Annotated in this window: 48 protein-coding genes and 2 pseudogenes; 25 read left to right on the forward strand and 25 right to left on the reverse strand. The window is 55.6% G+C overall.

What is annotated here, in order from left to right:
• Positions 1–103: 103 nt before the first annotated feature.
• From RDN66_RS00035 to RDN66_RS00055, 5 genes and pseudogenes are all read right to left on the reverse strand, one after another.
• Positions 104–526, reverse strand: a pseudogene (locus RDN66_RS00035) (FAD-dependent oxidoreductase); the annotation flags it as partial.
• 19 nt (positions 527–545) lie between these two features.
• Positions 546–1,190: a maleylacetoacetate isomerase gene (gene maiA / locus RDN66_RS00040; protein ID WP_270503766.1), complete on the reverse strand. Its 645-nt coding sequence runs from the start codon at positions 1,188–1,190 to the stop codon at positions 546–548.
• Positions 1,191–1,198: 8 nt separating this feature from the next.
• Positions 1,199–1,900, reverse strand: coding sequence for a fumarylacetoacetate hydrolase family protein (locus RDN66_RS00045; RefSeq protein WP_035893426.1), 702 nt, complete (start codon positions 1,898–1,900; stop codon positions 1,199–1,201).
• A gap of 15 nt (positions 1,901–1,915) precedes the next feature.
• A pseudogene (gene gtdA / locus RDN66_RS00050) lies at positions 1,916–2,944 on the reverse strand (gentisate 1,2-dioxygenase).
• Positions 2,945–2,955: 11 nt separating this feature from the next.
• The gene (locus RDN66_RS00055; protein WP_202217590.1) at positions 2,956–4,314 is read right to left on the reverse strand and encodes an aromatic acid/H+ symport family MFS transporter; all 1,359 of its coding nucleotides are present in this window, start codon (positions 4,312–4,314) and stop codon (positions 2,956–2,958) included.
• A 169-nt stretch (positions 4,315–4,483) separates the two neighbouring features.
• On the opposite strand from RDN66_RS00055, the gene RDN66_RS00060 reads away from it, so the two are divergent.
• The 7 genes from RDN66_RS00060 to preA all read left to right on the forward strand — a co-directional run bounded on the left by RDN66_RS00060 (position 4,484) and on the right by preA (position 11,245).
• Positions 4,484–5,407, forward strand: coding sequence for a LysR substrate-binding domain-containing protein (locus tag RDN66_RS00060; RefSeq protein WP_035893430.1), 924 nt, complete (start codon positions 4,484–4,486; stop codon positions 5,405–5,407).
• 123 nt (positions 5,408–5,530) lie between these two features.
• Positions 5,531–5,929: a CidA/LrgA family protein gene (locus RDN66_RS00065; protein WP_035893432.1), complete on the forward strand. Its 399-nt coding sequence runs from the start codon at positions 5,531–5,533 to the stop codon at positions 5,927–5,929.
• Positions 5,929–6,624, forward strand: a complete 696-nt coding sequence (locus RDN66_RS00070; RefSeq protein ID WP_035893437.1) for a CidB/LrgB family autolysis modulator — start codon at positions 5,929–5,931, stop codon at positions 6,622–6,624. The genes RDN66_RS00065 and RDN66_RS00070 overlap by 1 nt, the downstream gene beginning before the upstream one ends.
• Before the next feature lie 129 nt (positions 6,625–6,753).
• Positions 6,754–7,638: a cytidine deaminase gene (gene cdd, locus RDN66_RS00075; RefSeq protein ID WP_202217589.1), complete on the forward strand. Its 885-nt coding sequence runs from the start codon at positions 6,754–6,756 to the stop codon at positions 7,636–7,638.
• Between the two features lie 188 nt (positions 7,639–7,826).
• Positions 7,827–8,546, forward strand: a complete 720-nt coding sequence (gene sanA / locus RDN66_RS00080) for an outer membrane permeability protein SanA (protein WP_035893440.1) — start codon at positions 7,827–7,829, stop codon at positions 8,544–8,546.
• A 228-nt stretch (positions 8,547–8,774) separates the two neighbouring features.
• Entirely contained in the window at positions 8,775–10,007 is a 1,233-nt protein-coding gene (locus tag RDN66_RS00085) for an NAD(P)-dependent oxidoreductase (protein ID WP_308537432.1), read from the forward strand.
• A 2-nt stretch (positions 10,008–10,009) separates the two neighbouring features.
• The gene (gene preA, locus RDN66_RS00090) at positions 10,010–11,245 is read left to right on the forward strand and encodes an NAD-dependent dihydropyrimidine dehydrogenase subunit PreA (RefSeq protein ID WP_202217587.1); all 1,236 of its coding nucleotides are present in this window, start codon (positions 10,010–10,012) and stop codon (positions 11,243–11,245) included.
• A gap of 76 nt (positions 11,246–11,321) precedes the next feature.
• On the opposite strand, the gene mglC is transcribed toward preA, so the two are convergent.
• The 7 genes from mglC to RDN66_RS00125 all read right to left on the reverse strand — a co-directional run bounded on the left by mglC (position 11,322) and on the right by RDN66_RS00125 (position 19,507).
• The gene (gene mglC / locus RDN66_RS00095; RefSeq protein WP_308537433.1) at positions 11,322–12,332 is read right to left on the reverse strand and encodes a galactose/methyl galactoside ABC transporter permease MglC; all 1,011 of its coding nucleotides are present in this window, start codon (positions 12,330–12,332) and stop codon (positions 11,322–11,324) included.
• Positions 12,333–12,347: 15 nt separating this feature from the next.
• Complete coding sequence (gene mglA / locus RDN66_RS00100; protein WP_035893446.1) at positions 12,348–13,868, reverse strand: galactose/methyl galactoside ABC transporter ATP-binding protein MglA; 1,521 nt, start codon at positions 13,866–13,868, stop codon at positions 12,348–12,350.
• Positions 13,869–13,942: 74 nt separating this feature from the next.
• Positions 13,943–14,941 carry a galactose/glucose ABC transporter substrate-binding protein MglB gene (gene mglB / locus RDN66_RS00105; RefSeq protein WP_035893447.1) on the reverse strand — a complete coding sequence of 333 codons (999 nt, stop codon included), beginning with the start codon at positions 14,939–14,941 and terminating at the stop codon, positions 13,943–13,945.
• A gap of 291 nt (positions 14,942–15,232) precedes the next feature.
• The gene (gene galS, locus RDN66_RS00110; RefSeq protein WP_035893449.1) at positions 15,233–16,255 is read right to left on the reverse strand and encodes an HTH-type transcriptional regulator GalS; all 1,023 of its coding nucleotides are present in this window, start codon (positions 16,253–16,255) and stop codon (positions 15,233–15,235) included.
• Between the two features lie 156 nt (positions 16,256–16,411).
• A complete protein-coding gene (gene yeiB / locus RDN66_RS00115; RefSeq protein WP_202217585.1) occupies positions 16,412–17,569 on the reverse strand; it encodes a DUF418 domain-containing protein YeiB in 1,158 nt (385 codons plus the stop codon).
• 20 nt (positions 17,570–17,589) lie between these two features.
• A complete protein-coding gene (folE, locus tag RDN66_RS00120) occupies positions 17,590–18,258 on the reverse strand; it encodes a GTP cyclohydrolase I FolE (RefSeq protein WP_035893451.1) in 669 nt (222 codons plus the stop codon).
• Positions 18,259–18,373: 115 nt separating this feature from the next.
• Positions 18,374–19,507, reverse strand: a complete 1,134-nt coding sequence (locus tag RDN66_RS00125) for a YbfB/YjiJ family MFS transporter (protein WP_202217584.1) — start codon at positions 19,505–19,507, stop codon at positions 18,374–18,376.
• Between the two features lie 138 nt (positions 19,508–19,645).
• Here RDN66_RS00125 and fghA point away from each other — a divergent pair, with 138 nt between their 5' ends.
• The gene (gene fghA, locus RDN66_RS00130) at positions 19,646–20,482 is read left to right on the forward strand and encodes an S-formylglutathione hydrolase (RefSeq protein WP_202217583.1); all 837 of its coding nucleotides are present in this window, start codon (positions 19,646–19,648) and stop codon (positions 20,480–20,482) included.
• A gap of 83 nt (positions 20,483–20,565) precedes the next feature.
• On the opposite strand, the gene RDN66_RS00135 is transcribed toward fghA, so the two are convergent.
• Positions 20,566–21,435, reverse strand: coding sequence for an AraC family transcriptional regulator (locus RDN66_RS00135; protein WP_308537434.1), 870 nt, complete (start codon positions 21,433–21,435; stop codon positions 20,566–20,568).
• Between the two features lie 187 nt (positions 21,436–21,622).
• On the opposite strand from RDN66_RS00135, the gene RDN66_RS00140 reads away from it, so the two are divergent.
• From RDN66_RS00140 to RDN66_RS00150, 3 genes are read left to right on the forward strand one after another with little or no spacing between them, the layout of a single operon-like run.
• Positions 21,623–23,404, forward strand: a complete 1,782-nt coding sequence (locus RDN66_RS00140) for a DUF2264 domain-containing protein (RefSeq protein ID WP_308537435.1) — start codon at positions 21,623–21,625, stop codon at positions 23,402–23,404.
• Positions 23,405–23,435: 31 nt separating this feature from the next.
• On the forward strand, positions 23,436–24,701 hold the full coding sequence (locus tag RDN66_RS00145; RefSeq protein WP_035893457.1) for an oligosaccharide MFS transporter: 1,266 nt from the start codon (positions 23,436–23,438) through the stop codon (positions 24,699–24,701).
• Between the two features lie 20 nt (positions 24,702–24,721).
• On the forward strand, positions 24,722–25,912 hold the full coding sequence (locus tag RDN66_RS00150) for a glycoside hydrolase family 88 protein (RefSeq protein WP_202218081.1): 1,191 nt from the start codon (positions 24,722–24,724) through the stop codon (positions 25,910–25,912).
• Between the two features lie 130 nt (positions 25,913–26,042).
• Here the strand turns inward: RDN66_RS00150 and cirA are convergent, their stop codons facing one another.
• The 3 genes from cirA to yieE form a co-directional block, all read right to left on the reverse strand.
• Positions 26,043–28,010: a catecholate siderophore receptor CirA gene (gene cirA / locus RDN66_RS00155; protein WP_202217582.1), complete on the reverse strand. Its 1,968-nt coding sequence runs from the start codon at positions 28,008–28,010 to the stop codon at positions 26,043–26,045.
• Positions 28,011–28,319: 309 nt separating this feature from the next.
• On the reverse strand, positions 28,320–29,789 hold the full coding sequence (locus RDN66_RS00160) for an amino acid permease (protein WP_035893460.1): 1,470 nt from the start codon (positions 29,787–29,789) through the stop codon (positions 28,320–28,322).
• 134 nt (positions 29,790–29,923) lie between these two features.
• The gene (gene yieE / locus RDN66_RS00165) at positions 29,924–30,790 is read right to left on the reverse strand and encodes a DNA-binding transcriptional regulator YeiE (RefSeq protein ID WP_202217581.1); all 867 of its coding nucleotides are present in this window, start codon (positions 30,788–30,790) and stop codon (positions 29,924–29,926) included.
• 117 nt (positions 30,791–30,907) lie between these two features.
• Between yieE and RDN66_RS00170 the strand changes: the two genes are divergently transcribed.
• A complete protein-coding gene (locus tag RDN66_RS00170; protein WP_115073871.1) occupies positions 30,908–31,960 on the forward strand; it encodes a YeiH family protein in 1,053 nt (350 codons plus the stop codon).
• A 65-nt stretch (positions 31,961–32,025) separates the two neighbouring features.
• Positions 32,026–32,883 carry a deoxyribonuclease IV gene (gene nfo / locus RDN66_RS00175; protein WP_035893465.1) on the forward strand — a complete coding sequence of 286 codons (858 nt, stop codon included), beginning with the start codon at positions 32,026–32,028 and terminating at the stop codon, positions 32,881–32,883.
• Positions 32,884–33,003: 120 nt separating this feature from the next.
• Here nfo and fruA read toward each other — a convergent pair whose 3' ends face one another.
• Genes fruA through fruB form a run of 3 tightly spaced genes read right to left on the reverse strand, consistent with a single transcriptional unit; the run spans position 33,004 to position 36,779 of the window.
• Positions 33,004–34,692, reverse strand: coding sequence for a PTS fructose transporter subunit IIBC (fruA, locus tag RDN66_RS00180; protein WP_035893467.1), 1,689 nt, complete (start codon positions 34,690–34,692; stop codon positions 33,004–33,006).
• A gap of 17 nt (positions 34,693–34,709) precedes the next feature.
• The gene (fruK, locus tag RDN66_RS00185; protein WP_035893469.1) at positions 34,710–35,648 is read right to left on the reverse strand and encodes a 1-phosphofructokinase; all 939 of its coding nucleotides are present in this window, start codon (positions 35,646–35,648) and stop codon (positions 34,710–34,712) included.
• On the reverse strand, positions 35,649–36,779 hold the full coding sequence (gene fruB / locus RDN66_RS00190; RefSeq protein WP_202217579.1) for a fused PTS fructose transporter subunit IIA/HPr protein: 1,131 nt from the start codon (positions 36,777–36,779) through the stop codon (positions 35,649–35,651). It abuts the gene before it with no gap.
• A 361-nt stretch (positions 36,780–37,140) separates the two neighbouring features.
• Between fruB and setB the strand changes: the two genes are divergently transcribed.
• Positions 37,141–38,322 (forward strand): sugar efflux transporter SetB, encoded by a 1,182-nt coding sequence (gene setB, locus RDN66_RS00195; protein ID WP_202217578.1) that lies wholly within the window; start codon positions 37,141–37,143, stop codon positions 38,320–38,322.
• Here setB and RDN66_RS00200 read toward each other — a convergent pair.
• Complete coding sequence (locus tag RDN66_RS00200) at positions 38,319–38,573, reverse strand: YkgJ family cysteine cluster protein (protein WP_035893475.1); 255 nt, start codon at positions 38,571–38,573, stop codon at positions 38,319–38,321. The two genes, setB and RDN66_RS00200, sit on opposite strands and share 4 nt — an antisense overlap.
• A gap of 153 nt (positions 38,574–38,726) precedes the next feature.
• Here RDN66_RS00200 and yeiP point away from each other — a divergent pair, with 153 nt between their 5' ends.
• Positions 38,727–39,299 carry an elongation factor P-like protein YeiP gene (yeiP, locus tag RDN66_RS00205; RefSeq protein WP_202217577.1) on the forward strand — a complete coding sequence of 191 codons (573 nt, stop codon included), beginning with the start codon at positions 38,727–38,729 and terminating at the stop codon, positions 39,297–39,299.
• A 121-nt stretch (positions 39,300–39,420) separates the two neighbouring features.
• Here yeiP and uxuA read toward each other — a convergent pair whose 3' ends face one another.
• Positions 39,421–40,611, reverse strand: coding sequence for a mannonate dehydratase (uxuA, locus tag RDN66_RS00210; RefSeq protein ID WP_035893479.1), 1,191 nt, complete (start codon positions 40,609–40,611; stop codon positions 39,421–39,423).
• 205 nt (positions 40,612–40,816) lie between these two features.
• On the opposite strand from uxuA, the gene RDN66_RS00215 reads away from it, so the two are divergent.
• The 9 genes from RDN66_RS00215 to yejF all read left to right on the forward strand — a co-directional run bounded on the left by RDN66_RS00215 (position 40,817) and on the right by yejF (position 52,429).
• Entirely contained in the window at positions 40,817–42,283 is a 1,467-nt protein-coding gene (locus tag RDN66_RS00215; RefSeq protein ID WP_115073869.1) for a mannitol dehydrogenase family protein, read from the forward strand.
• A gap of 124 nt (positions 42,284–42,407) precedes the next feature.
• Positions 42,408–43,385: a GTP-binding protein gene (locus RDN66_RS00220; protein ID WP_308537436.1), complete on the forward strand. Its 978-nt coding sequence runs from the start codon at positions 42,408–42,410 to the stop codon at positions 43,383–43,385.
• A gap of 35 nt (positions 43,386–43,420) precedes the next feature.
• Positions 43,421–44,146: a phosphatase PAP2 family protein gene (locus tag RDN66_RS00225; RefSeq protein ID WP_202218080.1), complete on the forward strand. Its 726-nt coding sequence runs from the start codon at positions 43,421–43,423 to the stop codon at positions 44,144–44,146.
• A gap of 418 nt (positions 44,147–44,564) precedes the next feature.
• Entirely contained in the window at positions 44,565–45,137 is a 573-nt protein-coding gene (mepS, locus tag RDN66_RS00230; RefSeq protein WP_035893485.1) for a bifunctional murein DD-endopeptidase/murein LD-carboxypeptidase, read from the forward strand.
• 123 nt (positions 45,138–45,260) lie between these two features.
• A complete protein-coding gene (locus RDN66_RS00235; protein ID WP_308537437.1) occupies positions 45,261–46,823 on the forward strand; it encodes a cyclic di-GMP phosphodiesterase in 1,563 nt (520 codons plus the stop codon).
• 104 nt (positions 46,824–46,927) lie between these two features.
• On the forward strand, positions 46,928–48,718 hold the full coding sequence (locus RDN66_RS00240; protein ID WP_374043967.1) for an extracellular solute-binding protein: 1,791 nt from the start codon (positions 46,928–46,930) through the stop codon (positions 48,716–48,718).
• 9 nt (positions 48,719–48,727) lie between these two features.
• The gene (locus tag RDN66_RS00245) at positions 48,728–49,813 is read left to right on the forward strand and encodes a microcin C ABC transporter permease YejB (RefSeq protein ID WP_035892665.1); all 1,086 of its coding nucleotides are present in this window, start codon (positions 48,728–48,730) and stop codon (positions 49,811–49,813) included.
• Between the two features lie 2 nt (positions 49,814–49,815).
• Complete coding sequence (locus RDN66_RS00250) at positions 49,816–50,838, forward strand: microcin C ABC transporter permease (RefSeq protein WP_202217574.1); 1,023 nt, start codon at positions 49,816–49,818, stop codon at positions 50,836–50,838.
• A gap of 1 nt (position 50,839) precedes the next feature.
• Positions 50,840–52,429, forward strand: a complete 1,590-nt coding sequence (gene yejF / locus RDN66_RS00255; protein WP_308537438.1) for a microcin C ABC transporter ATP-binding protein YejF — start codon at positions 50,840–50,842, stop codon at positions 52,427–52,429.
• Between the two features lie 3 nt (positions 52,430–52,432).
• Here yejF and RDN66_RS00260 read toward each other — a convergent pair whose 3' ends face one another.
• The 3 genes from RDN66_RS00260 to rsuA form a co-directional block, all read right to left on the reverse strand.
• Positions 52,433–52,774 (reverse strand): YejG family protein, encoded by a 342-nt coding sequence (locus RDN66_RS00260; protein WP_035892661.1) that lies wholly within the window; start codon positions 52,772–52,774, stop codon positions 52,433–52,435.
• Positions 52,775–53,161: 387 nt separating this feature from the next.
• Entirely contained in the window at positions 53,162–54,364 is a 1,203-nt protein-coding gene (locus tag RDN66_RS00265; protein WP_123652092.1) for a Bcr/CflA family multidrug efflux MFS transporter, read from the reverse strand.
• Positions 54,365–54,383: 19 nt separating this feature from the next.
• The gene (gene rsuA, locus RDN66_RS00270; protein WP_202217571.1) at positions 54,384–55,091 is read right to left on the reverse strand and encodes a 16S rRNA pseudouridine(516) synthase RsuA; all 708 of its coding nucleotides are present in this window, start codon (positions 55,089–55,091) and stop codon (positions 54,384–54,386) included.
• A 215-nt stretch (positions 55,092–55,306) separates the two neighbouring features.
• Here rsuA and RDN66_RS00275 point away from each other — a divergent pair, with 215 nt between their 5' ends.
• Complete coding sequence (locus RDN66_RS00275; RefSeq protein WP_202217570.1) at positions 55,307–57,064, forward strand: DEAD/DEAH box helicase; 1,758 nt, start codon at positions 55,307–55,309, stop codon at positions 57,062–57,064.
• Here the strand turns inward: RDN66_RS00275 and RDN66_RS00280 are convergent.
• Positions 57,061–57,594, reverse strand: a complete 534-nt coding sequence (locus tag RDN66_RS00280; RefSeq protein ID WP_035892656.1) for a lipocalin family protein — start codon at positions 57,592–57,594, stop codon at positions 57,061–57,063. The two genes, RDN66_RS00275 and RDN66_RS00280, sit on opposite strands and share 4 nt — an antisense overlap.
• Positions 57,595–57,671: the final 77 nt, after the last annotated feature.

Consider the following 57,671-nt stretch of genomic DNA (forward strand, 5'->3'; position numbering starts at 1 on the left):
AGGCGTTGCATAGGTCGGGTCTCAGTCCAGGGCATAGCGAGTCTCCTCTTCTATGCCAGTTATAACTGTTACCCATGTATCCGGTCTAAAGTGTTACCTATGTTTCCGGTTTGTACCGAATGTCCACCACGTGGGTGGAAGTACGGTACTTCACGCCCGGGTGCTGCAACGCCGCTTCCCAGACGGTGGCATGAATATCGACGCGGTGGATAACCGCATACGGGCCGCCGAAGTGATCGCGGAATGCCTGCCCCGTTTCAATATGAATCACCTCTTCGCCGTTGACCGCATCCATCATGGTGATGTGGTCGGTAAAGACCGCACGCTGACGGGCGACTTCACCCACGCCGAGGCTGTCGAGCGCCGAAAACGCGTTCGGCCCCAGCTGGATCCCGGCGCCAATTTCGCCAATTTCGTGCGCCTGCTCCAGCAGCATCACCTGGATGCCCTGACGCGCCAGCGACAGCGCGGTGGCTGCGCCACCAATACCGCCGCCGACAATAATTGCACGCGTAACTTTAGCCATGATTCTTCTCCTTTTCAGACTACGCCGGGATCTTGTCCTGCTGGTTTTCAGGGGCCGCCGCGATAAACGCCGGCAACGCCGTACACGCATCGTATACGGCTTTACAGCGTGGGAAACCGCTTAAATCGCAGCCCATACGCTCGGCGTTCGCCCACTGCGGCACCAGGCAGCAGTCGGCAAGCGTTGGCGCATCGCCGAAGCAAAACGCCCCTGATTGGCCACGGCGCAGCAGCTGTTCTACCGCGCTCAGCCCCTGCTGGATCCAGTGTGCATACCAGCGTTTTTTCTCTTCTTCACTCACCTTCAGCTCATCACTGAGGTAGCGCAATACGCGCATGTTGTTGATGGGGTGGATGTCGCAACTGATGGCGTACACCACTTCCAGCACTCGCATGCGCTGGGGATCCTTCGCCGGTAGCAGCGGCGTCTGCGGGAAATGTCTGTCCAGCCAGTCAATAATCGCCAGCGACTGCCCCAGTGATTCACCCTCGTCGGTGATAAGCGCAGGGACCAGCCCTACCGGGTTCAGACGTCGGTACTCCAGCGCGTTCTGCTGGCCGATGCGGATGTTGACCCCGACGGTCTGGTAGTCAATGCCCTTCAGCGCCATCGCAATACGTACGCGGTAAGAGGCCGAACTATTAAAAAAACTGTACAGCTTCATCATTCACCTCAAACAATTTTGACCGCGATAGGCGTTAACCCTTCTACGTTACCGGTGATGGTTTCGCCCTTCACGACCGCGCCAACGCCTTCTGGCGTGCCGGTGAAGATAAGGTCGCCCGGCTGCAGTTCGAAGAAACCAGACAGGTAGCTGATGGTCTCCTTCACATCCCAGATCAGGTGCTGAATATCGCTGCGCTGGCGGTCTTTGCCGTCAACCTGCAGCCAGATTGGCGCTTTTTCCAGAGACGGCGCGTCGGCCACTTTGTGCAGCGGCGCAATCGGTGCAGACAGGTCGAAGGCTTTACCGATTTCCCACGGACGGCCCATCTGACGCATCTCCATCTGGCGGTCGCGGCGGGTCATATCCAGACCGGTGGCGTAGCCCCAGATGTACTCTTCGGCTTTCTCCAGCGGGATATCGCTGCCTTTTTTACCAATGGCGACCACCAGCTCAATTTCGTAGTGATAGTTGTCGGTCTGCGCCGGGTAGGCCAGGTTCAGGGTTTCACCTGCGGCAACGGGAACCACGGCATCCGCCGGTTTGCAGAAGAAGAATGGCGGCTCGCGATCCGGGTCAAAGCCCATTTCACGGGCGTGGGCGGCATAGTTACGGCCCACGCAGTAAACGCGGCGTACCGGGAACTGCTCATCGCTGCCGACAACCGGTACGGCAACTGGAGCCTGGGGTTCAAATACGTATTTGCTCATCTTTCTTCTCCTGAATTAATAACGCGCTTCGCGGAACAGTCCCAGGGCTTCCTGGACGGGTCTATCCGAGAAACTGAATAGCACGGTCTCTTCTGGCGTGTTGAACGACACGCTGTGCCAGGTCGGCACGACAAAAATATCTTTCGCTTTAAAGCTGAAGGTCTGCTCGCCGATGGTCACTTCGCCGCTGCCTTCCACCACGTGGTAGATGGTGCTGTCGGTAGTGCGCGCCTGACGCGACTGGAAGCCTTTCGGCAACAGTTGCAGGAACGCCCCCATCGACGGCATCGGGTAGCCCCCGGTCACCGGGTTGACGTAGCGCATCTTGTAGCCGTCCCATTCGTCGGCATCGCCCATGTGCATCAGATCATGCAGCGCTTCACGGCTGCGGTCGTAGCGGTAGTTGAAAATCGGTGATGAATTACCCACCTGATGGCGCAGCGGCAGCATGTTGGCGGCATAGCGCGGCAGGTAATCGCCCTCTTTTCGGGTCACCGGCTGCTGCTCTTCCGGGTAATCTTCCGCGAAGCCGCAACCGAGGTAGTTAACCAGCGGCAGGTCAAGACCATCGAGCCAGATAACCGGTTCATCGCCCGGGTTACCGTGGTCATGCCAGCGCCACTGCGGGGTAAGGATAAAGTCGCCGGGGCTCATCTGGGTGCGCTCGCCGTCGACGGCGGTAAACGCGCCGTGGCCTTCCACCACAAAGCGCAGCGCCGACTGGTTATGGCGATGGCTCGGGGCGATTTCACCCGGCATAATCAGCTGCAGGCCCGCGTACAGCGACGAGGTAATTGATGACTGACCGCGCAGGCCGGGGTTTTCCAGCACCAGCACGCGGCGAACCGCCTCTTTTGCGCCAATCAGCGTGCCGCTTTCCAGCAGCAGCGGGCGAATTTCCTAGTAGTTCCAGTAGGCCGGAGCGCAGTTGGCGTTTGGCGTTTTTGGCACCAGATGGTGCAGCGATTCCCATAGCGGCGTCAGGTTTTGCCCGGAAATGTGCTGGTAGAACTGTTGGCGATCGTGTTTTACGTCCGAGGTCATTATTATTCTCCTTAACTTTTCACCGCGCCCATCACAGGCTGCGATTCGGGTACTCGGGATGATTGGCGCACTACCAGGGTCAGGAGCGTCAGCATGATGGCGCTGATGGTGGCCGGTACGGCAATCACAAAGAACAGGGTGTCGAATGAGAAATTCATCGCCATCATCACGCCGCCGGAAATGGAGCCGACGATTGCGCCGCAGCGCCCAATGGCGTTTGACCAGCTCACGCCGGTGGCGCGGCTCTGGGTCGGGTAGAGGGTGGCGGTCAAGGCGTTCAGCCCCACCTGTGAGCCGCTGATGCCGATGCCAGTGCCGAAAATCGCCAGCGCCATCATCCACAGGCCGTTTTCACTCAGGCCAATCATCACAATGCACACCGCCCCCAGCGCATAGCTCACCGCCAGCACCCAGAACGGATTGAATTTGTCCATTAAGACGCCGAGCATCAGCGCGCCCAGCGTGCCGCCCACCTGGAACGCCGCCGTTACCCACGAGGCGTGCTGGAGATCGATACCGCGATGGTTCAGCAGGGTTGGCATCCAGCTAGAGAGTAAATAGATGATCAGCAGGCTCATAAAGAACACCACCCACAGCATCAGCGTGATAGTGAGCTGACGCCCGGTAAAAAGTTGGCTGATACTGCCCTTTTTGGTCGCCGCCGGTTCATCAAGCCAGAACTCGGTATCGTCGTAGCGTTCGCCGGTCATGGCGCTGACGGTGCGGCGAATTTCCGCCTGTGGACGCTGGCGACGCACCAGCCAGCGCGGGGACTCCGGCAACGCCGCCAGCAGTGCGAAGAACAGCACGATTGGCAGCACGCCGCCCAGCACCAGAATGCCGTGCCAGCCAATCACTCCCACCAACTGTGCGCTGACGATGCCGCCAAAGGCTGAGCCGAGCGTGAAGCCGCAGAACATCAACGTCACCAGCGCGCCGCGACGGCGGGCCGGCAGGTATTCAGAGGTCATGGTGATGGTATTTGGCATTGCGCCGCCAAGGCCCAGGCCGGTTAAGAAACGCAGGATAATCAGGGCTTCAAGATTCGGTGAGAACGCCGACAGCAGGCTGAAGAGGCCGAACAACGCGACGCACCATTCGATGACGCGTTTGCGCCCGAGTCGGTCAGAGAGCGGGCCGCACAGTAAGGCCCCTGCGGTTAAACCCAACAGCCCCGCGCCAAACAGCGGTGCCAGGTCGCCTGCGGTCAGTTGCCAGTGGTCGCGAATAGCCGGGGCGATAAAGCCAATCGCGGCGGTATCAAAACCGTCCATCATCACCACCAGGAAACAGCAGATGATGACGCGCCACTGCATCTTGCCGATCGGAGCGACATCGATGAGTGCCTGTAGTTCACGTCGTTGCGTCATAGGGAGGGCCTCGGTATGTGCAGGTTATCCACGTATCCGTCCGCGCTTTCGCCAAAACGGCTCAGGGTAAGATGTTTCTTTTTTTGCTTTTATGTTGCCATTTTGTGATAAGTGAAATGAGTTGTACAATGGCATTTCATGCCCTTCCATAACCTGGAGGTTATATCTCATGGCAGACTGGACGCAGAAGCTGAAGCTCCACCATCTGAAAATGCTGGTCGCACTCGGCGAGCAGGGAAACCTGACTCAGGTCGCGAAGATGATGCACATCACCCAGCCCGCGCTCTCTAAGTGGCTAACCCAGTTTGAAGAGGAGCTGGGCCTCACGCTGTTTGAACGGCACAGTAAAGGGCTACGCGTATCGGAAGGCGGCAAACTGCTGCTCCAGCACGCCCAGCGGCTGATTAACGATATCGAACGTTCACAGTTTGAGATGGAGCGCTTTAAGCAGGGCGGCCTCGTGGGAAGCCTGAAAATTGGCTGCTCGCCGGTCGCCACCGACTGCGTCTCTCAGGCTATTTTCCCACTGCTTGCCGAGATGCCGACGCTGCATCTGAATATTGAAGAGAAGGTGATGACGCCGCTGCTGCACGATTTGCAGTCCGGCGTCGTGGACGTGGTGGTCGGGCGCATCGGCGGCCGGGCGCTGGAACTGCCGCTGAATTACGAGGTGCTGTACACCGAACCGGTCTGCTTCGTCGCGCGAACCGACCACCCCCTCGCTCATCGCAGCCGCCTGTCGTGGGAAGACCTGGCATCATGGCGCTGGATAGTCTGGCCTAACGGCACGCCGATTCGTCAAAGTATCGACAACGCGCTGGTGGAAAACGGCGTCATGCTGCCGGAAAACACCATCGAGTCGGCATCAATGAACGTCAGCGTTAACCTGCTGCAAAGCAGCGACATGATTTCGATTCTGTCCCTGCGTCTGGCCGAGCGTTATCAAAATCAGGGTCAGCTCGCCATTCTGGCTCTGCCAAAGGTTGAGCAGAAAGGCAGCGTCGGCGTATTCTGGCGCAAATCGAGCACGCCTTCCCTCGCGCTTAGCCGGTTTCTCCACTATTTGTCGCATCCGGTACAAATGGAGGGATAACGCCGGGCAGATGCCTGATGTTCACGTTATCTATATCAGGTATGCTCAGATTTCATGATGTGATCGGTAGCACATTTCAGGGTTTAATTGTATGATGAATGCATTCCACCAAAGGTGAATCCCATGCTCAAATCGCTGAATTTAATCTGGCAATACCTGCGTGCATTCGTGCTGATTTACGCCTGTTTGTATGCCGGTATTTTTATTTCGTCGCTGCTGCCCATAACCATTCCTGGCAGCATTATCGGCATGCTTATTATGTTTGTGCTGCTGGCGCTGCAAATCCTGCCCGCGAAGTGGGTTAACCCCGGCTGCTACATCCTGATCCGCTATATGGCGCTGCTGTTTGTGCCGATTGGCGTCGGTGTGATGCAGTACTTCTCGCTGCTGAGCGCGCAGTTCGGCCCGGTAGTCGTCTCCTGCACCATCAGTACGTTGGTCGTCCTGGTAGTGGTGAGCTGGAGCTCTCACCTGGTTCACGGTGAGCGTAAAGTGGTTGGTCGTGATGGAGCGGATAAATAATGCTGCACTATATCTGGTGGTCTTTACCGCTAACTTTGGTTGTCTTTTTTGCCGCCCGTAAGCTTGCCACACGCTTTAAAATGCCGCTGCTCAACCCGCTGCTGGTGTCGATGGTGGTGATTATTCCGTTCTTGCTGCTGACCGGTATTCCGTACGATCATTACTTTAAAGGCAGCGAAGTGCTGAACGACCTGTTGCAGCCTGCGGTGGTCGCTCTTGCTTATCCGCTGTATGAACAGCTGCACCAGATCCGCGCCCGCTGGAAATCTATCATCACTATCTGCTTTGTCGGCAGCGCGGTGGCGATGATTACCGGCACGTCGGTGGCATTGATGATGGGGGCTTCGCCACAGATTGCTGCGTCTATTCTGCCGAAATCCGTGACCACGCCGATTGCAATGGCGGTCAGCGGCAGTATCGGCGGTATCCCGGCAATTAGCGCCGTGTGCGTGATTTACGTCGGTATTCTCGGTGCGGTGTTTGGCCACACCTTGCTGAACCTGATGCGGATTACCACCAAAGCCTCACGCGGGCTGTCGATGGGGACCGCGTCGCACGCCCTCGGTACCGCGCGCTGTGCAGAGATGGATTATCAGGAAGGAGCGTTTAGTTCGCTGGCGTTGGTTATCTGCGGCATCATTACCTCGCTGATTGCGCCATTCCTGTTCCCGATTATTCTGTCGGTGATGGGATAAAACGAGACAAATCACACATTTTTAATTGATGTTACACACGTTGCATTAACAATGAGATATTGATCACTAATTGGGGCGTCCGCGCCCCGTACACTACGATCCCATTACATTGTTATGAGGCACAACGCCATGCATCCACGTTTTCAATCTGCTTTTTCGCAACTGGCGGCAGATCTGCAGACCGCTATCGCTCCCCTGCTAGCCGATCCGCACTTCCCTGCTCTGCTGAGCGCCGAGCAGGTCTCTTCGCTGCAAGCAGCGACGGGGCTGGACGAAGACGCGCTCGCTTTTGCCCTCCTGCCGCTGTCCGCCGCCTGTGCTCGTGCAGATCTGTCTCACTTTAACGTCGGTGCTATCGCCCGCGGCGTGAGCGGAACCTGGTACTTTGGCGGCAACATGGAGTTCCTCGGCGCCACCATGCAGCAAACCGTGCATGCCGAGCAGAGCGCCATCAGCCATGCCTGGCTGCGCGGCGAAAAAGCCCTACAGGCTATCACCGTCAACTACACGCCGTGCGGCCACTGTCGTCAGTTTATGAATGAACTGAACAGCGGGCTGGCACTGCGTATCAATCTGCCGGGTCGTCAGCCGCATACGCTGAAAGACTACCTGCCGGATGCGTTTGGACCAAAAGATCTCGATATCAAAACCCTGCTGATGGACGAGCAGGATCACGGTTATCCGCTCGAAGGCGATGCGCTGGCGCAGGCCGCCATTCAGGCTGCCAACCATAGCCATACGCCATACAGCAAAGCGCCTTCCGGCGTAGCGTTGGAACTGCGCGACGGTACTATTTTCAGCGGCAGCTATGCGGAAAATGCCGCGTTCAACCCGACGTTGCCACCGTTGCAGGGTGCCCTGAACCTCCTGAGCCTGAACGGCTACGACTACCCGGATATCCAGCGCGCCATTCTGGCCGAACGCGCCGACGCACCGCTGATTCAGTGGGATGCCACCGCCGCTACGCTGAAAGCGCTGGGCTGCCACAATATCGATCGCGTGCTGTTGGGCTAACGATATAGCCCGGAGGAGGCGTGAACACGCCGACTCCGGGGTGACTCGCTTCCCTGTCCCGGCGGCGCTTCGCTTGGCCGGGCTACCAGACACCGGTTAATTTCCCCGCAATTAAACGATGGTTTCTTGCTCTTGTCCGACGGGTAAAGTAGCCTGATGTCTCCCTCGTCCACTATTGAGTCAAGTTCATGTTAAAGCGTGTGTTATACAGCCTGTTAGTCCTGTTCGGCCTGCTGCTGTTGACCGTGCTGGGTCTTGACCGTTGGATGAGCTGGAAAACGTCGCCCTATATTTACGATGAGCTGCAGGATCTCCCCTACCGACAGGTAGGCGTGGTGCTCGGTACCGCCAAGTACTACCGCACGGGCGTGATTAATCAATACTATCGTTACCGCATTCAGGGCGCGCTCAACGCCTACAACAGCGGCAAGGTCAATTATCTGCTGCTGAGCGGCGATAACGCGCTGCAAAGCTATAACGAACCGATGACCATGCGACGCGATTTGATCAAAGCAGGCGTCGATCCTGCCGATATCGTGCTCGACTACGCCGGTTTCCGCACGCTCGACTCTATCGTGCGTACCCGCAAAGTCTTCGACACCAACGATTTCATCATCATCACCCAGCGCTTTCACTGCGAACGCGCGCTGTTTATCGCCCTGCATATGGGGATTCAGGCGCAGTGCTACGCCGTGCCGTCACCGAAAGATATGTGGAGCGTCCGCCTTCGTGAGTTCGGTGCCCGCTTTGGCGCACTGGCTGACCTTTATCTCTTCAAGCGCGAGCCGCGTTTCTTAGGGCCGCTGATCCCAATTCCCGCCCAGCAGGAAGTGCCCGCAGGCGCTCAGGGGTATCCGGCTGTGACGCCAGAGCAGTTGCTGGAGTTACAGAAGAAGAAAACACAGTGACCTTTTTCTAAATACCTTCGTTCTTGCCATCAAATTAGTTGATGAATTCTTCATTCACTAATAGTTCTTATTTGCATCTTATGTATTCCTGCCATCGACAAATAACCATATAAAAAATATGGTTATTTGTGAATTCTTTCACAGAACCCTCCCCCTTCATCCGCTTAGCCTGCCAGTAGTTGTTTCACTTTATTTGCCTTAATTAAACTAATCATTAAGGGAGCAATTATGTCGCAACATCAATACCAGGATGAGCTGATTCCCGCCTTTACGCCGCTATTGGCAATCAAAGAGGCCTCCCGCTGTCTGCTGTGCCACGACGCGCCATGCAGCCAGTCTTGTCCGGCGGAGACCGACCCGGGCAAGTTCATTCGCTCAGTCTATTTCCGCAACTTTAAGGGCGCAGCCGAAACCATTCGGGAAAATAATGCGTTAGGGTCGGTGTGTGCACGGGTCTGCCCAACGGAAAAGCTGTGCCAGCAGGGCTGTTCGCGCTCAGGAATCGATACGCCGATTGATATTGGCCGCCTGCAGCGTTTTGTCACTGACTTTGAGCAGCAAACGGCGATGCAGATTTACCAACCGGGTCGTAAGGATAAAGGCAAAGTCGCCATCATTGGCGCGGGCCCTGCCGGATTACAGGCCAGCGTGACGCTCACCAATTTGGGTTATGACGTTACCCTGTTCGAAAAAGAAGCCCAGCCGGGCGGCTGGCTGCGGCACGGCATCCCGGAATTCCGCCTGCCGCAAAAGGTGCTGGATGCTGAAATTGCGCGAATCAGCGAAATGGGCGTAACGATTCGCTGCGGCTGCGAAGTCGGCCAAAACCTGACGCTCGCCGAGCTAAAAGCCGACTACCGCGCCGTACTGCTGACCGTTGGGATGCCCAAAGGCTCGACGCTGCCTCTGTTTAACGACGCCAACCCGGTCGAAATTGCCGTCGATTTTCTCCAGCGAGCCCGCACTTCTGGCGGCAATATCACCGTACCGCAAAGCGCGCTGATTGTCGGCGGTGGCGACGTGGCGATGGACGTGGCCAGCACGTTGAAAATTCTCGGCTGCCCGTCCGTCACCTGTGTTGCACGCGAAGAGCTGGCCGAATTCCCGGCAAGTGATAAAGAGTTCACCACCACCCAGGCGCTAGGCGTGTCAATTATCGATGGCTTTACACCTGTCGCCGTCACGGGTAACAACGTCACATTCCAGCACGTTCGCCTGCCCGGCAAGCTGACGCTGACGGCAGAGCGTATTTATCTCGCCGTGGGCCAACGCGCCGAGCTAGAGGCCTTTGCGGGTATTCAGGTACAGCGCAATATCGTGGAAACGCACGACTACCAGACCAGCGACCCTCAGCTCTTCGCCGCGGGCGATATCGTCAAGGGAGACAAAACCGTCGTCTACGCCGTGAAGACCGGGAAAGAAGCCGCTCAGGCCATTCATCACTATTTAGAGGAGGCATGAACATGTTAACTAAAGATCTGTCGGTCACCTTCTGCGGCGTCAAATTCCCTAACCCGTTCTGCCTCTCGTCTTCACCGGTGGGCAACTGCTACGACATGTGCGCCAAGGCCTATGACAGCGGCTGGGGCGGTATCGTGTTTAAAACCATCGGCTTCTTTATTGCCAATGAAGTCTCGCCGCGCTTCGACCATTTGACCAAAGAAGACACCGGGTTTATCGGCTTTAAAAACATGGAGCAGATTGCCGAGCACCCGTTGGCAGAAAACCTGGCGGCAATCCGCCAGCTCAAGCAGGACTACCCTGATAAAGTGCTGATCGCCTCGATCATGGGCGAAAATGAACAGCAGTGGCAGGATCTGGCGAGACTCGTCGAAGAAGCCGGTGCCGACATGATTGAATGCAACTTCTCCTGCCCACAGATGACCTCCCACGCGATGGGCAGCGACGTCGGGCAAAGCCCGGAACTGGTAGAGAAATACTGCCGGGCGGTGAAGCGCGGCTCCTCTCTGCCAATGCTGGCCAAAATGACGCCGAACATCGGCGATATGTGCGAAGTGGCGCTGGCGGCTAAACGCGGCGGTGCTGACAGTATTGCGACCATCAACACCGTTAAATCCATTACCAATATAGACCTCAACCGTAAAATCGGCATGCCGGTAGTCAACGGCAAATCCAGCATCTCCGGGTATTCCGGCAAGGCCGTTAAGCCGATCGCCCTACGCTTCATTCAACAGTTGCGCACTCACCCCGAACTGAAGGATTTCCCTATCAGCGGGATCGGCGGGATTGAAACCTGGGAAGACGCCGCCGAGTTTTTGCTGCTGGGCGCGGCGACGCTGCAGGTCACGACCGGCATCATGCAGTACGGCTATCGTATCGTCGAAGATATGATAAGCGGCCTCTCCCACTATCTTAACGATCAGGGCTTCCATTCGCTTGATGAAATGATTGGCCTTGCCAACCACAACATCGTACCGGCCGAAGACCTTGACCGCAGCTACATCGTCTACCCGCATATTAATCAGGCAAAATGCGTCGGCTGCGGCCGCTGCTATATCTCCTGCTACGACGGCGGGCATCAGGCGATGGAGTGGAATGAGGAAACCCGCACGCCGCACTGTGATACTGAAAAATGCGTCGGCTGCCTGCTCTGCGGACACGTCTGCCCGGTGGCCTGCATTAACCTTGGGGAGATAGCCTTTAAACCGGGTGAAAAAGCACACGCCGTCGCGCTTTAACCTCTTCAACCTGCGGCTACAAAATCAAAAACCCGGCATTTTTCGCCGGGCTCCTCTTATGTTTCTCTTGCTACGCTTATTTCTTACGCGCGTGCTTCAGGGAGTCCAGCGCTACGGCGAAGATAATGATCCCGCCCTTGATGATGTACTGCCAGTATGGGTTTACGCCGATATAGGTCAGGCCGTAGTTGATCACGGTGAAGATAATGACACCGGTCACCACGCCCAGAACGGTACCTACGCCGCCGCTGAATGACACCCCACCCACCACGCAGGCAGCAATCGCGTCCAGTTCGTACATAAAGCCGAGGTTGTTGGTTGCCGAGCCGATACGCCCTGCTTCCAGCATCCCGCCGAAGGCATAGAACACGCCGGACAGCGCATAAATCACCAGCAGGTTCAGCGCCACGTTAACGCCGGAGACTTTCGCCGCTTCCGGGTTGCCGCCGATAGCGAAGATGTTTTTACCAAAGCGGGTTTTGTTCCACAGGATCCAGACAAGACCAACGGCAATCAGCGCATAGAAGGTAATGTACGATAGGCGGAAGCTGCCCAGCGCGATAAACCCTTGCGTGAACGTCGAGAAGCCGCCATCGAAGCCGGAAATCGGCGACGCGCCCACGAAGTCGTAGTACAGGGAGTTGATGCCGTACACGATAATCATCGTACCCAGGGTCGTGATGAATGGCGTCACGTTCAGGTAGGCGATGATGATCCCGTTAATCAGACCGATGACCGCGCCAATGGCGCAGACAATCAGGATAACCACGAAGATTGGCATGGTTGCCATCTCCGGGAACACCTTGTTGGCGTTCTCCATCGACTGCAACAGCGTCGCCGCAATCACCGCCGCCAGACCCACCTGACGACCTGCGGACAGGTCAGTACCCTGGGTAACGATCAGCCCGGCAACGCCGAGGGCGATAATAATACGTACGGAAGACTGGGTCAGGATGTTACTGAGGTTCAACAAACTTAAGAAAGTTGGGTCCTGGATAATAATAATGGCCAGCAGAACCAAAAGAACAACGTAAATACCGCCATCTTTCAGATAAGTGAGAAAGCTTTTTTTATTTAACGCACTCATGTCGAGCCCCTGAAATTAAAGGTGCAATGACGCAAGACGGAGAATTTCGTTTTGCGTTGCAGTTTTCGTTTCAACAATCCCGGCAACCAGGCCATTACTCATGACAAGGATGCGGTCAGTAATACCCAGTAGCTCTGGCATTTCTGAAGAAATAATAATGATCCCTTTATCTTTCTTCGCCAGCTCGGCGATTAATTGATAAATTTCAAATTTTGCACCTACGTCGATACCACGAGTCGGTTCATCCAGCATCAGAATTTCAGGCTGGGTTAACAGCCAGCGTCCAATAATGACCTTCTGCTGGTTACCACCGGATAACGAACCAATCTGTGTGTGGTGTCCAGGCGTCTTCACGCGCATAGAGTCGATAACCCATTGGGTGTCGCTCTTCATGCGAGAGTTATCCAGCAGACCCACTTTATTTTTATAGTTCTTGATATTCGAAATTAATGAGTTAAATCCAATATCAAGGTAGGCGTAAATACCCGTCGAGCGACGTTCTTCGGTCACCAGCGCAAAGCCGTTATTAATCGCTTCGTTGGCGCTATGGTTATTAATTTTCTTGCCGTGCAGAGTAATAGTGCCGCCCGATTTTTCGCGCACACCAAACAGCGTTTCCACGATATCGGTACGCTTGGCTCCCACCAGCCCAGCGATGCCAAGGATTTCCCCTTTACGCAGCTGGAACGAAACGTCACGAATCGACGGCTGACGCAAGGACGTCAGATGCTGCACGTCGAGGATAACCTCGCCCGGTACGTTCTGGCGGTCCGGGAAACGCTGGTTCAGTGAGCGACCAACCATCATGGCGATGATCTTGTCCATATCCAACCCTTCCAGCGGCTGGGTGGCAATCCACTGACCATCACGCAGAACGGTGATTTCATCACACAGCTGGAAAATTTCTTCCATCTTATGCGAGATATAGACGATGCCGCAGCCGCGGTCTTTCAGCTTACGGATAATGGTAAACAGGTGGTTTACCTCTTTTTCCGTCAGCGACGACGTAGGTTCATCCATAATCACGATTTTCGCGTTATAGGAGAAGGCCTTGGCGATTTCAATCATCTGCATCTGCGACACGGAGAGCGTACCGACGCGCGCGCGCGGGTCGATATCAATATCCAGCTCATCAAAGATGGCTTTGGTATCACGATACATTTTGTCCTGGTCGACAAACATGCCTTTGGTTGGGTAACGACCTAACCACATGTTGTCCATGACCGAACGTTGTAATACCAGGTTAAGTTCCTGGTGAACCATGGAAATACCATTTTCCAGCGCTTCTTTAGCGGAATGGAAATCGATTTCTTTACCCTGGAATAGAATGCTGCCGGAATCTTTTTGGTAGATCCCAAATAGGCATTTTAATAACGTTGATTTGCCCGCGCCGTTTTCACCCATTAATGCATGGATAGAGTGCGGACGAACTTTCAGGTTAACATTATCGAGTGCTTTTACGCCCGGAAATGACTTGTTGATCTGGCTCATTTCCAACAAGAATTCGCCAGACGGCTCTCTATTATTGTTGTCCATATATATACCTGGCTGCGATATTTCTGCGTCAGTATTTATAGGGCGCACAAATGCGCGCCCTATATATTTAAAGATTACTTACCGGTGAATTCGCTAAGGTTGTCTTTATCTACGCCAACGTAAGGTACGCGGACGATTTTATTCTCGATCTTCCAGTTGGTGCCATCAGCGGCGCCTTTACCGGCAGCGAGGTTTTTCGCCAGATCGAAGGTCGCTTTCGCCTGGTTGTTAGCATCGTTCAGCACGGTACCCGCCATTGCCCCAGATTTAACCAGCGCCAGCGCTTCTGGCAGCGCATCCACGCCGAAGACAGGGATGGAAGATTTGTTGTGCGCTTTCAGCGCTTCTACCGCACCCATTGCCATCGCATCGTTGTTGGCGATAACGACTTCAATTTTGTTAGCGTTAGGGCCGGACAGCCATGCGTCCATCTTGTCTTTAGCCTGAGCGGTATCCCACATGGCGGTATCCAGCTGCAGCTGCTGGGTTTTCAGGCCCTTGTCGTTCAGCTCTTTGATAACGTAGGTGGTACGCGCTTCAGCATCCGGGTGGCCCGGTTCGCCTTTCAGCAGCACGAACTGAATCTGGCCGTCTTTGTTCAGGTCCCAGTTTGGGTTTGCCGCCCAGTGTTTAGCAATCAGATCGCCCTGGATAATACCGGATTCTTTAGAATCGGTGCCCACGTAGTACGCTTTGTCATAGCTATCCAGCGCTTTACGAGAAGGTTCTTTGTTGAAGAAAACGATCGGTACATTCTGACCGCGCGCTTTTTCAATGACCGTGCCTGCCGCCGCAGGGTCAACCAGGTTGATAGCCAGCGCCTTCACGCCTTTTGCCAGCAGCACGTCAATCTGGTCGTTCTGCTTAGACTGGTCGTTCTGGGAGTCGTTCATCAGCAGCTGAACGTCCGGCGCGGCTTTCGCATCTTTCTCGATAGCTTTACGCACAACGGACATAAAGTTGTCGTCGTATTTATAGATAGTTACGCCAATACGGGTATCGGCAGCGTGCGCTGCTGCACCGAAAAACATGCTGGCCATCAGGGCAGACAGGGTTAACACCTTCTTATTCATGGTATCTCCGGTTTTATTATGCAGGGTAGTTCGGGTGAAAATAGTCGGCGGGCAGAGTTAATAAATTGTTACTGCACGACGAAATTCACTGATAAAAATTTGTTCTTCCGTGTTGAGCAACAATCCAGATGACGTTCTAAACTGTTTTTGCAGCTGATTTACGCTATAAAAAGTGATTAATCACCGTTACATCATGTTTCAGCCTGATAAACGCTGCCATCATAGCGATGCCGATGTTAACAATCTGTGAATTTACTCACAGATTGAAAACGGTTACATAACACTAACAAATTAGTTCGTGATGGGATGCACAGATTGCCGCTGCGCCACAGAATGGCGACGAACCAGGGTCGGCATAAAACAGTGAGTGGCCTCACTATCAAGCTTGCCCGCCGCCCCTAAAAGCGCCAGCTCCGTCGCCTGTTTTGCCATAGAAACAATCGGGTAGCGGATGGTCGTCAACTGTGGATCGGTATAGCGAGCAATGGGAATATCGTCAAAGCCGATGACTGAAACCTGCTGCGGTACGGCAATACCGTTATCTTTAAGCGCACTCAGCGCGCCGGCCGCCATATTATCGTTATAGGCAAACACGGCGGTTAGCCCGGCATTGCGTCCGAGCAGTTCGACCATGGCCGCTTCCCCACCCTGCATATCCGGCGAGCCGGTGCCAACCCAGCTATCGGGAGCGACAATGCCCTGCTCCAGCAGCGCACGCGCCCACCCTTCCCGGCGCATATCATCATCTTCAATGCTGTGGCTGGACGCGAGATAGCCAATGCGCTGATGCCCATGATTGAGCAGCATCCGGGTTCCCATCAGCGCACCGCTGACGTTATCCAGGCAGACGCAGCGATGGGCATAGCCGGGAACGATACGGTTAATCAGCACCATGCCGGGCATGTGTGCCATAAACTCGCTGAGTTCCCGATCGCTTAAGGCTTTAGAATGGACGATAAGCGCACTACAGCGCTGACGAATCAGCACCTCAATGGCGTTGCGCTCTTTTTCTGCTTCGTGGTAGCTATTGCCAATAAGCACATATTTATGATGCTGCTGGGCGACGGTATCCACCGCTTTAACCAGCGCGCCAAAGAAGGCGTCGGAGACGTCCATCACCACGCAGCCAATGGTATCGCTGACCTGCGTTGCCAGCGCTTGCGCGTTCGCATTCGGACGATAACCCAATGCCGACACCGCTTTCATCACGGTATCGCGGGTATCCTGACTGACCAGAGCGCTGTTGTTCAGCACCCGTGAAACGGTGGCAACGGAAACGCCCGCCTGGCGGGCGACATCACGAATGGTGATCATACTCACCGCCCGATTTAATATTGCTGCAGTTCACGTTACACCCCCTATGTACAGCGAGAGCGCTATTCTGGCAGTGAGTCTGCGGCAACTACGTGAGAAAGGTCACAGCCTTGGAAACGGTTACATCCATTTTGTTAATGGTTGTGATCTGGATCGTTATCTAAATGTGTTGCGGAATGACACGCCTGATGCTTTTGCCGTCAATTGACGCCACAGCCACTCAACGGGGCCCTGACGGAAATGACGCAGCCACAGCACAGAGAAGCCAAGGTTGACCAGCCATACGGGGACAACAAACGCCAGTAGCGTCAGACGGTCATACTTCATGAACAGACCGAAGTGATAGAACAGCGTGGTACAAATGAGCGTTTGCAGAAGGTAGTTGGTCAGCGCCATGCGCCCCACGCAGACCACCGCTGCCGCCAGCCGGGAACGGCTGATTTGCGGCCAGTAGGCGTAAGCCAGCGCGGCGTAACCCAGCGTTTGGATCGGCGCGCTAATTTCGCGCGGCGCTTGCAGCAAAAACGCGCACCAGCGATAGGCCCAGTCGAGATGCCACTGCGCGGCAATCGCCGGTAGGTTAATCAGCATGCCAAGAGAGATGCACAGCACCGCACAACGGCGGTAATGACGATGGCTGAACTGCCCTTTCAGCCAGCCGCAGCGCATCAATGCCGCCCCCATTAGCATCATGCCGGCAAGCTGCCAGCCGTACTGCGCACCCAGCGCCAGAAGGTTTGCCGAGAGCATATCGCTGCGGTTGCTGATGGCTTCAAATCCGCCGTTCAGCTTCCAGTAATGTTCGTAGAGCAGGTTTGAAGCATCCGGCACCCACGAGCGACTTTGTCCGTTATCCGCAATCAGCCCAAGCAACAGCAGTACCGCCACGCCAATGACGTACAGCATCGCGCCGGTATTGAATAAGGCTTTCACGTCGCGCGCGTCGCGGACCAGGCGCCAGCAAACCAGCCCCACCAACGCATAGGCGAGCAAAATATCGCCGTCCCAGAACAGCAGCCCGTGAATAAACCCGAGCAACGCCAGCAGCGTCAGGCGGCTTTGGATCCAGCGCGAGCCCCGCGGTAGCAGCAATTGCAGACCCGCACCAAACAGCAGCGCAAACAGCGTAAGGAATTTTACCTGCGCAAACAGGTCGAGGATGGCCCACGTCCAGGCATCACGAGAGGTAATCTCACCGTACCAGGCGGGGTTAAGATAAGCGGCCTTCGGCAAGCCGAAGGCGCTGATATTCAGCAGCAGGATACCCAGTATGGCTACGCCACGAATAAAATCCAGCGTGACGTTTCGTTCCATGCACCTGCTCCGTGAGTCGATTAGTTGTGGTGACGTACCGCGCGCAAGAACTCCTGGCGGGTATTCTGGCTAGACTTGAACAGGCCACCCAGAGAGGTTGTGGTGGTGGCACTGGTCGCATCGCGAATGCCGCGTGCTTTCACGCAGTAGTGCACCGCGTCAATAGACACTGCCACATTGTTAGTACCGAGCAGCGTTTGCAGCGCCGTCAGGATCTGCTGCGTCAGACGCTCCTGCACCTGCGGGCGCTGGGCGAAGAACTGCACGATACGGTTGATTTTAGACAGGCCGATCACCGAATCTTTCGGGATGTAAGCCACGGTCGCTTTACCGTCGATGGTCACAAAATGGTGTTCGCAGGTACTGGTTAAGGTGATATCGCGCACCGTGACCATCTCGTCGACCTTCATCTTATTTTCAATAACGGTAATTTTCGGGAAATTGGCGTAATCCAGACCGGAGAAAATTTCGTCGACATACATTTTGGCAATGCGATGCGGCGTTTCCATCAGGCTGTCATCACTCAGATCGAGGTTCAGCAGCTGCATGATCTCGGTCATATGCCCTGTAATCAGGCGCTTACGGGTTTCATTATCCATTTCGCGCTCCGATGGGCGCAGCGGGGTTTCCAGACCACGGGCGACCAGCGCTTCGTGTACCAGGACCGCTTCTTTACTCAGTGATGACATTTTTATTCTCCTGCAGGTGTGGCGCTTTGCTTTTATCGGTGCAAAGTTTGCACTCATTGTGCGTGAGGCGACGCACAGAATCCAGTATTCGTCGCGATAATTATTGCAATCGTTCTTATCTTTCAGGCTGAGGACGCCAGACCAGCGCGCCGCCAATCAGTAAGGCTACCGCGGCGATACCCAGCGCAGGCTCCAGCCGCTGGGTGAGCCACGTGGATATCGCCGAGGTCATCGGCCCCACCAGCTGCCCGACGGCGTAACCCGTGGTCAGCAGCCCGGCCATATATCGTGCGTGTTTCGGTGCCAGTTCGCGGCCATAAAGCAGTGAAAGCTGAACCGCCGCTAAGAATCCACCACCGACCAACAGCGCGCCACAAACCAGTCCGCTCATTCCCGGCAACAGCCAGGCCAGCAATACGCCTACCCCCTGCAACCACAGTACGACGGCCAGACGCTGATGGGTGTGACCGACTCGACGCATTGCGATACTCAGGCCAATCCCCACCATGCTCGCCAGCCCGAAAATCGGCCAGATAAACTGGGCAAACAGGCTCTCGGGAAAACGGTGGCTCGCCATCTGCGATAAAAAGGTGGCGGGCAGGATGTAACCGAAGCCCGCCAGGCTATAGCTCCACACCAGCCGTTTGAGATTGGTGGTTAAGGTCAGCGGCTCGGGTTTTTCACCGCTGCGGTGCAGCTCGCCGGGACGCGGCAGCCAGCGGCCAATCAGCGCCACCAACAGCAGCGCCAGCACGCCATACAGCTGCCAGCCTGCCGCTGCGCTCAGCGACTGCGCATGAATAAACACGCCGAGCAGCCCGCTTAGCGCAATGCCTGCACCCGGCCCGGCAAATACCGCCGCGCTTAAGCCCGGCCTGGCGTAATGCGCCAGCCGTTCGTTAACCCACGCCGCCGTCAGCACCATTGCCCAGCCGCTCATACAGCCGATCACAAAGCGCAGTGCGCCGTGCAGCCAGGCGTTATCCGCCAGCGCGGAGATAAAGGTCAGCGCAACGGCGCCCACAATCCCGGCATAGAGACGCATTTCCACGCCGCGATGGGCGCGCATGGCATCCCACGCGCCAACCAGATAACCCAGATAGTTCAGCGCGGCGACGAGACCCGCACTGGTCAACGTCAGCTCGCCTTCGCCGATCATCAGCGGCACCTGAGGGGTGAACGCGAAGCGCCCTATCCCCATTGTTGCCACCAGTACCAGAAAACCGCTTAGCGCAATACGTACCGGCATGAACGCCCCGGATGTAAATGTAAAGTTATCTTTATGATGCAACATGTCGATGTTATGCGGAAGTGAAAGTTACTCACCGCTGATGAATTATCTGTATGATGGACTGATATATTTTGACCAAAACCGCGAGGAGCCCGCATGGAAATGCTTGAAGAGCACCGCTGTTATGGCGGCTGGCAGCAGCGCTGGCAGCACCATTCTGCCACGCTAAATTGCACGATGACCTTTAGTCTGTTTTTGCCTCCGGAAGGGAAAAAAACGCCGCCGCCGGTGCTGTACTGGCTGTCTGGCCTGACCTGTAACGACGAGAACTTCACCACCAAAGCCGGGGCGCAGCGCGTTGCCGCCGAGCTGGGCATTGTATTGGTGATGCCGGACACCAGCCCGCGTGGCGAGGGTGTTGCCAATGATGCCGGATATGACCTCGGCCAGGGCGCAGGTTTTTACCTGAACGCCACCGAGTCCCCGTGGGCCACGCATTACCGCATGTATGATTATCTGTGCGACGAACTGCCAGCGCTGATTCAGGCGCAGTTTAACGTGAGCCCGCGAAGCGCGATTAGCGGCCACTCCATGGGCGGCCACGGCGCGCTGATGCTGGCGCTGAAAAACCCAGGCAAATATTGCAGCGCGTCCGCCTTTGCGCCGATAGTCAACCCAAGCCGGGTGCCGTGGGGGCAGAAAGCGTTTAATGCCTATCTGGGTGATGACGTTGCTCGCTGGAAAGAATGGGATAGCACCGAGCTGCTGCTGGCAAGCCAGGCAGAGCATGCAATCCCGATGTTGATCGATCAGGGTGATAACGATCAGTTCCTCGCCGATCAACTGCAGCCAGCGGTCTTTGCCGAAGCCGCGCGGCAGAAAGACTGGCCACTGACCCTACGCATTCAGCCGGGTTACGACCACAGCTACTACTTTATTGCTTCGTTTATTGAAGATCATCTGCGCTTCCACGCCGAGTATCTGCTGAAATAATGGCAGCCCCGGAGTCGGCGCTTATGCGCCTCGTCCGGGCTACGTGGGCGTTGAAGCCCAGCCGAGCATCGCGACGCCGGGGGTTATCTCTCCGGCAACGTATACGGATACGCCTTGCGATACTGCAACGGCGTTTTCCCCATATTTTTGCGAAAACAGGTAATAAACCACGCGTACTCGGTAAAGCCGACCCTTTCGGCAATCTCCCGCACCGAATGCTGTGAATGCAGCAACAGCTCGCAGGCCTGGCGAATGCGCCGCATCATTAAATACTCCTGAATCGTCCCGCCGGTTTCATCATGAAACCGCCGTGAGGTATGTCCACGTGAGCAGCCCATCACGGCAGCAATCTCTTCTAATGAACAGCGTTCATGATAGTGGTTCTCCAGCCAGCGGATAATCGTCGACGAGAAAGTGTTATGCCCTACCGCCTGCTCCTGCTGCGGCAACAGGCTAATCAGCTGCATAATCAAAAACGCGCTGTCGCTGGTACTCCAGCTCTCTTCGTGCGTTAAGTTTTCAAAGCGCTGCAACAGCGTTTCAATCACCGGCTGTAGGTCACCAACGTCAAACACCCTCGCCTTTTCACCGCGCCCGCAGAGCTGACGCAGTAGCATCTGCTGACGGGGAAAATCCCGCAGCCAGGGTTCAATCAACGACGGGTTAAAGTGCAGCGTAGTACGGTGATAGAGGTTGCGATCGCTTTGCTCGACGTAAACCTTGTGAAGTTTGCCCGGTGGAAAAATAAATAGTCGCCCCGACTTCACCGTATATTGCTGATGCTCCATCAGCGCGATGCCCACCCCCCGTGAAACGGAAAGGATCTCCGCGCACTGGTGCCAGTGGTAATAGTTGGCGGGTAGATTCTGCATCCGATTGAAATAGATAGATTTATCGTTGAGATGAATCTGTTCGAGATAGGTGGTGTCTTCCGTTGGTTGTGAATGTGCCACAGTGCCAGCCCCGCATGTTAATAAACTTAAACTTTCATCATCGGAATAAAACTTTTGCGCCAAATTACGCCATAAAATTATTTTTAATTACCCTTCATGCTTAAAAGTAAGAGCACAATCACATTTGCCAACCGCGTCAAATTCCTATTATTCGTCCGCCATCAACAAACTGAAACGGGATTTCATCATGCGGACAAAACAAGAATATGGTGCATTAGTCGAGGGTTGGATAGCGGCGGCGGTTCCCCGTTTATCGGCGGACTGCACGCGACTTCATGCGGGCGATACCGCCGCGCAATACCCGGACGACGTCGCCGGAATGGAGGGTTTTGTTCGTCTGATGTGGGGCCTATTTCCGCTGGTGAGCGGCGGTACCGTACCAGCGTGGCACGATGCGTTTGTCACCGGCGTGCGCAATGGCAGTAACTCACAGCACGCAGGCTACTGGGGTGATGTCGGCGACAACGACCAACGCTGCGTAGAAATGGCGGCCTTTGGTCTCGGCCTCGCGCTGCCCAACGGTAAGCTGTGGTCGTCGCTCTCAGCCGAAGAGCAGGATAATCTCACCCACTGGCTCAGCCAGAGCGCAGACGTCGCGGTGCCGGACAACAACTGGCACTTCTTCCCGGTGCTCATCCAGCTTGGGCTGAAGTGCGTCGGACGCCCCTACGACATGGCGGTCATCAACCGTCATCTCGACGCCATTGAGCCCTTCTGGCTCGGCAACGGCTGGTATAGCGACGGCGCGGGCAAACCGCGCGACTATTATATCTCCAGCGCCTTCCATTTTTATGGCCTGATCTACAGCCACTTTATGCAGGACGTCGACCCGGAGCGCTGCCTGCGCTATCGCCAGCGCGCCCAGCAGTTCGCTAAAGATTACGCCTACTATTTTGCCGCTAACGGCGAAGGCATACCGTTTGGCCGCAGCCTGACCTACCGCTTTGTGCAGGTTGCGTTCTGGAGCGCGGTTGCCTTTACCGAACTGGAGGTATTTACCCCGGGCGTGGTGAAGGGGCTGATTTTACGCCACCTTGAAAGCTGGCTCGATAAACCGTTTATCGGCGCAGATGGCCTGTTCACCATCGGCTACAGCTACCCAAACCTGATTATGGCCGAGGACTACAACAGCCCCGGTTCCCCCTACTGGGCGCTGAAGGCGATGCTGATTCTGGCGCTGCCGGAAGAGAGCGCCTTCTGGCAGGCCGCATGTGAACCGCTGCCAACGTTGGACGCGATTCACCCGATTCCCGAGGCAGGGCAAATCATCATCCATAGCGATGAGCAGCGCCACGCATGGATGCTGATGTCCGGTCAGTTCGACAAAAATAACTTCGTTAACTTCGAGCAGAAGTACTGCAAATTTGCCTATTCCAGCCAGTTTGGTTTTACCCTGGAGCGTGGGCGCTACGGCCTGAGCCACGCGGCGGTGGATTCCATGCTGCTGTTCAGCAACGGTGATGGCTACTATCGCGGCCGCCGCGAGTGTGAATGCTCTGAAGTGACGGATAGCTGGGTTCGTAGCGAATGGCGTCCGTGGGACGACGTGACCGTCACCACCTGGCTGGTTGCGCTGCCACAAGGCCACGTTCGCGTCCACCGCATACACACGCCACGAGCGCTGGACTGCGTTGAGGGCGGATTTGCCGCTAATCGCCACCAGCAAACGCACCAGATCATCACCGAAAACGGTGTCACCCTTGAAACCGCGCGCCACTATAGCCGGATGGTGAGCCTGACCGACGATCGTCAGCCGTTCACCGTCACCACGCCGCCGAACAGCAATTTGCTGTACGCCGCGCCGGCCACGATTCCCTGCCTTCGCACTCAGCTTAGCGCTGGCTCCTACTGGCTCGCCTGCTACGTCAGCGCCGACCCGGGCGCGGTGCGTGAACTGCCGGCACCATTACATTTTGATGTTACGACACAGCAGTTAACCGTGAACGACCTGACGCTCACCATAAGATAACCCTGACCTCTGGATAACGGCGGAGACCGCAATGACCACGATGATTCAGTCGACACGTTCGGCGTATATAAAACTCAGTCTCTTTGTTTTTCTGTTTACCTTTACCTGGGCGGCAAGCTTCGGCCTGTACGCTATCTGGCTTGGCGATAAAGCGGGGCTCGATGCCGTGGATATCGGCACCGTCTTCGCGGTGAACGGCGTATTCGCGGTGGTGATTAAGCCGGTGTACGGCTACATCATGGACAAAATCGGCATGAAGAAGCACCTGCTCTATTTTGTCTGCATCGTCTCAGCGCTGATGGCACCGTTCTATATCTGGATCTACCTGCCGCTGCTGCAAACGCATTTCATCACCGGCATGATTGTCGGCGCGCTGTTCTTTAGCCTCGGCTGGTACGCGGGCGTGGCGGCGGAAGAGTCCTACGTCGACCGCTTCAGCCGCCTGTATAATATGGAGTTTGGCCGTATCCGCATGTGGGCGGCGCTCGGCTGGGCGACCGCCTCCTCTTTCTCCGGCTTCCTCTATAACATTTCGCCAAAAATCAACTTCGCTATCAGCAGCGTGTCGGCGCTGTGCATGTTCGCCGTGCTCCTAACGCTCAAGGTGGACCATTTCGGCAAAGAAGAAAATAACGTTTTATCGAAAGAGAAAATCGTCATTACCGACGTGCTGAACCTGCTGAAAAACCGCAAGTTCTGGATGTTTTCGCTCTACATCGCGGGCGTGGCCTGGATGATGTTTATCGCCGAGCAGCAGTTCTCCCGCTACTTCGTCACCTTCTTCTCCACCAAAGAGGAAGGCAACGCCATGTTCGGCTATATGAGCACCGCGCAGTCCGCCGCAGAATTCTTCGGCATGATGCTGGTACCGGCGATTATCAACCGCATCGGTGCCAAGCAGGGGATGCTACTGACCGGTCTGGTTATCAGCCTGCGCCTGATTATCTCCGGCATGACCAACGATCCGCTGATTATCTGCCTTGTAAAACCGCTGTACGGTATTGAGATTGCCCTGATTCTGGTGTCGGTCTTCAAATACATTGCCGAGCATTTCGATAAACGCGTCAACGCCACCATGTACCTGCTGGGCTACCAGGCGATGATCTACGTCGGTTCTATCGTCGTCGCACCGCCGGCGGGTTATGCCTATCAAACTATCGGCTTTGAGCACACCTATCTCATCATGGGCATTATCGCCCTGGTGTTCACCGGCGTCTCCGCCCTCACCTTATCAACCTGCTACAGCCACAAAAAGCGCGCTGTAGAACAGGAAATCAAGCAGCAAGCGCTTAATTAAAACGGGAATATGCCAGCATGATGTCTGAACAGATCAGAAAAGAACCCCTTGCCTCATACACTCTGAAACCGGGAGAACGTGAAGAGATTGACCGTAAAATTCGCGGGGCGATGCCTGCGCTGCTGAAGGCTATTGATGACAATGCCGACTATTTCGGCTCGCGCTTCCCGGATGCGGCCTGTAAAAACGGGGTCTATCCAATTATTGATAACGTCGAATGGACCACCAGCTTCTGGACCGGGCAGCTGTGGCTGGCCTATGAGTGGACGGGGCTTGAGCGCTACCGCACGCTGGCGGAGCAGCATATTCACTCCTTCGGCCAGCGGATTATTAACCGCGACCACACTAACCATCACGATCTGGGCTTCCTTTATAGCCTCTCCTGCGTGGCGGGCGAGCGTCTGACCGGAAACCGCGAGGCGGGCTACATCGCCCTGCTCGCCGCCGAAGCGCTGATGGAGCGCTACAACGAGAAGGCCGGGATCATCCAGGCGTGGGGTGAGCTAGATAATCCAGAGCAACAGGGCCGCATGATAATCGACTGCAACATGAACCTACCGCTGCTGTATGAAGCCAGCGCGGCTAGCGGCGACCCGCGCTACGCCGAGGCAGCGAAGCAGCACATTGAGCGGGCGCGTCGCCATATCGTGCGTGCAGACGGCTCTACCTTCCATACCTGGTATATGGATGTAGAAACCGGCGAGCCGCGCTTTGGTAACACCCACCAGGGCTTTTCCGACGATTCATGCTGGGCGCGCGGCCAGGCGTGGGGCGTGTACGGCTTCCTGCTGAACTACCTGCACACCGGGGATGAACGCCTGCTGACGCTGAGCCAGACGCTGGCGAATTACTACTTGAATCGGCTGCCGGAGGATCTTGTCTGTTATTGGGATCTGGCGCTGACCGCTCCTACCAGCGAGCGTGACAGTTCGGCGGCGGCAATCGTCGCCTGCGCCCTGCTGGAGCTGGTTAAGCATCTGCCTGTTACTCATCCGGATCGTGAGAGCTATGAAACGCTGGCGCTGCGGATGGTTGGCAATATGATCGACGGTTACGTTAACCGCGAGCATACGCCGGGCCAGGGTCTGCTTAAGCATTCGGTCTATTACTTTAAAGGTGGGGTTGGCGTGGACGAGTGCTGTAGCTGGGGGGATTACTTCCTGATAGAAGCGATGGTGCGAGCGACGAGGAACTGGCAAAGCTACTGGTAATAAAAGGCCCGATAGCGTTGCGCTTATCGGGCCTTTTATTATGGTGCAATTCCCGGTGTCGCTTTGCTCGCCCGGGCTACCATAGTCAGTAGCCCGGCCAAGCGTAAGCGCCGCCGGGGTTAGCACAGACTTAGAAGCGGTAATCCACTGCCATAAAGTAGCGGCGACCATCTTCGTTATAGCTGTAGTCATCACGATTCAGGTCTTTATCCCCGACGTTGAGCACGCCCGCGCGCAGCTTGACGTCTTTGGTCGCCTGCCATGAGCCGCCGATATCCCAGGTGGTATAGCCACCCGGTGTTTTCGCCGTAGCCGACGTGGCACGCTGCTTACCGGTATAGCTTCCCGCCAGATAGAACGTCCAGTCCTGAATCGGGCTCCAGTCTACACGCCCATTACCGGTATGGAACGGCAGCTCCTGCAGCGGCTTGTCACCGCCGTTGCTCAGGTCTCGCCCGTCGTTATAGGTGTAATTCAACGTCACCTTCCAGTCGTCGCCAAACGGTACTTTCAGCTCGGACTCCACGCCGCGAATACGCGCTTTGTTAACGTTGTAGTAGGCAAACACCGGCACACCGTTATCGAAGCCAACAAAGTTCGGATAGCCCGGCGCAGCATTCTTATCACGCGTACGACTGATGTTAATCATGTCGTCGATGTCATTCTGGAAGGTGGTGACGTTGGCCTGCACGCCTTCCAGCCAGCCCTCTTCGCCCTGGTAGTAAAGACCCACTTCGAAACTCTCACTGGTTTCCGGCTTCAGGTCCGGGCTACCAACGATACGGCAGCCGCCACGGCAGGAATTGGTGGCCCAGTCAGGGCTTAGCTGCAGCAGAGAAGGCGCTTTAAACGCCGTCGCCCAGCCCCCTTTTACCGTCACGGTATCGGTCGCGTTATAGACCAGATACGCACGCGGGCTCCAGTGATCGCCATAGGTCTGGTGATCGTCCATACGGATACCGGTGGTCAGCGCCAGCGGCTCGAAGATGCGCCATTCATCTTCGAGGAACAGCGCATATTGGCTGGCTGACGTTTCGCTGCTGGTACCGCGCGTCAGGTTAACTGGGTCGCTAAGCTTATCGTGGCGCCATTCACCACCGAAGGTCACCAGTTGGTTAATCATCCCCAGCGGCAACACGTATTTCCCGTCGATGGTATTGCTTTCCGAGGTGATTTCACTGGCGTTGCCAGGGTTCTTATTGACGACCTTCTCGCCGTAGTACTTAAGCTCGCTGTTGCCCAGTTCCCATCGACCATTGTGACTTAACGAGTAGTTCTGGCGTTCAACGCGGTTACGATCGAGCGAGTCAGAGTCGCGGTCCTGGCGATCGAAACCGTAGCCCGCGGTAATATCGTTGCTCTCGTTTGGCGTCCAGGCAAATTCAACGTTGGCATCGCGGCTGGTGAAGCCTTCAATACGCGGGCTCTCACCGGTGGTGCTGGTTGTAGAAGTTTGTTGAGCGTCTTTCTCGCGTTTTGCCAGACTACCGAAAGCCTTCATGCCGAGCACGCCATCCACCAGCGGGCCTGCGGTATAGAACTGGCCATTCCAGGTGTCACCGCGATCGCGATGTTCCTGAATCGTGGTATCCGCGGTGACGGTTCCCGTCCATTTAGCGCCAATCTTTTTGGTGATGATATTGACCACGCCGCCCAGCGCATCAGAACCGTACAGCGAGGACATCGGCCCACGCACCACTTCGATACGCTCGATGGCGTCTACCGGGATCCAGTTGAGGTCGAAATCGTTGTGGCGGAAGACGACGTTACGCGAGTTGACGCGCTTACCGTCGATAAGAATCAGGGTATAGCTGCTGTCCAGGCCGCGAATACTCACGCCCTGGCGGTTATCCCCTTCGTTGGTGAGCTGAACGCCCGGAACTTCTTTCAGCACGTCTTTCAGGTTCTGCACCGGCTTGCGCTGCAAATCTTCCTGAGTGATCACGCTGATACTGGCGGGCGCATCCTTCACGCTTTGCTCGGTGGCAGCCGCTGTCACGACCATCACGTCTTTATCATCGGCAGCGCTGACCGGCAGCGCGAGGGACATTACGGACGCACAAAGCCCGCCCCGAACCAAGGGGTTTAACCTGAACATTTCCTATCTCCATGAGGTGAATACTGAATTAAAACAAAGAGGTCTTACTCACAAATGCTGCTGCAATGCCGTTGACCGACGGCCTGTTGTTTTATGCAGATGTGGCTGGTCCCTCCAGGTTTTATCCATCAGGAGTGGAAATGGCTTCATCCTTTTGTATGAGGCGTGATAATAAACGTAATGATAACGATTATCAATTAAGCTTATTTAAAGTTATGTCAAGAAGTAACTATTTGCGTCTATTTCATCGGTGGTGGGCATAAAAAAACCTCTCCGAAGAGAGGCTTTCATCGTATACCGAACGGCTGATTATTTCTTAAAGCGTTCCGGGAAGTGCATTTCGCTATAGCGTACGAAGTGCGTACCGCGGGTCAGCTTATAGCCGAACCAGATAACCAGGAACAGCGGAATACCGATATAGGTTGCCGCTACGCCGCCCCAGTCGATGGTATCGGCCAGGAATGCTTCGTAGTTCTGGCCCAGAGTAATAATCAGGCACAGCACGAAGGCGAAGATTGGCCCCAGCGGGAAGAACCCGGAACGGTACGGCAGGTTGTTCAGGTCATGACCCTGCATCACGTAGCCGCGACGGAAGCGATAATGGCTAATCGCAATCCCCAGCCAGGCGATAAAGCCGGTCATCCCGGAGGTGTTCAGCAACCACAGGTAGACGGTCTGGTTGCCAAACATCGAGGTCAGGAAGCACAGGCCCGCAATGACGGTTGTTGCATACAGCGCGTTACGCGGTACGCCGCCACGAGACAACTTCGAGAAGATGCGCGGCGCTTTGCCGTCACAGGCCAGTGTGTAGAGCATACGGGTAGACGCGTACATCCCGGAGTTACCCGCCGACAGCACCGCCGTCAGGATAACCGCGTTCATAATCGCCGCCGCAGAGAGCAGACCCGCGTGTTCGAACACCAGCGTGAACGGGCTGACGGAGATATCTTTCACGTCGTTACGCAGCAGGCTTGGGTCGGTGTAAGGAATGATCAGGCTGATAATCAGGATCGCGAACACATAGAACAGCAGGATACGCCAGAACACCTGACGCACCGCGCGCGGAATGTTCTTCTCAGGATCTTCAGATTCGCCCGCCGCAATACCGATAAGCTCGGTACCCTGGAAGGAGAAGCCGACGATCATCGCCACGCCAATCATTGCCGATAACCCACCGGCAAACGGCGCGTCGCCGGTTGTCCAGTTGCTCCAGCCGACAGGCTGCGCACCTTTGAAGATGCCGAGGATCATCATGATGCCGACGATGATAAAGATGATAACGGTCGCCACTTTGATGAGCGAGAACCAGTATTCCGCTTCGCCAAAGCCTTTCACCGAAATGTAGTTCAGCAGGAAGATAACGCACAGGAACAGCGCGCTCCAGATCCAGCCTGGAGTATCCGGGAACCACCAGCTCATCACCAGCTGCGCGGCTACCAGGTCAACGGCGATCGTTACCGCCCAGTTATACCAGTAGTTCCAGCCCAGCGCGAAGCCGAAGCCCTCTTCCACATAGTTCTGACCATAGGTGGCAAAAGAACCGGATACCGGCATATAGGCTGCCAGCTCGCCAAGACTGGTCATCAGGAAGTACACCATCAGGCCAATCAGAATATAGGAAAACAGCGCGCCGCCCGGGCCCGCCTGAGAAATGGTTGCGCCGGACGCAACAAACAGGCCTGTACCAATGGAACCGCCAATGGCGATCATCGTCAGGTGACGCGCCTTGAGTTCGCGACGTAACGCGGGCGCTTGTGTGGTTTTTGTTTCGGAACCCATGTGAAAATGCTATCCATCCAAAAAATGAGGCGCGATTGTAGCAGACGAAGCCCGCAGATCACGGTAGAAATGCGCTGTTATAAGAGACCTTCATGATTGGCCTCTTATTATAAGTAAAGCAGCCGATGGCGATTTTAGATATCGCAGTAGTGCAAAAAGCGCTTAAGGGCGTTGGAGAGGTGTTTTTGCCGATGATGGATGCGCCACAGCGTTCGGCTGAGCGTCGGCAGCGGGATTGCCACTTCCACCAACGTTCCGGCTTCCAGTTGTTCTGCAATCACCCGCCGCGACAGGCAGCTAATGCCCAGGTCGTGACGCACCGCGTGTTTGATGGCTTCTGAGTTACCCAACTCCATGCCCATCTGGAACTGCGGCAGGTGCGAAAGCAGCAAATAATCGACGATTTCCCGGGTGCCCGATCCTTTCTCACGCAGGATCCACGGTGCCATCGCCAGCTTTTCGAGCGTCACCTCACCCAGCAGCCAGGCGCTGTCTGGTGCGGAGAACACTACTAGCTCATCCTCGAGCCACGGCTCGGCAATAATATCCGCAGAGTGGCATGGGCCTTCAATCAGGCCGATATCGACGCGAAAGTCCGCCACCGCGTTAATCACATCCTGGCTGTTGCCCACGCTCAGTTCCAGCGGCAGCGTAGGAAAATCCTTGCGGTAGCGGGCGATGATGCCCGGCAGAATATAGTTGCCGATGGTGCTACTGGCGTAGACGCGAATCGCACCGTTATCTTCACGAAACAGCTGCTCTATTTCCCCAGCCTGTTCCAGCAGCGCCAACGCACGCGGGTACAGCAGGCGGCCGTGCTCGTTAACCACCAGACGTTTGCCGACGCGGTCGAAAAGCTGTACGCCAAGCTGCCCTTCGAGATCGGTCAACGCCGCGCTGACCGCCGACTGCGACAGCGCCAGCATCTGAGATGCCTGGGTCGTTGAGCCACTTTTCAGTACCTCTGCAAAAACTTCTAACTGCCGCAGCGTGATGTGCATAGTGTTTCAGCCGCTCGGGCCGCCCTTACCAGTTATTACGATTAATTATAAATATATAATCAATTTTATCTTTAAACCAGCGAGGCGTAACCTTTTAGCCAGACAAAGGAGAAGGCTATGACACAGGTCACCTTAGAAACGCATCATCATCGCGGTATCAAACATTTTATCCCTGGACTCGCCCTTAGCGCCGTGATTACCGGTGCCGCAGTCTGGATCGGCAATATCCCGGCCGTAGCAGGCGTAGGCATGAGCGCGCTGACGCTAGCCATCCTGTTCGGGATGGTGATTGGTAACACGATTTACCCAAAACTCTGGCAGTCTTGCGACGGCGGCGTGCTGTTCGCCAAGCAGCATTTGCTGCGTCTGGGCATTATTCTTTACGGTTTCCGTCTGACCTTCGCTCAGATTGCCGACGTGGGTGCAAGTGGCATCATCATCGACGCCCTGACGCTGTGCAGTACCTTTATGATGGCCTGCTGGCTCGGGCAGAAGGTCTTTGGTCTTGATAAACATACCAGCTGGCTGATTGGTGCCGGTAGCAGTATCTGCGGTGCGGCTGCGGTACTGGCGACCGAGCCGGTCGTGAAAGCCGAGGCGAGTAAAGTGACCGTCGCGGTGGCAACCGTGGTTATCTTCGGTACGTTGGCTATCTTCATCTACCCGGCCATGTACCCGCTTCTGGCGCACTGGTTTACGCCTGAAACCTACGGTATCTATATCGGCTCGACCATGCACGAAGTGGCGCAGGTTGTGGCAGCGGGCCATGCGGTAACGCCAGAAACGGAAAACGCGGCGGTGATTGCCAAAATGCTGCGCGTCATGATGCTGGCTCCGTTCCTGCTGTTTATGGCCGCTCGTGTTAAACAATTGGCTCCGGCAGGTGCAACAGAGAAAAGCAAAATCACGATCCCATGGTTTGCCATCCTGTTCATCGTGGTCACCATCTTCAACTCGTTCCACCTGCTGCCAAACAGTGTGGTGCAAATGCTGATTACGCTGGACACCATCCTGCTGGCAATGGCAATGGCGGCGCTGGGCGTGACCACACACGTTAGCGCACTGAAAAAAGCCGGTGCGAAACCGCTGATGATGGCGCTGGTGCTGTTCATCTGGCTGATTGTTGGCGGCGGCGCGATTAACTTCGCTATCCACTACCTGATGGCATAATCGACAACGACTCAGCGCTTTTAACCCGCTATACTCCCCCTTTTGAGTATGGCGGGTTTAACTATATGAAATACATCGGAGCGCACGTCAGCGCCGCGGGCGGCCTGGCAAACGCCGCAATTCGGGCAGCGGAAATCGAAGCGACCGCCTTCGCCCTGTTCACCAAAAATCAGCGTCAGTGGCGCGCCGCACCGCTGACCACCGAGATTATCGACGACTTCAAAGCCGCCTGTGACAAGTATCACTACACTCCGGCACAAATTCTTCCTCACGACAGCTACCTGATTAACCTCGGTCATCCGGTGGAAGAAGCGCTGGAGAAATCCCGAGAAGCCTTTATCGACGAGCTGACGCGCTGTCAGCAGTTGGGGCTGACGTTACTGAACTTCCATCCGGGCAGCCATCTGCTGCAAATCGACGAAGACAAGTGTCTGGCGCGTATTGCCGAGTCCATCAACATTGCGCTGGCGCAGACTGAGGGCGTGACGGCGGTTATTGAGAATACCGCCGGTCAAGGCAGCAACCTCGGCTTTAAGTTCGAACATCTGGCAGCCATCATTGATGGCGTCGAAGATAAGTCACGCGTTGGCGTGTGCATCGATACCTGTCACGCTTTCGCCGCGGGCTATGACCTGCGCACCACCGAAGCCTGTGCTGACACCTTCGCTGAATTCGAACGCATTGTCGGCTTTAAGTATCTGCGCGGTATGCACCTGAACGACGCCAAAAGCGAGTTCGGGAGCCGCGTTGACCGTCACCACAGCCTGGGCGAAGGCAACATTGGGCACGATGCGTTCCGCTTTATCATGCAGGACAACCGTTTTGATGGCATTCCGCTGGTGCTGGAAACCATTAACCCGGATATCTGGGCGGAAGAGATTGCCTGGCTGAAGGCGCAGCAGACCGAGAGCGCTACCGTCTGATTGCCCGGTGGCGCTGCGCTTACCGGGCCTACAGGTTCGGGCAAACATGATAAAGCGCAGCCGCTATCAGGCATAAAAAAAGGGCCGAATCATCGGCCCTTTTTTACGTTTGTACCAGGATTACGCTTTCGCGGCAACCACACCTTCCGGGCGTTTCAGCACCGCATAGGAGAGACCCGCCACCAGCGTACCCACCACAATCGCAATCAGGTAACCCAGCACTGGGGTGATAGCGCCTGGAATCAGCAGCACGAACAAACCACCGTGCGGTGCCATCAGTTTCGCGCCAACTGCCATCGAGATAGCACCGGTAACTGCGCCGCCAACGATACAGCAAGGCAGAACGCGCATCGGGTCACGAGCCGCGAACGGAATCGCCCCTTCAGAGATAAAGCACAGGCCCAGAACCAGCGCCGCTTTGCCCCCTTCGCGTTGACCCTGATCGAATTTCTTACGCGCAACCAACGTTGCAATACCCATCGCCAGCGGCGGCACCATACCGGCTGCCATAATGGCAGCCATCGGTGCGTAAGTCTGGGTACTCAGCAGGCCTACGCCGAACGCGTATGCTGCTTTGTTGACCGGACCACCCATATCGGTACACATCATCGCACCAAGGATAGCGCCCAGCAGGACCGCGTTCGCGGTGCCCATGGTTTGCAGCCAGTGGGTCAGCCAGGTCAGCAGCGCGGCAACCGGGGTACCAATGAGGTAAATCATTGCCAGGCCGACAATCAGGCTGGATACCAGCGGGATTATCAGAATAGGCTTCAGCGCTTCCATGCTTGGTGGCAGCTTCAGCTTAGTGCTAATAAGTTTTGCCACGTAACCGGCCAGGAAGCCCGCGATGATACCGCCGATAAAGCCGGAACCGCCGCTCACCGCCAGCATACCGCCGATAAGACCAGGGGTCAGACCCGGACGGTCAGCAATGGAGAAGGCAATAAAGCCTGCCAGCACCGGCACCATCAGCGCGAAGGCTGAACCACCGCCAATCTGCATCAGCGCCGCAGCCAGCGTACCTTTGACTTCAAACGCTTTAATACCGAAGGCGAATGACAGCGCGATACACAGACCACCCGCCACAACCATTGGCAGCATGTAAGAAACGCCGGTCAACAGGTGACGATACGCCCCGCCGCCGCTCTCTTTCTTCCCAGCATCCGCCGGAGATTTCGTCTGGCCAGAAGGCTGATACGGCTTCGCTTCAACCATCGCTTTATCCAGTTCCTGCGCGGTTTTCTTCAGCGCAAGACCGGTGGTGGTGCGATACATTGGCTTACCAGCAAATTTCGCCAGATCCACTTCAATGTCCGCCGCGACGATAACCAGGTCAGCCGCTTCGACTTCTTCTGGGGTAATCGCGTTACCGGCACCCACAGAACCGCGGGTTTCAACCTTCACCCATAGACCGCGTTTTTTGGCTTCGGTCTCAATGGCTTCAGCCGCCATGAAAGTATGCGCCACGCCGGTTGGGCAAGCGGTGACCGCTACGATACGTTTTACCGCACCTTTCGCGGTTGGTTCCGCCTGCGCCGGAGCCTCGTAAGGCAGGGCGTGTGATTTGGCTTCGCTCAGGAACAGCTCCGGATGGGAAACTGCACGGTTGACGTCGCCAAGGTAAACCTGTTTGCCCGCCAGCGCGTTATCGGCAGGCAAAGCGGATCCCAGCACGATGGCCAGTTCAGCATCGTTCGGGTTATCAATGAATTCCAGGCGCGCTTTCTGCGCCGCCGCACCCAGCAGGGTCTTCGCCATATAAGCACGAGCCTGTCCAAGTTTGGCATCGATAATCAGCAGCGTTTTCATACGCCTCTCCCCTGCTGTTAGTTAAAAGGTTTCAGGTCGACACGCGCCATCATCGCGGCCAACTGGGTACGATCGGTAATGCCGACGTTGCTCTGGCTTACCGCCAGCGCAGCAACGGCAGTCGCCAGACGCAGGGTATGCTCGCTGGACTCACGCATCAGCAGGCCGTAAATCAGACCGCCAACCATGGAATCCCCTGCCCCTACCGTGCTTACCACTTCCACTGACGGCGGCTTGGCAATCCACTCGCCGGAGGCGTTAACCCACAGCGCGCCTTCCGCACCCAGTGAAATCACCACATGGGCAATGCCCTGCTCGCGCAGCGCGTGAGCCGCTTCAATCACATCTTTCATCTCAGGCAGCTTACGGCCAGCCCAGATTTCCAGCTCGCGACGGTTTGGCTTAACCAGCCATGGCGCCGCTTTCAGACCCGCAACCAGCGCTTCGCGGCTGCTGTCGAAAATAATGCACGGACACTGGCTGCGCAGGCGCGTCATCCAGTCGGTGAACGCTTCCGGGCTAACGCCCGCTGGCAGACTGCCGCTCACGCACACCATGTCGAACTGACCAAGCCAGGTCAGAGAATCGTTAACAAAGCGTTCCCAGTCAGACGCGGTAACGTCAAAACCGGAGAAGTTAAAGTCGGTGACTTCGCCGTCTTTCTCGGTCAGCTTGACGTTAATACGGGTACGGCCCTGAACGACCTGGAAACGGTTAGCAATGCCCAGTTCGCTGAACAGCTGCTGAAAACCATCCTGGTTGTCTTTACCGAGGAAACCGCCAACGGTGACGTCGATGCCAAGATCTTTCAGTACCTTAGCAACGTTGATGCCTTTACCCGCTGCATGCAGACCGGTAGTACGTACCAGGTTAACTTCCCCACGCTCGATTTCTGGCGTGAACCCTACCAAATCATAGGCCGGGTTTAAGGTAATTGTGGCTACTCTTCTGCTCATTTATGCGCCCTCCCCAAGGCCTGCAGCAATGGCTTCGCCAATAGCGTCCAGCGCCTGACGAGCATCATCCCCCTGTGCCGTGAAGCGCAGGCGATGACCTTTTTTAACGCCCAGCGCGACAACCTTCATCAGGCTACGTCCGTTGGCTGGTTTACCGCTGCCGTCAAGGTTGGTTACGGTAATGTCACTGCTAAACTGTTTAATAGTATTCACCAGCACGGTGCCCGGACGGGCGTGCAGGCCATGTTCGTTACGTACGACAAACTCTTCGCTGAGCAGGTCGTCAGCCAGCGCGTCATCGCTAGTCAGCAGCGCCAGCAGCGTGGCGGCATCGGCATTCAGCAGACGTTCAGCTTTATTGTCCAGCAGCAGGTTAACCAGGCGGTTAAGCACCGCGGTCGGCTGGGCATCGGCCATCGCGACGGTAATCAGCACGGAGGCAGCAGCATCGCCAACGGTAAACGGCGTCGCCGCACGACTGACCGCAATAGCGCTGCGCAGGTTGCCTTCAGCGCTGTCGTTCAGCCAGATACCCTGGCCCAGATTCAGCGGTTGATCGTTAATCACGCACGCCACAAAGTTAGCGTCTACCGCACCTGCTTCTTTCAGACGCGCGGCGTTCAGCGCCTGCAGCGTCACCAGGTCACTGGCGACAACGTCAATAGATAGCGTGTCGTTATCAAGCTTCAGCGCTTCGCTTTGCTTTTCACCCATCAACAGCGCGCGCAGCTCTTCAGCGGTGGTCGCGGTTTTCAGCTGTTCAGCCACCGCATCATCGCTCAGGACGTGCGTCAGTTGACGCAGCAGGCCGAGATGTTCGTCGGAGCTGGCGGCAATACCGATGGCAACATACGCCGTCTGGCCTTCGCCCCAGGTGACGCCCTGTGGAAATTGATAAACCTGAACACCGGTTTTCAGCACCTGATCGCGGGTATCGGTGGTGCCGTGCGGAATCGCAATGCCGTTGCCAAGGAAAGTGGAGGTTTGTTGCTCACGCGCCAGCATACCGGCAACGTAACCATCAGCGACGTTGCCTGCGCTGACGAGCGCTGCAGCAACCTGTCGAATAGCCTCTTCTTTATTCGCGGCCTGCTGGCCGGGATGAATATCCTGAACAGTTAACTGGAACATGGTTCCCCTCGCTCGCTGAATTGAATCGATTCAGCTTTTGTGAGAAAAAATCGCCGTGCTTAGCGGGTTAGGTGCTGAAGACGACGCTGAAACGTTTCAATAATTTTGTGCCTTTCTTAATCAGCCTGCAAGTTTTGCTGACAAATTGATTGCATAAATTAGATCTACAGCACATTTCATTATCATTCTCGCCACATTTGCTGAAGCACCAGTGCGCCCTTATCAGCCGCTTCAGCTAGATGTAAGCCAGATTTTGAAATGGCCTTTTATTTTTTCGTGCCGAATTTGATTTAGGTGACTGTTCATTTTCTGAGTCGCGTCGTAAACTCCCCGCCTCTCCTTATGTGACCGATAAAACAACATGCAAAACAGTACCGCCGCCGCCCCACGGCGTTCGTTTGATTTCACCTCATCGTCTTTTCTGATAGTGGCTTTTTTAACCGGTATTGCCGGTGCGCTGCAGACCCCGACATTGAGTCTGTTTCTGAGCAATGAAGTACACGTTCGCCCGGCGATGGTGGGCTTCTTTTTCACCGGCAGCGCGGTTATCGGCATCTTCGTCAGCCAGTTTCTGGCAAGCTACTCGGATAAACGTGGCGACCGAAAAAACCTGATCGTTGGCTGCTGTCTGCTTGGCGTGCTCGCCTGCGTACTGTTCGCCTGGAACCGTAACTACTTTATTTTGCTGTTTGTCGGCGTCTTCCTGAGCAGCTTTGGCTCAACGGCGAACCCGCAAATGTTTGCCCTTGCCCGTGAGCACGCCGATAAAACCGGCCGCGAAGCGGTAATGTTCAGCTCGATTATGCGTGCGCAGGTGTCACTGGCATGGGTGATTGGCCCGCCGCTGGCCTACGCGCTGGCAATGGGCTTCAGCTTTACGGTGATGTATCTCAGTGCCGCAGTAGCGTTTGTGGTGTGCGGTGCAATGGTCTGGCTCTTCCTGCCTACCATGCGTAAAGAGAAAGCCGCCGCCAGCGGGTCGATTCAGGCTCCGCGAACCAACCGCAAAGATGCCCTGCTGCTGTTCGTTATCTGCACGCTGATGTGGGGCACCAACAGCCTCTATATCATTAATATGCCGCTCTACATCATCAATGAGCTGCACCTGCCGGAGAAACTGGCCGGAGTGATGATGGGCACGGCTGCCGGGCTTGAGATCCCAACGATGCTCATCGCGGGCTATTTCGCTAAACGATTGGGAAAACGCTTTCTGATGCGTCTGGCGGCTGTCGCCGGACTATTCTTCTATATAGGTATGCTGACGTTTAACAGCCCAACGTTGCTGCTCGCGATGCAGCTGCTGAACGCCATCTATATCGGTATTCTCGGTGGGATTGGGATGCTTTACTTCCAGGACCTGATGCCTGGCCAGGCAGGTTCAGCAACCACGCTGTACGCCAACACGTCGCGCGTCGGCTGGATTATCGCCGGTTCGCTGGCGGGCGTGGTGGCCGAAATCTGGAACTACCACACCGTGTTCTGGATTGCGCTGGCGCTTTGCGTCGCCACCCTCGGCTGTCTGGTGCGAATTAAAGACGTTTAGGGCGCGGTAAGCGCTTCGAGGTTCAGCAAATAGGTCATCGCCGCATCTCGGTTTACCCCGCACATTTCCCGTGCGGGCTGTAGCCCGGCGCACACTTTAGGGCGCAGCGGTGAACCAAAGATTTTACAGCGCTGGCGTTCGTCAAGCTGTACGCAGGGCGTGTTCGCCGGTTTGCCATCAGGCATGCCGGGAATTGGGCTCGAGATTGAAGGTGCAGTGCAGCAAGCCCCGCAGTCCGGACGACATTCCATCGCGGGTTCTCAGTTGTGTTGATAGGTGGTTGCGCGCACAGTACCACCTTTTGAGCAAGCATAGCAAAAGCCTTTAATTCCACTTGCCTGAAACGCCCGGCACGAGTACTTTTACGCGATATTTTTGACACCCTAGTTCACAGGATAATTGCAATGCCAAGAGCGAACGAAATTAAAAAAGGTATGGTGCTGAATTACAACGGCAAGCTGCTGATTGTAAAAAATATTGATATTCAGTCACCGAGCGCCCGTGGCGCGGCAACGCTGTACAAAATGCGCTTCTCCGACGTCAGCACCGGTCTGAAAGTTGAAGAGCGCTTTAAAGGCGACGATATGGTCGATACCGTGACCCTGAACCGCCGCTTCGTCGACTTCTCCTACATCGACGGCAACGAATACGTATTCATGGATAAAGAGGATTACACCCCGTACATCTTCACCCACGACCAGATTGCTGAAGAGCTGCAGTTCATTCCTGAAGGCGGTATGCCGGAAATGCAGGTTCTGCTGTGGGACGGCCGGGTTCTGGCGCTGGAACTGCCGCAGACGGTGGATCTGGAAATCGTGGAAACGGCTCCAGGTATCAAAGGCGCATCTGCAAGCTCCCGTACCAAGCCAGCAACGCTGACCACCGGTCTGGTTGTGCAGGTTCCTGAATACCTGACTACCGGCGAGAAAATCCGCGTTCATATCGAAGAAAAACGCTATATGGGCCGTGCGGACTAATCTGTATCAGGCAATGTGCATCGTTCTGCCTGATGGCGCTTCGCTTATCAGGCCTACTCGATAGTGCAAACAAAAAGGGCAGCCGTTTTGGCTGCCCTTTTTTATTTCGGGAAATAACGAATTACAGCAGATCGCGGAACTTAGTCATTTTCAGCGCCAGCTCGACGCCGCGTACTTCCGCCAGACCTTTCAGACGACCAATCGCCGAGTAGCCCGGGTTGGTTTTCTTCTTCAGGTCGTCCAGCATCTGGTGACCGTGGTCAGGACGCATTGGAATAGGACGCAGATCGCCCGCTTTCTTACGACGCTGTTCTTCGGTCAGGATGGCATCAACCACCGCTACCATGTTCACGTCGCCCTGCAGGTGAGCGGCTTCGTGGAAGGTTTTTGGGTTCCCTTCACGGCAGGTAGAACGCAGGTGCGTGAAGTGGATACGGTCGCCGAAGGTCTCAATCATTTTCACCAGATCGTTATCCGCACGCACGCCGTAAGAACCGGTACACATGGTGAAACCGTTGTTGATGCTATCGACGGTCTCTTTCAGCCACTGCATATCTTCGATGGTAGAAACGATACGCGGCAGGCCAAGGATTGGGCGCGGTGGATCGTCCGGGTGAACGGCAAGGCGCACGCCAACTTCTTCAGCAACCGGCACGATGGCGCGCAGGAAGACGGCCATATTTTCACGCAGATTTTCTTTGCTGATGTGGTCGTATTCCGCGAGGCGCGCACGGAACTGATCCAGGGTATAACCCTCTTCCGCACCCGGCAGGCCAGCAATGATGTTGCGAGTCAGCTTGGTGACTTCCGCTTCGGTCATCGCCTTGAAATATTCCTGCGCCTGACGCTGCTCTTCAGCGGTGTAATCCGCCTGCGCGCCTTCACGCTTCAGGATATGCAGTTCAAACGCGGCGAACGCAATCTGATCAAAGCGCAGGGCTTTAGAACCATCCTCCAGCGTGTACTCGAGGTCGGTACGCGTCCAATCGAGGATAGGCATAAAGTTGTAGCAGACGGTGTCAATGCCACATTCAGCCAGGTTTCGGATGCTCTGCTGGTAATTAGCAATCCAGGTTTTGTATTCACCGGAGCCGGTTTTAATGTCTTCGTGAACCGGGATACTTTCAACAACGGACCAGGTCAGGCCTTTTTCAGCCAGCATCGCTTTGCGCTGTTTAATTTCTTCAACCGGCCATACCTGACCGTTTGGAATGTGGTGCAATGCCGTTACGACGCCCGTCGCGCCAGCCTGACGCACATCATCAAGAGATACCGGATCGTTCGGACCGTACCAACGCCAGGTTTGTTCCATTGCTCAACCCTCTAAAGTTGTTATACCAATAAAATCGCTGTTAATGACGACTACCATACATGTTTATTTATGAGCGTCAATAAATCCGCTGGGATTGATTGATCAAGCTCACATTAACGCGATAAATACGGCATACCAATTTAATTTGCTGTCATATAACTTTACACTGCAAACGTTAATTAATCGTTAATCGGATGTGTGAACAATGAATACAATCGCCTCAATTGCCCTCCCCGCCCACGTGCAGTTACCTCAATATGATAGACAACAGCTACGTTCGCGGATTGTGCATTTTGGTTTTGGTGCCTTCCACCGCGCCCACCAGGCGCTGCTAACCAACCGGGTGCTGAACCAGCACGGTGGCGATTGGGGAATTTGTGAAATCAGCCTTTTCAGCGGCGATGTGCTGATGAGCCAGCTTCGTCAGCAGGATCACCTATTTACGGTGATGGAAAAGAGCGCTGCGGGCAACCAGCCGATCGTGATTGGCGCGGTTCACGAATGCCTGAACGCTAAGCTCGACTCGCTTGCCGCCATCATCGAAAAATTCTGTGAGCCTCAGGTGGCGATCGTCTCACTGACGATCACCGAAAAAGGCTACTGCATCGATCCGGCGACTGGCCATCTGGACTTTACCCAGCCGCGGATCGTCCACGATCTTGAACATCCAACCGAACCGCACTCTGCACCAGGCATTCTCGTAGAAGCACTGCACCGCCGCCGTGATCGTGGACTACCTGCCTTTACCGTTCTCTCCTGTGACAATATCCCTGATAACGGCCACGTAGTGAAAAACGCCGTGCTGGACATGGCTACCCGCCGTGACCCCGCGCTTGCGAGCTGGATTGCTGAACATGTCAGCTTCCCAGGCACCATGGTCGACCGTATCGTGCCCGCGGCAACCGAAGCGTCGCTGGCAGAAATCAGCCAGGAATTAGGCGTAGTAGACCCGTGCGCCATCAGCTGCGAACCGTTTATTCAATGGGTGATTGAAGACAACTTTGTTGCCGGACGCCCTGACTGGGGCAGCGTCGGGGCACAGATGGTGAGTGACGTGCTGCCGTGGGAAGAGATGAAACTGCGTATGCTCAACGGTAGCCATTCCTTCCTTGCCTACCTCGGTTATCTTGCCGGTTATGCGCACATCAGCGACTGTATGCAGGATGAATCCTACCGCCGTGCCGCACGTCATCTGATGATGGCCGAACAGGCTCCTACGCTGCGGATTACCGATGTGGACCTCGGCGCGTATGCTGACAGCCTTATCGACCGCTTCAGCAACCCGGCGCTACAGCACCGTACCTGGCAGATTGCGATGGACGGTAGCCAGAAGCTGCCACAGCGCCTGCTTGACGGCATTCGCATTCATCTCAAAAATGGCAGCCGCTGGCCGCTGCTGGCGTTAGCCGTGGCAGGCTGGATGCGTTACGTGAGCGGGGTCGATGATGCTGGTCAACCGATTGACGTGCGTGACCCGCTGGCGGAAAAAATCCGCGGTATTGTGGATAACAGCACTGATGAGAACCGCGTTGCAGCGCTGCTGACGCTGCAAGAAATCTTCAGCAGCGATTTACCGGCCAATCCGCAGTTTGTCGCGGCGGTCCAGCAAGCCTGGCAAAATCTGGTTCATCAGGGCGCACGCCAGGCCGTGCTGACCGCGCTCAATAGTTAGCATTTTCTGCTGTTTTGCGGACTAACAGTGGATTGGTCCACCTTAACACTTCTCTTTTTGACGCTGCTTCGCCAGGATAAAGTGATCCAGTTAACACTATCACTGTGTCCTCGGCGGAGTTTTCGTGACTAAAACCAATCTGATCACCGGCTTTCTCGGCAGCGGGAAAACCACTTCAATTCTCCATCTGCTCGCTAATAAACCCACCGACGAAAAATGGGCCGTGCTGGTCAATGAGTTTGGCGAAGTCGGCATTGATGGTGCTCTGCTGGCGGACAGCGGTGCGCTGCTAAAAGAGATCCCCGGCGGCTGCATGTGCTGCGTGAACGGCCTGCCGATGCAGGTGGGTTTGAATACGCTGCTGCGTCAGGGAAAACCCGACCGTTTGCTGATTGAGCCTACCGGTCTCGGCCACCCGAAACAGATCCTCGATTTGCTCACTGCTCCGGTCTACGAGCCTTGGATAGACCTGCGCGCCACCCTGTGCATAATGGACCCGCGTCAGTTATTGGACGAAAAAATCGCCACCAACGAAAACTTCCGCGATCAGCTCGCGGCGGCCGATATTATCGTCAGCAACAAGGCAGACCGCGCAACGCCGGGAAGCCAGCAGGCGATGACCCATTGGTGGCAACAGAATGGCGCCGAGCGTCTGCATGTTGAAGCCACCCAGGGCAACATTAATATTACCCTGCTGGATATGCCCCGCAGCAACACCGTAGAACTGAAAGCCAGCGCCGCGCATTCACACTCTCACCCATCAAATAAGGGACTTGGCGCGTTAAGCCTGCCAGAGCACCAGCGCTGGCGCCGAAGCGTCAATGAGGGACAAGGCTACTTTGCCTGCGGCTGGATATTTGATGCCGACACCGAATTTGACACCATTGGCCTGCTGGAATGGGCGCGTCTGGCGCCAGTCACTCGTTTGAAGGCGGTAATGCGCATTCCTGAGGGGCTGGTCCGTATTAACCGCCAGGGCGCGGACCTGCACATTGAAACGCAGAATGTTGCACCACCAGACAGCCGTATTGAACTGATAAACGATGTACAAACCGACTGGAACCCACTACAAACGGCGCTGTTGAAACTTCGTTTAGGGTGAAACCGCTAAGGTTTCAGCTGAAACTAATTGCTATGATGACTAAGATGCGTACACGTTTTCCCCTGATTCTTCTCCTTAACGCCGCCGGTGTGGCGTTATTTCTCTCCTGGTTTCTGCCAGCCAACCATGGATTCTGGTCCGTGGCTGACCTCGCTATTTTTCACGCCTTTAACCAGGGTTTAAACGCAGATAATCTGGGCTACGCCTGGTTCTTAGCCATTATTAATAACCGCGCGTTCGACGGCTGCTCGCTGCTGGCAATGGGCTGCCTGATGCTGAGCTTCTGGCTGAAAGAAACGACGGCAGGTCGTCGTCGTATTGTGATTATTGGCCTGGTGATGCTGCTGGCAGCGGTGATCATTAACCAGTTGGCGCAGCATCTTATGCCGGTGACCCGCAGTAGCCCGTCACTCTCTGTGCCCGGCGTACACCGCGTTAGCGACTTTATCGACTTCTCAACCAAAGACGGCTCTCGGGACAGTTTCCCGGGCGACCACGGAATGATGCTGTTGATATTCGCGACCTTCATGTGGCGCTATTTCGGCCGTAACGCGTTTCTTATTTCGCTGGTCATTTTTGTGGTTTTTGCCTTCCCACGCGTGATGATTGGCGCTCACTGGTTCACCGATATTGCCGTCGGCTCGTTAACCGCAGTACTGATTGGTGCACCATGGGTTCTGATGACGTCATTAAGCGATAACGTGATTGCCTTGTTCGAGCGAAATTTGCCCAATTTGACCAAAGCAAAATCGGCGCAATAAATAACCAATTCATCTGATATTCCAGAAAGAGGGTATGCACCCTCTTTTTCTTTTTTTAATCGCTTACCGCAACGGTCATCTTCTCGTCACAATATTCATTTTGATAATGAATGAGTTGCCCATTTTTTATTCATAAATGCCGTAATTTTGCCCATTCACATTTTTTAACTTTGTGTATCACTATTTCTTATAAAAAATCGGCCAAAAGCGCTCGCAATGCCGCTTTCGTTAAGGTAATCTCATTCGCGTTTGTCGTTTCAAAGTGCAATTATTCGGTTCTCAAATAAAACTTTGTGCGCTATGCCACAAAACTGAATTCAAAGAATTGTCTCATTGATTGCGTGTATTTAGTCTCAGACGCGTTTGGCATTTTTTATAACGACTCCATCGTTAAGGACTTCAAGGGAAAACAACGAAAATGGTCAAATCTCAGCCGATTTTGAGATATATCTTGCGAGCGATTCCAGCAGTAGCAGTTGCGGTTCTGCTTTCTGCCTGTAGTTCCACGAGTAACACCGCTAAGAACATGCATTCTGAGACGCATGCAGTGGGCACCGAAGATGCCTCGTCACTGCAAGCCTCTCAGGATGAATTTGAAACCATGGTGCGTAACCTCGACGTTAAATCCCGTCTGATGGATCAATACGCAGGATGGAAAGGTGTTCGTTACCGCTTAGGCGGCGACACCAAGCGCGGTATCGACTGCTCCAGCTTTGTGCAGCGTACCTTCCGCGAACAGTTTGGCTTAGAGCTGCCGCGCTCCACCTGGGAGCAGCAGGAAACGGGCAAATCCGTTAAACGCAGTCAGCTCCGAACCGGTGATTTAGTGTTGTTCCGTGCCGGCTCTACCGGCCGCCATGTAGGCATCTACATCGGCAACAACCAGTTTGTTCATGCTTCCACCAGCAGTGGTGTGACCATTTCCAGCATGAACGAACCGTACTGGAATAAACGTTACAACGAAGCTCGCCGTGTCCTGAGTCGTTCGTAATGCCGTTTACCGTCGGTTTCCCTTGGCTGACGGTAAGCATAAAAAAAGCACTGCTTCGGCAGTGCTTTTTTTATGCTTAATCAGTATTCTTTTCTTTAGAGTTCCGTAGCATAGAGAAGTTGCATGTTTACTCGTCACTCATTAATTAATCGCCGCATTGTTCTGACTAGCGTTGTCGTCGGCCTGCTCATTGCCCTTGCAGCGGGATTGGCACAGTATTCTATTTTTCATCATCGTCGTGCGGCCCAGTTCGATAACACCATCTCCAGCCTGCAAAGTTATCTGGACAACTACTTTAATCAGATACTGGTCACTATCGACTCCCTGCAACCGCTCACGATGGACTCCTGCCAAGCAGTCTCTTCGGAACTCACCGCACGCGCGGCGTTCAGCATGAACGTACGCGCCTTTCTCCTGGTTAAAGATAATATTGCCTACTGTTCCTCCGCTACCGGCCCGATGTCACTGGGGCTCAAGGAGCTAGTGCCGGATCTCGATCTGACCAAATCGCATGTGATGGGGATCGTCTCCGGCACGCCAATGATGCCGACCACCCCGGCTTTCGTGCTGTGGGTCAAAAGCCCGCTGCTGGAAAACCGCGGCATCTTTGCCTCCATTAACGCCAACCTGATGCCCTGGGTGCTCTATTCCTCAAAGCAGAGTCCCTATAATGGCGTCGCGCTGGTCGTCAACGGCAAAACGGCTATTTCCACTTTCAGTAGCAAACCGCTTACGCTCGACCAGATCCCCGACACCGCCGTTCGCCACGTGAAGATCAAAGGTGTCCCGCTGGAGGTCTATCTCTATAGCAATGCGCTCGGCACCGATAACTCGCTCTATTCTCTCCTGCTCGGGTTGACGTGTGGCCTGCTTGGCGGCCTGCTCTGCCTCTACATTCTGGCGATCCGCTCACGTCCGGGAAAAGAGATCCTTGCCGCGATTAAACATCGACAGTTCTATGTGGTTTATCAGCCGGTCGTGGACGCGAAAAACCGCCAGATTACAGGCGTAGAGGCGCTCATGCGCTGGTCGCATCCAACGGTCGGGAATATTCCGCCCGATGCGTTCATCAGCTACGCAGAAGCGCAGGATTTAATTGTTCCCCTCACCCACCATCTATTCGAACTGATTGCCCGCGATGCGCCGATGCTGAAAGACCTTCTGCCGCCGGGTGCTAAGCTCGGTATCAACATCGCGCCCAGCCATCTGCACGCCGAGAGTTTCCAGCACGATATCCGCCAGCTGGCGGCAAGCCTGCCGGATAACTATTTCCAGGTGGTGCTGGAGATAACGGAGCGCGACATGCTGAATCAGGAGCGGGCTATGAACCTGTTTGCCTGGCTGCGTGGCGAAGGTATTGAGATCGCTATTGATGATTTCGGCACTGGGCACAGCGCGCTTATCTATCTTGAACGCTTTACCCTCGACTACCTCAAAATCGACCGTGGTTTTGTCAACGCCATCGGCCGTGAGACGATTACTTCGCCGGTGCTGGATGCCGTACTCACGCTGACCCATCGTCTTAATCTGGTCACCGTGGCCGAAGGCGTTGAAACTGAAGAACAGGCGGCCTGGCTGCGCGATCACGGCGTCGACTACCTGCAAGGCTACCTGATAAGCCGCCCGCTCACGCTACAACAGCTGATTGAGGAATATCGTAAGCCGGCAAAGTATTTCACAAGTTAAGCAAGGTCATTTAAGATTCAGGGATAAAAGCCGTTTTCAATCAATACTTTTCCATGCGGGGTAGCCTTATCGTGATCGTAGCGCGCGTCTTTTTGCCCCTGCTGATGCTGTTCAGCCTGTCGTTGCAGGCACAGACCATCAAAGAGAGCTACGCCTTTGCGGTTATCGGTGAGCCCAAATACGCCGTCGATTTCAACCATTTTGACTACGTCAACCCTGCGGCACCAAAAGGCGGTAGCGTCACGCTTGCCGCGCTTGGCACCTTCGATAACTTTAACCGCTTTGCGCTGCGGGGAAATGCGGCCGTTCGCACCGATTCTCTGTATGACGCTTTGTTCACCACTTCCGATGACGAACCGGGCAGCTACTACCCGCTCGTTGCCGACCGGGCACGCTATGCCGACGACTACTCCTGGGTAGAGCTCACCATCAACCCACGCGCCCGTTTTCACGACGGCAGCCCGATTACCGCCCGCGATGTCGCCTTCACCTTCAATAAGTTTATGACCGAAGGCGTGCCGCAGTTTCGTCTGGTCTATAAAGGCACGACCGTAAAGGCTATCGCCCCGCTGACGGTGCGCATTGAACTCGCGAAGCCGGGTAAAGAGGATATGCTGAGCCTCTTTACTTTGCCTATCTTGCCGGAGAAGTTCTGGAAGGATCATAACCTTAGCGAGCCGCTCAGCACGCCACCGCTGGCCAGTGGCCCTTATCGCATCAGCGACTGGCGTATGGGGCAATACATCGTCTACCAGCGCGTCAAAGATTACTGGGGCGCAGACCTGCCGGTAAACCGTGGACGTTGGAATTTCGACACCATTCGCTACGACTACTACCTCGACGACAACGTGGCCTTTGAAGCTTTCAAAGCCGGAGCTTACGACGTGCGCACCGAGAGCAGCGCCAAAAACTGGGCCACGCGCTATATCGGCAAAAACTTCGCCAGCGGCTATATCGTTAAGGATGAACAGAAGAACAATGCCGCGCAGGACACGCGCTGGCTGGCCTTTAACATCCAGCGTCCGGTCTTTACAGACCGACGGGTGCGGGAGGCGGTCAGCATGGCCTTTGATTTTGAATGGATGAACAAGGCACTGTTTTACAACGCCTACAGCCGTGCTAACAGCTATTTCCAGAATACCGAATACGCCGCACGCGGCTATCCTGACGCCGATGAGCTGACGCTGCTGGCACCGCTAAAAAGCGAGCTGCCGCCAGAAGTCTTTACCTCGATTTATCAACCCACCACTTCTGACGGCCACGGTTTTGACCGCGACAACCTGTTGAAAGCGGGCAATCTGCTTACCGATGCCGGCTGGGTGCTGAAGGGCCAGCAGCGGGTGAATGCGAAAACCGGCCAGCCGCTGCGCTTTGAGCTGCTACTCCCCTCTGGCGGTAACGATCAGTGGGTAATGCCCTTCCAGCGCAATCTACAGCGTCTGGGCGTGACAATGGATATCCGTCAGGTCGATATTTCACAGATTACCAATCGCATGCGTAAGCGCGACTATGACATGATGCCGCGCCTGTGGCGGGCAATGCCGTGGCCAAGCTCAGACCTGCAAATATCCTGGTCATCAGAATACATTAACTCCTCCTACAACTCGCCCGGCGTGGCTAGTCCGGCCATCGACAGCCTGATTAACCAGATAATCCGCTGGCAGGGTAACAAGCAGAAACTGCTGCCGCTAGGACGCGCCCTCGACCGGGTGCTTACCTGGAACTATTACATGCTGCCGATGTGGTATATGTCCGGCAGCCGAACGGCCTATTGGGATAAGTTTTCCTACCCCAGCGTACACCCGCTTTATGCCTCCGGCACGGACGCGCCCGGCTTCGACACATGGTGGTACAACGTGAACAAAGCGGCGAAGTTACCCGCTTCCCGACGCTAAGGAGAGAACATGGGCGCCTATCTGATTCGTCGACTACTGCTTATCATCCCCACGCTGTGGGCCATTATCACGCTCAACTTTTTTATCGTGCAGATAGCGCCAGGCGGCCCGGTTGACCAGGCTATTGCGGCGGTTGAGTTCGGCCATCAGGGGGGATTACCCGGCGGCGGTATGGAGCGCACGCAGGCGCGCGCGGGCGTGGGCAATATTGCGGAAAGTCAGTATCGCGGCGGACGCGGGCTTGACCCTGAGGTCATCGCCGAGATCACCCATCGCTACGGCTTCGATAAACCGCTGCACGAGCGCTATTTCAAAATGCTGGGCGACTATCTGCGCTTTGATTTTGGCAATAGCTTGTTTCGCAACGCCTCAGTCATGCAGCTCATGAAAGAGAGCCTTCCCGTTTCTATTACGCTGGGGCTCTGGAGTACGTTAATTATCTATCTGGTTTCGATTCCGCTGGGCATTCGCAAAGCGGTGTACAACGGCAGCCGTTTTGATATCTGGAGCAGCACGGGCATTATTATTGGCTATGCCATCCCGGCATTTCTGTTCGCGATCGTGCTCATCGTCTTCTTCGCTGGCGGCAGCTATTACGACATCTTCCCACTGCGCGGGCTGGTGTCTGCCAACTTTGACACCCTGCCGTGGTACCAGAAAATCACCGATTACCTTTGGCATATCACCCTGCCGGTGCTGGCCACGGTCATCGGCGGTTTTGCCGCGCTGACCATGCTGACCAAAAACTCGTTTCTCGATGAAATCCGCAAGCAGTACGTGGTCACCGCACGAGCAAAAGGGGTGGGGGAAAAACAGATCCTCTGGAAGCATATCTTTCGTAACGCCATGCTGCTGGTGATAGCGGGCTTCCCCGCCACGTTTATCAGCATGTTCTTTACCGGCTCGCTGCTTATCGAGGTGATGTTCTCGCTGAACGGTCTGGGGCTGCTCGGCTACGAAGCGACCGTGTCGCGCGACTACCCGGTGATGTTCGGCACGCTTTATATTTTCACCCTGATTGGCCTGCTGATGAACATCGTCAGCGATATCAGCTACACGCTGGTAGACCCACGCATTGATTTTGAGGGCCGCTAACGATGACGCTAAACGCCGTCAATCAAGCCCGCTGGGCACGTTTTTGCCACAACCGTCGCGGCTACTGGTCGCTGTGGATTTTCCTGGTTATTTTTATCTGTAGCCTGGGCGCAGAGCTTATCGCCAACGACCGCCCGCTGCTGGTGAGCTACCAGGGCAGCCTGTATGTTCCGGTGGTCAAAAACTACAGCGAAAAAACCTTCGGCGGAGAATTCGCTACCGCCGCGGATTATCAGGATCCGTGGCTTCAGCAGCGGCTGGAAAAAACCGGCTGGGTGCTGTGGACCCCTATTCGCTTCGGTGCCAGCAGCATTAACTTCAGCACCGATGTCCCCTTCCCTTCCCCGCCGTCGCGGCAAAACTGGCTCGGCACCGATGCTAATGGTCGTGACGTGCTGGCGCGTATTCTCTATGGCACCCGCATCTCGCTGCTCTTCGGTCTGATCCTGACCATCTGTTCCAGCGTGATGGGCGTTATTGTCGGCGCGGTCCAAGGCTACTACGGCGGGCGTATCGATCTCTGGGGCCAGCGCTTTATCGAAGTGTGGTCGGGCATGCCAACGCTGTTTTTGATTATCCTGCTTTCAAGCGTCGTACAGCCTAATTTCTGGTGGCTGCTGGCGATTACCGTGCTGTTCGGTTGGATGTCGCTGGTTGGCGTAGTACGCGCTGAATTCTTACGTACCCGTAACTACGACTATATTCGCGCTGCGCAGGCGCTTGGCGTGGGCGACCGCAGTATTATCCTGCGCCATATGCTGCCCAACGCGATGGTGGCGACGCTGACCTTTATTCCGTTTATTCTGTGCAGTTCGATTACCACCCTCACCTCTCTCGACTTCCTGGGCTTTGGTCTGCCGCTGGGCTCGCCGTCGCTCGGTGAACTGCTGCTACAGGGCAAGAACAACCTGCAGGCCCCCTGGCTTGGGATCGCCGCGTTTCTCTGCGTCGCCGTGCTGCTCTCACTGCTGATTTTCATCGGTGAGGCGGTGCGCGACGCCTTCGACCCTTCTAAGGCGGTATAAGATGCAGAAACCACTTCTGGAAATCGACAACCTCTCTATTGCCTTTCACCAGCAGGGCGTCACTACCACCGTCGTTGATGGGCTATCGCTGTCACTGAATGCCGGTGAGACGCTGGCGCTGGTTGGAGAGTCCGGTTCGGGGAAAAGCGTTTCGGCACTGTCGATTCTTCGCCTGCTTCCAGAGCCGCCGGTCAGCTACCCTACCGGCGATATCCGCTTTGCCGGGGAATCATTGCTGCACGCCAGCCCGCAGACGCTGCGCAGCGTGCGCGGAAACCGCATTGCGATGATTTTCCAGGAGCCCATGGTGTCGCTGAACCCGCTGCATAATCTGGAAAAGCAACTTTATGAAGTGCTCTCCTTGCACCGGGGAATGCGTAAAGAGGCCGCGCGCGGGGAGATCCTCGACTGTCTGGACCGCGTGGGCATTCGCAACGCGGCTAAACGGCTGGCTGACTATCCGCATCAGCTCTCTGGCGGCGAGCGCCAGCGCGTGATGATCGCCATGGCGCTACTGACTCGCCCGGAGCTCTTGATTGCCGATGAGCCCACCACGGCGCTCGATGTGTCGGTGCAGGCGCAAATCCTGCAGCTGCTGCGAGAGCTGCGTACCGAACTCAATATGGGGCTGCTGTTTATCACCCATAACCTCAGTATCGTTCGCAAGCTGGCCGACCGGGTGGCGGTCATGCAGCAGGGACGCTGCGTAGAGCAGAACAACGCCACCGCGCTTTTCGCCGCACCGCAGCATCCTTACACCCGTAAACTGCTGGACAGCGAGCCCGCAGGCGACCCGGTGCCTTTGCCGCCGGACGCCGTGCCGTTGCTTGAGGTCAACCAGCTCAGCGTCGCGTTTCCTATCCGCAAGGGCATTCTGCGGCGGGTCGTCAGCCACAATAAGGTGGTTAACAGTCTGAGCTTTACGCTGCGCAAAGGCGAAACGCTGGGATTGGTCGGTGAATCCGGTTCCGGTAAGAGCACTACCGGGCTGGCGCTGCTGCGCCTTATCGGCTCTGAGGGCGATATTCGCTTTGCCGGCGAGGTGATTCAGGGGCGTAGCCGTCAGCAGATGCTGCCGCTGCGTCATCGCATCCAGGTGGTATTCCAGGATCCCAACTCGTCGCTCAACCCACGGCTGACCGCACAGCAAATTATCGAAGAAGGGTTGCGGGTACATCACCCTTCGCTGAACGCTGCGGAACGCGAACAGAAGGTGATTGACGCGATGAGTGAAGTGGGACTCGATCCCGAAACCCGACAGCGCTACCCGTCAGCCTTTTCCGGCGGCCAGCGGCAGCGTATCGCTATCGCGCGGGCGCTCATCCTACAGCCTGAACTCATCGTGCTGGACGAACCCACGTCTTCGCTCGACCGCACCGTTCAGGCGCAAATTCTGACGCTGCTTAAAGCATTACAGGAAAAGCATCAGCTGACCTATATCTTTATCAGCCACGATCTGCACGTTGTGCGTTCGTTGTGCCACCAGGTGATGGTATTACGTCAGGGAGAAGTGGTCGAGCAGGGAGAATGCAGGCGCGTCTTTTCAGCACCGCAGCAGGAATACACGCGTCAGCTCATTGCTCTGAGCTGACGATTAGAATGGGTTGTTACCTGAAAACGGCTCGGCGATAGCAACGCCAAAATTTTTCAGGCGACAGGTCGCTGCAAACTCGTCCTGACGTTTCACAAACAGGCACGGCTCCCCTTCGCACTCAAGCACCGAGCAATCAACGGAGATATCGGTTAACGCCTGGCTAAGGGAATGCATCACCGGCCAGGCGCTATCGCCGTCCGGGCTCAGCAATTTGAGCGCCACCAGCGTATTGTCGCTGGACGCATCATTTTGCGGAATCGGTTCAACTTTCGAACCTGCAAAACCCGCAGACCAACGATAGTCCTGCGGCAGTCGATGTACGATAGATAGCTGTAATGTCATTACGTTCTTTTCCCCGGAAGCAACTGCTTCACAATTATTTCACATCCATATTAACACATTGTTGACAAATCGTCCTGCATCCAGAAAAAAAACGCCATCATTCAACATTCTTCTTACGACATAGTTCGGTGCACTGATGCGTTTTCGCGCTATATGTACCCGTATCTGTGATCTAACGCAACCTTTTTATCTACAACAATGTGACTATTTACATAAATGGATTTTACATAAAAGAAACATTGCGCCCTATCAGGAATGCAATTTCTGTTGATGTGTATCAACAAAGGCGCGCATTTCGCCCTCCGAAAGGATGATTAGTGCGCGTTTTTACGCGGATGAATAGTGGGTAGTAGGCCGGATTGGCGCAGCGCCATCCGGCCTACCGCATTATATTCTGCGTACGGTTTTGCGGGGTCTACTGGCGTAGAGGTAGAAGAGCATTGAGCAGGTCGCGCAGAACGCGATGGAAATCAGCATCGGCCAAGCGGTGGTAAAGGTCGCAAACGACAACAGCGCGCCAATAATGGCTCCGATGCCGAAGCGGAACGTCCCTGCCAGCGAAGATGCTGTCCCCGCCATGTGCGGGAACTCGTCGAGGATCACCGCCATCGCATTAGAAGACACCATCGACACGCAGCCAACAAACACCGCAATGCCCAGCACCAGCGACCAGAAGCCAACGTCCAATAGCGCGCAAACCACCATCCAGATTGCCATGACAAACTGCACCGTCAGCCCGGCACGGAACATCCACAGCGCCCCGACTCGACGGACAAAGCGGCTGTTAATGGTGGTGGTAATAAAGAGGAACACAATGTTCAGCGCGAAGTAATAACCGAAGTGCTGCGGCGACACGTGGTTAAGCTCGATGTACACAAACGGACCGGCGCTCAGGAACGAGAACATCGCGGCAAAGCTGAAACCGCTGGCCAGCATGTAAGAAAGCACACGCTTGTGACGAAACAGCGACGCAAAATTGCCAAGCGTGGTGCTCAGACGAAACGGCTGACGTTTTTCTACCGGCAGCGTTTCATCAATAAAGAAGCAGATCGCGGCTGAAGCAAGCAGCGCCGCTGCCGCCAGGATCCAGAAGATCGCGTGCCAGCTAAACCAGACCAACACCGCGCCACCCACCATCGGCGCCACCAATGGGGCAATGGTGGTCACCAGCATGACAAACGACATCATGCGGGAGAACTCTTCCTTTGGGTAGATATCGCGCATCAGAGCGTTGATAACCACGCTTGCCGCCGCAGCCGCCAGGCCGTGGAAGAAACGCGTGACAATCAAATAATCGATGGTCGGCGCCAGGGCACAGGCCACCGCCGCCGCCGCAAAGATAAGCGTTCCGCCCAGAATAACCGGCTTACGTCCGAGGCTATCCGCCATCGGACCATACAACAGCTGACCCAGCGCAAACCCCAGAATATAGGTGCTCAGGGTCATCTGCGCGCTGCCTGCCGGCACGCCAAACTGTTCCGAAATGACCGGCAGCGCCGGAAGGTACATATCGATCGATAACGGCATTAACATGGCCAGGAGGCCAAGAATAAACACAATTTTTAACGACGAGCGCGGCCTGGACGTCACAATCTACCTCGGTTATTGGTTAGCGCTCAGGCGCGCCAACGCTGGCAATTTCTTCTTCCGTTAACGGACGGTATTCGCCCGGTTCCAGTGTAGGGTCGAGCGCAATCTCACCGATGCGTTCGCGATGCAGCCCAACCACGCGGTTACCCACGGCGGCAAACATGCGTTTCACCTGATGATAACGGCCTTCGCTGATGGTCAGACGCACTTCGGTCGGCGTAATCTGTTCCAGCACGGCAGGCTTGGTGAGATCTTTCTCGTTGTGCAGCTGTACGCCTTTTGCGAACTGTTCAGCAGTGTCTGCACTCAGCGGGTTTTCCAGCGTCACCAGGTAGGTTTTTTCGCAATGATGGCGCGGTGAGGTGATGCGGTGAGACCACTGACCATCATCGGTCATCAGCACCAGACCGGTGGTATCAATGTCTAAACGCCCTGCGGCATGCAGCTTATAGGCCACGGGCTCATCCAGAAAATAGAGCACCGTTGGGTGATCCGGGTCTTCGGTGGAGCAAACATAACCCTGCGGCTTGTTCAGCATGAAATAACGCGGGCCATTCTGCTGGGTCAGCGTGTTGCCTTCGTAGGCTACGGCGTGTTCTGGTAGCAGTTTAAATGCGGTGTCACGCACCACTTCGTCATCGATGGTCACGTGGTGGCCGCGGATCAAACGCCCGGCAATAGCACGGCTGACGCCGAGTTGCTGAGCGATAAACTTATCAAGTCGCATGAAGTATTTTTAGCCTGTAATAGTGCCGGGTGCCGGACGAAACGTCCGAAAAATGGGGTAATCGACTCGTTGGATATCCAGCCATCGGGCAAAAAACACCGATAACGGGAAAGACGACGAGTATAACAATCTGTAAGTATAACGGGCTTGTTATCCCACTCAAGTGAAAAGATTCATGGCATACTATTTGGCTATTAAGGACAATCATCACGCCAATGACTTTTACACTTCGCCCCTATCAGCAGGAAGCGGTTGACGCGACCCTGACCTACTTCCGTCGTCATACCCAACCTGCGGTGATCGTTTTGCCCACCGGCGCCGGGAAAAGCCTGGTTATCGCCGAGCTGGCACGGCTGGCGCGTGGTAGCGTGCTGGTGCTGGCGCACGTCAAAGAGCTGGTTGCCCAGAACCACGCGAAATACTGCGCGCTGGGGCTGGAGGCCGATATTTATGCTGCCGGGCTGAAGCGTAAAGAGAGCCACGGCAAGGTGGTCTTCGGCAGCGTACAGTCTGTGGCGCGGAATCTTGACCATTTCCAGGGCGAGTTTTCGTTGCTGATTGTTGATGAGTGCCACCGCATCAGCGATGACGACGACAGCCAGTACCAGCAAATCCTCACTCATCTGGGAAAAGTGAACCCTCACATCCGCCTACTTGGCCTCACGGCCACGCCCTTCCGTCTGGGCAAAGGCTGGATTTACCAGTTCCACTACCACGGCATGGTGCGCGGCGACGAGAAAGCGCTGTTCCGCGACTGCATCTATGAGTTACCGCTGCGCTACATGATTAAGCACGGCTACCTGACGCCGCCAGAACGGCTGGATATGCCCGTGGTGCAGTACGATTTCAGCCGCCTGCAGGCCAACAGCAACGGGTTATTTAGTGAGTCTGACCTCAACCGTGAACTCAAGCAGCAACAGCGTATTACGCCGCATATCATCAGCCAGATTGAGGAGTTCGCGCAGACGCGCAAAGGGGTGATGATTTTTGCCGCCACCGTCGAGCACGCCCGTGAAATTACCGGCCTGCTACCCGCCGATGACGCCGCGCTGATTACCGGTGAAACCCCCGGCCCACAGCGCGATGAACTGATTGAGGCCTTTAAAAATCAGCAGTTCCGTTATCTGGTTAACGTCGCCGTCCTGACCACCGGTTTCGATGCCCCGCACGTCGACCTGATTGCGATTCTGCGCCCGACGGAGTCCATCAGCCTGTATCAACAAATTGTGGGCCGCGGCCTGCGTCTGGCGCCGGGGAAAACGGACTGTCTTATTCTCGACTACGCCGGAAACCCGCACGACCTCTACACGCCGGAAGTGGGTTCGCCAAAAGGCAAGAGCGATAACGTGCCGGTGCAGGTCTTCTGCCCCGGCTGCGGATTTGCCAATACCTTCTGGGGGAAAACCACCACCGACGGCACCATCATTGAGCACTTTGGCCGACGCTGTCAGGGCTGGCTGGAGGATGATGAAGGCCATCGCGAGCAGTGCGACTACCGCTTCCGCTTTAAAAACTGCCCGCAGTGTAATGCCGAAAATGATATCGCCGCCCGCCGCTGTCGGGAGTGCGACACGGTGCTGGTTGACCCCGACGATATGCTTAAAGCGGCGCTGAAGCTCAAAGACGCGCTGGTGTTGCGCTGTAGCGGCATGGTGTTACAGGACGGCATGGACGAAAAAGGCGGCTGGCTCAAAATCACCTATTACGACGAAGACGGCGCAGACGTAAGTGAGCGCTTCCGTCTGCACACGCCCGCGCAGAAAACGGCGTTCGAGCAGCTGTTTATCCGCCCACATACCCGCACGCCTGGCGTACCGCTGCGCTGGATAACGCCGGGCGATATTATCGCTCAACAGGCGCTGCTCCGCGCACCGGATTTTGTCGTTGCCCGTAAGAAAGGCGTCTACTGGCAGGTGCGCGAAAAAGTGTTCGACTATGAGGGCCGCTACCGCCGGGCTAACGAGCTACGCTAGCCGCGCGTCTGCTTCACCCACAGCAAGTCGTCGACGGCAAACCCAAGCCCGCGGGCGATGGTCAGATAGTTTTGCTGTACCTGCGGCGGCAGCGTTGGCGTGCGCGATAAAATCCACAGGTAGTCGCGGTTCGGTCCACTGACCAGCGCGTACTGGTAGTCATCATCCAACGCAATGACGTTATAGCCGCCGTAGAAAGGGCCAAAGAAGGAGACCTTCAGCGCGGCAACGTTCTGCTCGCCGGTGAAGTACGCCTTCCCTTCGCTCTCTTTCCACTCGCCTCGCACCGGGTCAAACCCGCGGTTCAACACGCTGATACCGCCATCCTTGCGTTTGCCATAGGTCGCGGTCACCTGCTCCAGACCGCGTTCAAAGCGGTTATCCAGACGGGCGATTTCATACCATTTTCCCAGATAGCGACTGGCATCAAAGTGGCTAATTGGCGTCACCCCTTTTGGCGGCGTCGGTGAACGGCAGGCTACCAGAGCCAGAGAAATAGCGACACCGGTGACAACGGGCCATAGCTTCATGCGACATCTCCCTTTTGACAATAATGGGTTAAGTGTAGAGGATAAAAACCTACGCGGTCAGAAGCGGGAGAACCTAT

The sequence above is a fragment of the uncultured Kluyvera sp. genome, from assembly GCF_902485085.1.
Classification (GTDB): Bacteria; Pseudomonadota; Gammaproteobacteria; order Enterobacterales; family Enterobacteriaceae; genus Kluyvera; species Kluyvera ascorbata.

Coding starts and splice junctions, on each gene's coding strand:
- maiA (WP_270503766.1), bottom strand. CDS start 1,190: ATGAAGCTGTACAGTTTTTTTAATAGTTCGGCCTCTTACCGCGTACGT.
- RDN66_RS00045 (WP_035893426.1), bottom strand. CDS start 1,900: ATGAGCAAATACGTATTTGAACCCCAGGCTCCAGTTGCCGTACCGGTT.
- RDN66_RS00055 (WP_202217590.1), bottom strand. CDS start 4,314: ATGACGCAACGACGTGAACTACAGGCACTCATCGATGTCGCTCCGATC.
- RDN66_RS00060 (WP_035893430.1), top strand. CDS start 4,484: ATGGCAGACTGGACGCAGAAGCTGAAGCTCCACCATCTGAAAATGCTG.
- RDN66_RS00065 (WP_035893432.1), top strand. CDS start 5,531: ATGCTCAAATCGCTGAATTTAATCTGGCAATACCTGCGTGCATTCGTG.
- RDN66_RS00070 (WP_035893437.1), top strand. CDS start 5,929: ATGCTGCACTATATCTGGTGGTCTTTACCGCTAACTTTGGTTGTCTTT.
- cdd (WP_202217589.1), top strand. CDS start 6,754: ATGCATCCACGTTTTCAATCTGCTTTTTCGCAACTGGCGGCAGATCTG.
- sanA (WP_035893440.1), top strand. CDS start 7,827: ATGTTAAAGCGTGTGTTATACAGCCTGTTAGTCCTGTTCGGCCTGCTG.
- RDN66_RS00085 (WP_308537432.1), top strand. CDS start 8,775: ATGTCGCAACATCAATACCAGGATGAGCTGATTCCCGCCTTTACGCCG.
- preA (WP_202217587.1), top strand. CDS start 10,010: ATGTTAACTAAAGATCTGTCGGTCACCTTCTGCGGCGTCAAATTCCCT.
- mglC (WP_308537433.1), bottom strand. CDS start 12,332: ATGAGTGCGTTAAATAAAAAAAGCTTTCTCACTTATCTGAAAGATGGC.
- mglA (WP_035893446.1), bottom strand. CDS start 13,868: ATGGACAACAATAATAGAGAGCCGTCTGGCGAATTCTTGTTGGAAATG.
- mglB (WP_035893447.1), bottom strand. CDS start 14,941: ATGAATAAGAAGGTGTTAACCCTGTCTGCCCTGATGGCCAGCATGTTT.
- galS (WP_035893449.1), bottom strand. CDS start 16,255: ATGATCACCATTCGTGATGTCGCCCGCCAGGCGGGCGTTTCCGTTGCC.
- yeiB (WP_202217585.1), bottom strand. CDS start 17,569: ATGGAACGAAACGTCACGCTGGATTTTATTCGTGGCGTAGCCATACTG.
- folE (WP_035893451.1), bottom strand. CDS start 18,258: ATGTCATCACTGAGTAAAGAAGCGGTCCTGGTACACGAAGCGCTGGTC.
- RDN66_RS00125 (WP_202217584.1), bottom strand. CDS start 19,507: ATGCCGGTACGTATTGCGCTAAGCGGTTTTCTGGTACTGGTGGCAACA.
- fghA (WP_202217583.1), top strand. CDS start 19,646: ATGGAAATGCTTGAAGAGCACCGCTGTTATGGCGGCTGGCAGCAGCGC.
- RDN66_RS00140 (WP_308537435.1), top strand. CDS start 21,623: ATGCGGACAAAACAAGAATATGGTGCATTAGTCGAGGGTTGGATAGCG.
- RDN66_RS00145 (WP_035893457.1), top strand. CDS start 23,436: ATGACCACGATGATTCAGTCGACACGTTCGGCGTATATAAAACTCAGT.
- RDN66_RS00150 (WP_202218081.1), top strand. CDS start 24,722: ATGTCTGAACAGATCAGAAAAGAACCCCTTGCCTCATACACTCTGAAA.
- cirA (WP_202217582.1), bottom strand. CDS start 28,010: ATGTTCAGGTTAAACCCCTTGGTTCGGGGCGGGCTTTGTGCGTCCGTA.
- RDN66_RS00160 (WP_035893460.1), bottom strand. CDS start 29,789: ATGGGTTCCGAAACAAAAACCACACAAGCGCCCGCGTTACGTCGCGAA.
- yieE (WP_202217581.1), bottom strand. CDS start 30,790: ATGCACATCACGCTGCGGCAGTTAGAAGTTTTTGCAGAGGTACTGAAA.
- RDN66_RS00170 (WP_115073871.1), top strand. CDS start 30,908: ATGACACAGGTCACCTTAGAAACGCATCATCATCGCGGTATCAAACAT.
- nfo (WP_035893465.1), top strand. CDS start 32,026: ATGAAATACATCGGAGCGCACGTCAGCGCCGCGGGCGGCCTGGCAAAC.
- fruA (WP_035893467.1), bottom strand. CDS start 34,692: ATGAAAACGCTGCTGATTATCGATGCCAAACTTGGACAGGCTCGTGCT.
- fruK (WP_035893469.1), bottom strand. CDS start 35,648: ATGAGCAGAAGAGTAGCCACAATTACCTTAAACCCGGCCTATGATTTG.
- fruB (WP_202217579.1), bottom strand. CDS start 36,779: ATGTTCCAGTTAACTGTTCAGGATATTCATCCCGGCCAGCAGGCCGCG.
- setB (WP_202217578.1), top strand. CDS start 37,141: ATGCAAAACAGTACCGCCGCCGCCCCACGGCGTTCGTTTGATTTCACC.
- RDN66_RS00200 (WP_035893475.1), bottom strand. CDS start 38,573: ATGGAATGTCGTCCGGACTGCGGGGCTTGCTGCACTGCACCTTCAATC.
- yeiP (WP_202217577.1), top strand. CDS start 38,727: ATGCCAAGAGCGAACGAAATTAAAAAAGGTATGGTGCTGAATTACAAC.
- uxuA (WP_035893479.1), bottom strand. CDS start 40,611: ATGGAACAAACCTGGCGTTGGTACGGTCCGAACGATCCGGTATCTCTT.
- RDN66_RS00215 (WP_115073869.1), top strand. CDS start 40,817: ATGAATACAATCGCCTCAATTGCCCTCCCCGCCCACGTGCAGTTACCT.
- RDN66_RS00225 (WP_202218080.1), top strand. CDS start 43,421: ATGACTAAGATGCGTACACGTTTTCCCCTGATTCTTCTCCTTAACGCC.
- mepS (WP_035893485.1), top strand. CDS start 44,565: ATGGTCAAATCTCAGCCGATTTTGAGATATATCTTGCGAGCGATTCCA.
- RDN66_RS00235 (WP_308537437.1), top strand. CDS start 45,261: ATGTTTACTCGTCACTCATTAATTAATCGCCGCATTGTTCTGACTAGC.
- RDN66_RS00240 (WP_374043967.1), top strand. CDS start 46,928: ATGCTGTTCAGCCTGTCGTTGCAGGCACAGACCATCAAAGAGAGCTAC.
- RDN66_RS00245 (WP_035892665.1), top strand. CDS start 48,728: ATGGGCGCCTATCTGATTCGTCGACTACTGCTTATCATCCCCACGCTG.
- RDN66_RS00250 (WP_202217574.1), top strand. CDS start 49,816: ATGACGCTAAACGCCGTCAATCAAGCCCGCTGGGCACGTTTTTGCCAC.
- yejF (WP_308537438.1), top strand. CDS start 50,840: ATGCAGAAACCACTTCTGGAAATCGACAACCTCTCTATTGCCTTTCAC.
- RDN66_RS00260 (WP_035892661.1), bottom strand. CDS start 52,774: ATGACATTACAGCTATCTATCGTACATCGACTGCCGCAGGACTATCGT.
- rsuA (WP_202217571.1), bottom strand. CDS start 55,091: ATGCGACTTGATAAGTTTATCGCTCAGCAACTCGGCGTCAGCCGTGCT.
- RDN66_RS00275 (WP_202217570.1), top strand. CDS start 55,307: ATGACTTTTACACTTCGCCCCTATCAGCAGGAAGCGGTTGACGCGACC.
- RDN66_RS00280 (WP_035892656.1), bottom strand. CDS start 57,594: ATGAAGCTATGGCCCGTTGTCACCGGTGTCGCTATTTCTCTGGCTCTG.